Below are 45,364 nucleotides of genomic sequence, written 5' to 3'. Positions count from 1 at the left end.
CGAAGGCGCAACACTTGCGTCAGAAATCGTCGCCCGCTTTGGAAATTAGCAATAAATTAACCTCTTTTCTCACGACCCCGTGTCGTTTCGGGAAAAGGCTGCTAAGTTCGTTAAGAGAGTGGTAAGAAGTGGCGAGTCCGTTACGGCCGTTCAGTTGAAGTTCAGCCGGGCGGCCTTAAGATGAACCGCTTGCACAATGGAAGTCGCATGGAACGAATGATGGAACCAAGCCTGACCGACATCGATGACATGATCGTCCACGAGAAAATGCAGGCTGCGCTGGAACACCAGAGCGAGGCATGGGCGGACGGCATGGCTGACGGTATCGAGCCGGAAATCATCGCCGATGCGGCCATCGCCCTGGCCATGCGGGAAACCGTTCGGCTTCATGGCGAAGACGGTGCCGAGGCGATGCTCAATTCGCTTCGGGAGCGCGTGCTCGCCGGCGAATTCTCGCCCCAACGCACGATTCAGTAATATCAGGACTGCCCGATGCTTCGGAACCTTGCAAACCGGACCGCTCCGGTTCGCCTCGCCACGCTGCTCTTGGCCGGTGTCGCCTTGACCGCCCCGACAGCGCTCTCCCCCGCTTTTGCGCTCAGCGAACTGCAAGACGCGCCGCAACCCGTTCCCGGTGAGCAGGCCCCGAGCGGCGAGCAGAAATCGACACCACCCGTTGCCGAGCCAGTCGCGGAAGAGCCGGACGAAGAAGAGCGCCTGCCGCTCGAGATCCCGATGCCGGATCCGCTGATCAACAAGTCGGCGACGGCGACCAAGGACGAAGTGCCTGCGGCCGACGAACCGGAAACCGCCGGGCCGGTCGAAGTGCTGACCGACATCTCTAAGATACCGGCGCCCGTCGCCCGGATGCGCGAACTGATCGTCGAGGCGGCTGCTTCGGGCGATATCGAGCGCCTGCGTTCATTGCTTGGCAAGGGACCAAATCAAACACAGGTCACCGGCGTTACCGGCGACGAAGACCCGGTCGCGATCCTCAAGGGGCTTTCGGGCGACCAGGAAGGCGTCGAGATCCTGGCGATCCTGCTCGACGTTCTGTCGACCGGCTTCGTTCTGGTCGACAAGGGCACGCCGCAGGAGGCCTATGTCTGGCCCTATTTCGCCGAGAAGAAGCTCTCCACGCTCACGCCGCCGGAAAAGGTCGACCTGTTCCGGCTGGTGACGGCCGGCGACTTTGCCGACATGGAAGAATTCGGCAGCTACAACTTCTACCGCGTCGGCATCATGCCCGACGGCAAGTGGAAATTCTTCATCGCCGGCGACTGAGCGCCGGCGACCTGCTTGCCGTTGGCAGCTGAACATCCTACCTCTTGGCCAAGAGATCACGATGGCGCCAGGTCGAGTCGACCCGTAGCGCGAATGTGATCGGTTCTAGGTTAGAGCGGGACCTGTCTCCCGCCGAGCAGGATACGCACGATGCCCACAGTTCGCCTCGACGACCGCGCGCTTGTCGCCGTCTCCGGCAAGGACGCGGAAGACCTCCTTCAGGGATTGATCACCACCGACCTCGACGCCCTCGCGGCTGACGAGGCAAAACCCGGCGCCCTTTTGACGCCACAGGGAAAGATCCTCTTCGACTTCCTGATTTCCCGCAAGGACGACGGCTTCCGGCTGGAGACGGCGCGCGACCAGGCAGAAGCGCTCTTGAAGCGGCTGACCATGTACAAGCTGCGCGCCGCCGTTGACCTCGCGCTGGAACCGTCCACCGCCATCGCCGTCACCTTCGGTGCGGAGGCGGCACCGGGCAGCTATCGGGATCACCGCTTCGAGAAGGCGGGCGCTCCCCTCTTCCGATCCTATGGCGGCGTGCCATCGGGCGACGCGGCCGGTGCCGACGAACTCGAACAGCTTCGGATCGAAGCGGGCATAGCGATTGCGGGTGCCGACTACGCGCCGCAGGACGTTTTCCCGCATGACGTGCTTCTCGACAAGAACGGCGGCCTGTCGTTCAAGAAGGGATGCTATGTCGGCCAGGAAGTCGTGTCGCGCATGCAGCATCGCAGCACGCCGCGTCGCCGGGTGGTGATCGTCACGGCTGACGCTCCGCTGCCGCCGACGGGCACGACGATCACCGCGAACAACAAGGCAATCGGCACGCTTGGCACCGTCAAGGGCAAGTCGGCGCTCGCGATCGTGCGCATCGACAAGGCCGGCGAGGCCATGGCGACTGAGGTTCCGCTTCTTGCCGGCGACGTCGCCGTGACGATGGTCCTGCCCGAATGGACCGGCCTGACCTTTCCGACGAGCGCGGACGAGGCAAGCGCGTGACCACGACCCGCGCCTGGCAGCGCATGCTCTCTGGACGCCGGCTGGACCTGCTCGACCCTTCGCCGCTCGACGTCGAGATCAGCGACATCGCCCACGGCCTTGCCCGCGTCGCGCGCTGGAACGGACAGACTGCCGGCGACCATGCCTTTTCGGTCGCCCAGCACAGCCTGATGGTCGAGGATATCTTTCGCCGCAGCAACAAATGCAACTCCGACGACTGCCTGCTGGCACTTCTGCACGATGCTCCGGAATATGTCATCGGCGACATGATCTCCCCATTCAAGGCCGTCGTCGGCGGCGGCTACAAGCTGGTGGAGAAGCGGCTGGAGAGCGCGATCCACCTGCGCTTCGGCCTGCCGGCGCACTGCTCCAAGGAACTGAAGGACAAGATCAAGAAGGCCGACCATGTCGCCGCCTATTTCGAGGCGACGGTGCTTGCAGGCTTCTCTGTCGAAGAGGCACGCAAGTTCTTCGGGCAGCCACGTGGCATCACGCGCGAAAGTCTGTCGATCGAGCCTGTGCCGGCAGTCGAAGCGCAGCGGCTTTTCACCGAACGGTTCCTTGCGCTGGAGGCGCAGCGCGTCCCGGCCCGTGCGGAAATCTGACATGCCCGACATCATCGTTTCGCCACTTGCCCGCATTGCCGAAATGGCCGTCCGACACCGCTGCACGGAAATGATCAGCCTTGTCGCCAAGGGCCAGGATTTCCATCGCCCCGGGGTCATCGCCAAGGCGCGGCATCTGACCCTCGGCATGAACGACATAACCTTTGCCGGCACCGGCGATCTCATCGCACCGCAGGAAGACCACGTCCGGCAAATCATCGCCTTCGCTCAGGGATGGGACCGTCAGCGCCCGCTGCTCGTCCACTGCTGGATGGGCGTTTCCCGCTCGCCGGCGGCGGCACTCATTGCAGCGCTTGCCGTCGCGCCCGATCAGGACGACGTCGAGCTGGTGCAGCGTTTGCGGCGGGCGGCGCCTTTCGCGACCCCGAACAGCAGGCTCGTCGAAATCGCAGATGCCGTGCTTCAGCGGGACGGGCGCCTAGCGGCGGCCGTGCGTGCGATCGGCCGTGGCGCCGATACCGACGGCAACGCGCCCTTCGTCCTGCCGCTTCTCGCCACGGGAGCAGCCGTTGCCGATTGAGACGCTGCCGACGACCGTCGAAATCGGCCTCAACGCGGCGATCGTTGCCGTCGTTCACCGCAGCCCGCGCATCCTTGCGGTCAGCGAAACGGACGGTGACGCGCGCGACAGCCTGCCCTTTGGTCCTTTCGATCCGACCCGACACCGCACGTTCGAAACGAGCCTGCGTGACCGCGTCGAAAAACGAACGGCGCTGAAGCTCGGCTATATCGAACAGCTCTACACCTTCGGCGATCGCGGCCGGCAGCGGCTTCCGGGCGAGGAAGGCAAGCACATGGTCTCCGTCGGTTATCTGGCGCTGACCCGCACCGACGCGGAAAACACAGAACGGCTGGCCGAAGCCGGCGCGCATTGGCGCGACTGGTACGGCTACCTGCCGTGGGAAGACTGGCGGCAAGGTCGCCCGGCCGTGCTCGACCAGACGATCCTGCCGGCGCTGGCGCGCTGGGAGGCGGGCGACGAAGGAGCGGCCCCGATTGCACAACGCCGCGCGCGCATCCGCCTTGCCTTCGGGCTCGATGATTTCCCCTGGGACGAAGAACGCGTTCTGGAACGGTACGAGCTGCTCTATCAGGCCGGCCTCGTGCCCGAAGCCGTCATCGACGGTCATGGCAATGGCGGGCAGGTCCTTTCCGCCGGACAAGCCATGCGCCATGACCACCGGCGCATCGTCGCAACCGCGATCGCCCGACTTCGCGGCAAGATCAAATACCGGCCGGTGGTCTTTGAGCTGATGCCGCCGGAGTTCACGCTCACCGACCTGCAGGCGACCGTCGAGGCGATCTCCGGGCGCCACCTGCACAAGCAGAATTTCCGCCGCCTCGTCGAAGGGGCTGAGCTTGTCGAGCCAACCGGCATGACACTATCGTCAACCGGCGGGCGCCCGGCCGCGCTCTTCCGTTTCCGCCGCCAGATCCTCGATGAACGCCCCGCCCCGGGGCTCAAGGTCGGAGGTCGCTGATTGCGCGTGCCGGCCGCGGAAATTCGGCGTAGAGTCTAACAGATCCCGTAAATCGCACTACATCCGACGAAGGATATTCTAGATCGCATACAGAGGGGTGTGACGCGACCGCTGCGCCATCAAACTCCCCTGCCTTTGCACCGCTTGCGACCGAGGTGACGACCATGCTGCTTGCACTGACCCTGCTGACGTCGTTGCTCGGCACGCCTCAATCGGGCGTCGACGAGAAACCAAAGATGCCCGACTACTTCAAGAACCAGCCGGGTGGCGGCATGCAGCCGCAGACCACGATCTGCAATCTCAACAGCCAGGATACCAACGGGCAGTTCAAGACCTGCCGCTACGATTGCGGCACGCAGATCACCGTCGGCGAGCGCTTTTCCTGCCCGTTCATCATGCAGCGTTAGGCCGCCGGATGGAGAAGCGCTCCACGCGCTTCTGTGCCCCTCTTACTGATCGATCAACACGTCGAGGCCAATGTCGAGCGTCGGGGCGGCCATGGTGATCTTCGAGGTCGAAATGTAATCGACACCGCTCTCGGCGATCGCCCGCACCGTTTCGATCTTGACGTTGCCCGAAGCTTCCAGCCGCGTGCGGCGGGGATCGAGTGCGTAGGCATCGGCGGAAAGCTGCCAGTGCGCCCGGTTGACGGCGACGGCTTCGCGCAGCAGTTCTGGCCCCATATTGTCGAGCAGAATGACATCGGGAGCCGCGGTCAGCGCTTCGCGCATCTGGTCGAGGCCATCGACCTCGATCTCGATCTTGACGAGGTGGCCGCAATAGGCGCGTGCCGCGTGCACGGCACTGGCAACGCCGCCGGAAACGGCGATGTGGTTGTCCTTGATCAGCACCGCATCGTCGAGGCCGTAGCGATGGTTGGAGCCGCCGCCGAGGCGCACGGCATATTTCTCAAGCGCCCGCAGCCCGGGAATGGTCTTGCGGGTGCAGCAGACTTTTGCGCGCGTATGGGCGATCTCGTCGGCAAATTTCGCCGTGTAGGTGGCGATCCCGGAAAGGTGCATGAGGAAGTTCAGCCCGACCCGCTCGGCCGAAAGCAGGCCGCGGGCGCGGCCCGAGATGCGGGCAATCGCCGTTCCCGGCGCCACCCGATCCCCGTCGGCGACGAGCGCTTCAAACCGGATCGACGGATCAACCAGACGGAAGGCGGCGCGGGCAAGGTCGAGCCCGGCGACCACGCCCGCATCGCGGACATTCATGCCAGCCGTTGCGGTCAGCTGCGGGCCGATCGTCGATAGCGTCGTGATGTCGCCGGCGCGGCCGAGATCTTCCATAAGTGCTGCGCGCACCTGGTCCTCGATCATCGGTGCGGGCAGTTCGGGTCGGAGGGCTGCTGTCATCTGCTGTTCGTCCTTGAAGTCAATCACATGCGTCGGCAGGCTCCGGATCACGCCGGTTCCGTTTCCGCCAACTCTCTTGCCAACCGGTTGGCATCGGCCAGCGTCAGATAGGTACGGCGGCGCCATTCCGGCCGTTCCGTGGCGCAATCGGCGCGGAAGTGACCGCCGCGGCTTTCCGTGCGGCGCAATGCACCCACGGCAATGAGCTTGGCCGTCGCTATGATGTTGGTGAAGCGCATGCGGGCATTGTCGCGCTCGAGCCGCTCGATCTCACGGATTGCCTTCTCCAGGCTCTCGCGCGTGCGGATCACGCCGACGCAGTCGCTCATCAGCTGGCGCAGGATCGTCAGCTGTGGGCTGTCTTCGACCGTCACCGGATCGTCGTTCTCGCCGGCATTGTCGCCCCATTCGGTAAGCTGTGGCGTCGGCAAGGTGCCCTTGATGTTTTCTGCTATACGGGCGGCAAAGACGACGGCTTCGAGCAGAGAGTTGGAGGCCAGACGGTTGGCGCCGTGCACGCCGGTCGAGGTCACTTCGCCTGCAGCCCAGAGGCCGTCGATAGAGGTTCGGCCTTCCGCGTCGGTCAAAACGCCACCCATGTGATAGTGAACGGCCGGCACCACCGGGATGGCTTGCGTCACCGGGTCGATGCCTGCGGCCATGCACGAGGCATAGACGGTCGGGAACATCTCTGGGAAATGCTTGCCGACGGCCTTGGTGCAATCAAGGAAGGCGCCCCGGCCTGCCTGGACCTCGGCAAAGACACCGCGCGAAACGATGTCGCGCGGCGCAAGCTCGCCGTCCGGGTGAATGTCGAGCATGAAGCGATGGCCGGTTGCGTTGACAAGGTGCGCGCCATCGCCGCGCAGGGCTTCGGTGGCAAGCGGCGCCGGATCCTTGCCGATGTTGATCGCCGTCGGGTGGAATTGGACGAATTCGGGATCGGCGATGATCGCGCCGGCGCGTGCCGCCATACCGACGCCCTGCCCGCACGCTTCCCACGGATTGGTGGTGACCGCATAGAGATGGCCGACGCCGCCGGAGCAAAGCACGACGGCGCGTGCCGGAAACGACACGCGTTTCTTCGACTGACCGGCGTCCGGCCGTGCGATGACGCCCGAGATGAAGCGCCCCTCGCGGACCAGTTCCTCGACCACGTAGCCTTCGATCACCCGGATCGACGGCGTGTTGCGCACAGCAGTGATCAACGCTTCCATGATCGCCTTGCCGGCCATGTCGCCCTTGACCCGAACGATGCGCCGCTCGGAGTGCGCCGCTTCGCGCGAAAGCAGCAATTTGCCCTCGAGGTCGCGGTCGAACGGCACGCCGTAATCGAGCAGATCGTGAATGCGCGCCGGACCTTCGGCCACCATCATCCGCGTCATCTTCTCATCGACGATGCCGGCACCGGCTGCAAGTGTGTCGGCCACGTGTTTTTCGAAGGTGTCGCCGGGGCTCATGGCCGCCGCAATACCGCCCTGTGCCCACGCCGAGGACGCACCGTGGCCGATCGGTGCGGCCGCAAGGATCGTTACCGGCCTCGGGCTGAGCTTCAGCGCGCAGAACAGCCCGGCCAGACCGCCACCGACGATGACGATGTCGTCAATCCCGTTGAACGATTGCGGGCGGAAATGGTCGGTCAGCATGTTTCATTCTCCTCCAATGCGCATGCCTGCATCCGGGCATCGCCCGGTGAAAATCCGTTACTGCTTGAGGTTTACCATGCGCTCGACCGCAAGGCGGGCGCGATCGGCGATCGCGGGATCGACCAGAACCTCCTCCGTCATGGTGAGCAAGCTGTCGAGGATCTTCGGCAGCGTGATGCGCTTCATGTGCGGACAGAGATTGCACGGCTTGACGAACTCGACACCCTCGATCTCGGCCTGGATATTGGACGCCATCGAGCATTCGGTGACCAGCAGCACCTTCGACGGCCGGTTGTCCTTGACGTAGTTGATCATGCCCGCAGTCGAACCGGCAAAGTCGCAGACGGCGATGACGTCCGGGTGGCATTCCGGATGGCCGATGATCTCGATGCCCGGATTGGCCTCCTTGTAGGCGAGCAGCTCGGCGGCGGTGAAACGCTCATGCACCTCGCAGTGGCCCTTCCAGGTCAGGATCTTCTTGTTGGTCTGGCGGGCCACGTTCATCGCCAGATACTCGTCCGGGATGCAAAGCACGGTGTCGGAGGCAAAGCTCTCGACGACCGAAAGCACGTTCGACGAGGTGCAGCAGATGTCGGTCTCTGCCTTCACGTCGGCCGAGGTGTTGACATAGGTGACGACGGGAACGCCGGGATAACGTTGCTTGAGCAGGCGCACATCGGCGCCGGTGATCGATTCCGACAGAGAGCAGCCGGCCTTGGCGTCAGGGATCAGCACCGTCTTTTCCGGGCTCAGAAGCTTCGAGGTCTCGGCCATGAAGTGCACGCCGCACTGGATGATGATCTCGGCGTCGACCTTTGCGGCGTCGCGGGCGAGCTGCAGCGAATCGCCGACGATATCGGCGACGCAATGGAAGATGTCCGGGGTCTGGTAGTTGTGCGCGAGGATGACGGCGTTACGCTCCTTCTTCAGCCGATTGATGGCATGAACGTAAGGTGCATAGACGGGCCACTCGATGGCCGGGATGAAATCCTTCACCTTTTCGTAGAGGTGCTCCGTTTCGCGTGCGACTGCCGGCGTAAAGGCAAGCTCGGGCCGTTCGATGATGCCGAAGCGCTGGGCGGCGCTTACAAAAACCGGGTTCGCCACACCTCGCGAAAGGGAATCAAGCTGCGTCATCGAAGTCTCCTCTCCGCCCCTCTCTCGGGCGGCCCTTCAATTATGCTCAAATTGAGCATAATTGAACCAAAACAAAAGCGGCAAAGCCGCATGGGTTGATTTAGAAAGTTTTGTGACAGAATTCAAGAATGGAGCGCCGCTTTTCGCGACGCCCCGTTTTTTGAGGCGATCAGGCCATTGCCGGCCGCACCACGCCCTTCTCCTCGATCGGCCAGTGGACAATCGCCGCGAAGATGCCGAGCGCCACGCCAAGCCACCATACCGGATCGTAAGAGCCGAAGTGGTCGTAGAGATAGCCGCCCATCCACACGCCAAGGAAAGAACCGACCTGGTGCGACAGGAAGACGATGCCTCCTAGCAGACCGAGATGCCGCGTACCGAACATGATCGCGACAAGCGCATTGGTCGGCGGCACGGTCGAGAGCCAGAGAAGCCCCATGACGATCGCAAAGACGATCACTGAGGTCGGCGTCTGCGGCAAGAGCAGGAAGGCGGTGACGGCGATCGAGCGGGCGATATAGATCAGCGCCAGGAAGTACGGTTTTGAATAGCGCTGCGCGATGAAGCCCGCCGACAGCGAACCGATGATATTGAAGAAGCCGATCAGGGCCAGCGCAATCACCGCGTAGCGCGCATCAATGCCGATATCGCCGATATAGGCCGGGAAGTGCGCGGTGATGAAAGCAACCTGATAACCGCAGACGAAGAAGCCGGAAACGAGCAGCAGGTAGCTCTTGTGGCCAAGCGCTTCCTTCAAGGCTTCACCGATCGACTGCTTGTACTGCGCTTCGGACTGACGACCGGACGAGGCGTTGCCACGCAGCGGAATGGCAACCAACGGCACGAGCAGCATCAGCACGCCGAGGTAGACCAGGCTATCAGACCAGCCATAGGCGGAGATCAGCCCCTGGCTCAATGGCGCGAAGAGGAACATGCCGGCCGAGCCGGCTGCCGTGCAGATGCCGAAAGCAAGCGAACGCTGGTGCGGCGTGACGTTGCGGGCGAAGGCCGATAGCAGGATGCCGAAAGAACCGGAGCCGACGGCCATGCCGACGAGAACGCCGCCACCGATATGCAGCCAGATCGGCGCGTCGGCAAAGGCCATGATGAACAGGCCGGCAGCGTAAAGAAGACCCGACATGGCGAGCACCCGCCAGGTGCCGAACTTGTCTGCGATCGCGCCGAAGAAGGGCTGGCTCAAGCCCCAGCAAAGGTTCTGGAGCGCCATCGCCAGGCCGAATGTGGTGCGATCCCAGCCGGTCTCGGCCAGCATCGGCAGCTGGAAGAAGCCCATCGCCGAACGCGGGCCGAAGGTGAGCATCGCAACGACCGAGCCGGCGGCAATGATAAGCCAGGGCATTTCCTGGCGAGCGTAGGACGGCGCGGATGCTCCGGAAACAGCGGACATGGCATAACTCCGATTGAAGACCGGCATCCTATGCGGCAGCTAAAACAGATAAAAGCCAATTAAATTGACGCCGCGATCACCGGAATTGATGCCGCACTCACGCTGCACCGCGGAAGCGGTTGCGGAATTGCCGGGGCGTCATGCCCTTCACCGCCTTGAACTGGCGATTGAAGTTGGCAAGCGAGCGATAGCCGACTGCATCGGCGATATGCGCAATCGATCGCCCCGAGCCACTGAGCAGCGCGCAGGCTTCGCCAATCCTCAGCCGCATCAGATATTCGGAAACCGGCATGTCGAGATGGCGCAGGAACAACCGGTGCAGGCCGGAAAGACTGAGTGCCGCGAGATCCGCGAGCCCCTCCATGGAAGGGCTTTCGGCATAGTGAAGATGAATGTGATCAAGCACCCGGTCGAGCCGGCCGCGGTCGACACTACGGCCTGACGGCATCACCACGCGGCTCGACAGCGGCAGCACCTCGCGCTCGCGTGCAAGGATCGTCAGCAGCGAAAGCACATCGGGAAGACGCTCTTCCGGCGGCAGCGTCCGCAGGCCTTCAAAGATCGGTCGAACCCGCGCGGCGACCTCACTCGAAAACTGCAAGCCTGGCGCGGAACGCCCAAACATCGCTTTCACGCCGGAGAGTTCGACGAACCCCTCGTCTAGGCGCTCCACCCAATCAGGATGGAACCAGAGCACCAGGGCCACGTGCGGCGCTGCCTCGTTGCGTTTGCCTTGGGAATGCCAGGTGTGCGGCAGGTTGGAGCCGACGAGCACAAGATCGTCGTCATCATAGGTGCCGATGTGGTCGCCGATGAAACGCTGGCCCCTCGAATTGAGCGTCAGCGTCAGCTCGAACTCCGGATGGTGATGCCACTGAAACGGGATGGCGTCGTCGAGGCGGCGGTCGAGCAGGATCGATGAGGCGTTTGTTGCGCGCGGGATCTTCTGCAGAACGGCCTTCATGTTGCACAACTCCGGCTCACAACGCCAGAATAGTATCAGTCTTGGCTTGCCGGATGCAACATGTCGCTGATCCAGGCGCTAGGCTTTCTCCATCGACACAGAACCATTCAAGGCGAGGAGACATCGATGCAGGCGCTGAGAGACAGCCATCCGACGGCAACCAATCTCGACATGCAACTGAAGGACATTCACAAGCGGCTGCCTTTGCGGGTGCTTTCGGAAGCGGACTGGCAGCACTGGATCACCAAAGGCTACGTCATCGTGCGCCAGGCGGTGCCGCCGGCCAATGTCGAGCGTCTCGTCGACCTGCTCTGGCGCTTCGACGAGAAAGATCCGACCGATCCTTCGACCTGGTACGCGCCACAGCGGCGCGAACACAAGATGAAGGAGCTCAACAACACCGGCATGCTGGAGATCTACAACCACCAGTATCTCTGGGACAACCGGCAGGAGACGCGCATCTACGGTGCCTTCGTCGATATCTGGGACCGCGAAGACCTGTGGGTGACGATCGACCGCGCCAATCTCAATCCGCCCAAGAAGATCAGGGGCAACCCCAACGGGTTCATCCATTGGGATGTCGATACCTCGATCCGGCCGCCTCCGATCGGCGTTCAGGGGGTACTGAGCCTGAAGAAGCAGGACGGCGACGTCGGCGGCTTCCAGTGCGTGCCCGAGCTGTTCGAAAACTTCGAGGCCTGGGAGAAGACCCAACCGGCCGATCGCGACCCGATGCACCCGGACATGTCAGGACTTTCCGCCGTCAACATCGAGATGGAGGCAGGTGACCTCTTGATCTTCAACAGCCTGCTTGCCCATGGCGTACGTCCCAACCACTCCGACGGGCGCGTGCGGATGGCGCAATACATTTCGATGCATCCGGCGGAATGGGACAATGTCGCCGAACGGGAAGAGCGGGTGCGGCTGTGGCGCGAGCTCGATCACCCGAAGCGCGACGCCTTCCCCGGCGATCCGCGTGACTGGGAGAAGCACTACGCGACCCCTGCCAGTCTTTCCGATCTCGGCGCAAAGCTGCTCGGCATTTCGCCCTGGGCTTGAGACTTCTCAAGCCGAAGCGCGCACTTTCATCGGCCAGCGCTCGCCGCGCCGGCCGATGACCTTGACCTCGTCGCCGAGCCGCACGGTACCGGCGTTGCGCGGCACCGCGTTCCAACCGAAGAGGACGCCGGGCACACGGCGGTCGGCCGACATGCGCTTTTCGGCAAGCCCCTGGATCGGATTGCCGCCGATGCGCTCGCCGGTGATCTGGTCCTGCGTCGTCATTATGCAGCGGGCGCAGGGTTTGACGAGATCGAAGGTGATGCCGCCGACTTCCACGCTTTCCCAGAAATCCTCCTCCCAGGCGTCGTCGCAATCGACGAGGATGTTGGTGCGGAAGCGATCCATGCCGACCGGCTCCTGGCCCTTGTCGGCGAGCGTGCGGTTGAGGTCGGCGAGCGAACCGGTCGTGGTGATCAGGATCGGGAAGCCATCTGCAAAACCAACGGGCGCTGCTGATCCGGCCCAGTCGGCACCGACCAGCCGTTCGGCCGTTGCATCCATATGCGCGAGTTTGACCGGACGCCCGAACCAGGCGGACAAGGTCTCGTTTGCCGCGTCGTCGGACACGGCGGCATCGACTTCGCTTCCCCAGACGACGACGTTGAGGCGACGATCCGGGTCGAAGCGGACGGAAACCTCGTCCGCGCCCTTCTTCAAATGCACGCCGCCGTCGATGTGTGTAGCCTCGACCTGGGCCAATGGCTGCAATTCGCGCTGGGTGATGAAGCGCCCGTCGGGTTCGACCAGCATGAAGCGCCGATCACCTTCGAAGCCGTCAAGATTGACGACAACCGCCTCGCGGGCAATCGCGCGACCACTTTTCAGCGGATGGATGTTGAGACCGGTCACCTTCATGGGCAATTCCTTCGTCCTAAGAAACTGATTCAGGCGCCTGACGATCTGATTCACCAGGCGACGACAATCCTTTGAAAGGCCTAGATCATTTCTCTGTTTGATGGAAACGGAGAAATGTTCCGGTGCAATCCGCACGCAGCCATGCCGCGCAGAAAAACACGTCCTCTTTTCCTGGCACGGCTCTAGATTTCATCCAGCATCATGGCCAGCACGTCGCGCAGCCGCTGTTCCCGCTCGGTGGCGAGATGACGCCCTGCCCCGGTCTTGAACCCGTCGGCAAGCCGGAACAGCTTGGTCTCGAAATGGTCGATGGCAAATGCCTTGTCGTCGAGTTCCCGCGCCTCGGCCAGCGGATCAAGCGGGTCATAGAGACCGCTGCCCATACGCCCGGCGATGTAGAAGCACCGGGCAGCCCCCACCATGCCGATCGCATCCAACCGATCGGCGTCCTGGAGGATCTTCGCCTCGAGTGTCTCCGGCGGAATGTTGGCCGAGAAACTGTGGGTGAGGATCGCGTGGGCAACCGATGCGATTTGCGCGGCGTCCCAGCCGAGGTCCTTCAGGATTTCCGTGGCCTTTTCTGCCGCCAGCCGTGATGCTTCCTTGCGCAGCGGAGAATTCTTCTCGACCGAAACGCAGTCGTGCAGCAGGACCGCCGCGGCGAGCGTGCGCGGATCACCACCCTCCTCTGCGTGGATGCGTGCTGAGTTCTTCCAGACGCGGATCAGGTGCGCCGCATCATGCGAGCCGTCATCGGCGGCAAAGGCGTGCGGCAAGAGCGCGGCCGCGAGCTCCTCATGCGGCGCAAAGGCGGCCGCCAGTTTCGAGTAATGTGTCACCGAGATGTCCTATGGCTGTTCGGCCGGGGTCGCAGGCGCTGGCGGCGCAGCACCCACCCCGGAGAGAATCTTCTGATAGAAGAGACCGATGCCGATCAATACACCGCCAAGGCCGATGAAGGACAGTGCCCGCAGGAAGCCTTCGAGGTTGGACATGTCGATCAGGAACACCTTCAGCACGGCAACGAAGACCAGCACCGCAGAGGCGATACGGATGCTTTTTGCCTGGAAGCGCGAGCCGAGCACCAGCATAAGCACGCCGAGCAACAGCCAGACGACCGAGTAGGTGTAGGTTTCGCCCTGCAGGAAACCCTTCCAGTCCGCGATATTCTCGCCCTGCCAGGCGCGACGCACCGAAAGGCTTGCCCAGGCGAAGGCGAGCACGGCGCCACTGACGGCAAGCGCCATGACATAGGGGAGCGGCCGCTTGTCTCGGGCATACCAGGCCAAGCCGGCGTAACCGAGCCCCGGCAGCAGGTAGCCAATCAACAGCAGATCGAAGAACGGGATGCGTCCGAGAAGCTCACCGCTGAAATAGGGATTGAGCCCGAAGAGATGTGCCGACAGCACCGAGAGCATCGAGAGTACGCCGAGACCCATGCCACCGTAACGGAAGACCGGGCTCGGCGATTTCAGGTCGAGGCTGAGGAAGATCGCCGAGGCGCCGATGGCCAGCAGCGTGTAGATCGACTGCTCGCCAAGCGTCGGCACCGAACTGTCGAGCACGCCTCCGTTCATGGCATGGCGCACGAGGATCGCGAGCGTCAAAAGAACGAAGAGGCTCGCAAGTGCCTGCAGGAGGTTGCGCACGCGCGTGTCCGGCCAGGAGCGAAGGAAATAGGCGGAACCCGCAAGCAGTGCCGCCGGAATGCCGTAGCCCGGTAGCAATGCATTGAAGACCGGGGTCGTGCCCAGATTGCCGGCGCCGACGATCGTTGGCTCCCAGGCGATACGCCCGAGCACGACGATCGCTGCCGCGCCCGTGATCCAGGGGAGGATCGGCCAGGCACGGATCCGCGTTGCTGCGGCGTAGGCCGCGCCGAGCACCGCGATTGCAAGCGTGGTTGCGAGCCCGTCAGTCCAGGCGTGAAGCATGAGGACGAATTGCGCGAAAGATCCGGCGACCAGCAGACCGGCCGCCATATCGATCGTCCGGGCTTCACCATCGCGCCGGTAGAGCCAATCGGCAAGGGCGAGCAAGGAGGCCCCCGCGACCAACGAGAATAGTCCGTGCGGCAGGTCGAAGGCATAATTGCCCGTCATCAGAAACGACATTGAAATTAGCGCGAAAGGCACGGCCGCAGCGATGCCGCCCCAGAGCGTCGCATATTGAGCATGGCTGTGGAGGCGGCGCGCCAAAGCGAACCCGCCGAGGGCCACGAAAAGCGCCGCAAGCAACATCGCCGTGATCATGGCTGTCCGGCCAGGAATGACGATAGCCGGCAGAGCGTTGGCAAGTGAAGGATCGAGATAGGCAAGCACACCGCTAAGCGCCGTCAGGCTCCAGACACCGGCAACCGCGCCGACCGCGGACAGGAGGGCGGGATAGACGGCGGTCGGCCGCAGTGCTCCCAGGATTGCCAGTCCGGCGATGACGACCGCAAACTCGGTTACGGGATAGCTGATCGCGGTAACGGCCGGGCTGATCAACAGAAGCGCCAACACGGTGACGACGATGGCGGCGGAAATGGAGATCGCCGCATGCGGCGGGATGAACAGGCGTTCCCATGGTCCGGCGACGGCGCGGGGCCGCGCAATCACACCAGCCGCCTCGGGCGTCGCCGATACTTCGGGCGTTTCAGGCGTTTCGACGGGCGATTCCGGTTCGATGGCTCCGGGCCAGACGAGACCGATGCCGGCGATCATGACGAGCAAGGCGAAGGCCACGGGTCGCGCCTCAAAGGGAGCAACCGCGGCAATATAGGCCAGACCCCAGAGCCCGACGCCGACATTGGCAAGCGTCGGAACCACGGTCCAGCGTCGCAGCCGCGAGGCAAAGAGGGTCGCCAGCCACACGACCGAGAGGAAGCCGAACAGCACCCAGGGGCGCGGCTCGCTGCTGGACACCAGCGCCGGCGTGAGCAATGAGGCAAGCAGGCCGAGACCGGCCAGCGCCTGCCCGTGCAGCAGCGACAGCCCGACGGTCGCCAGCGAAATCGCGGCAAGGAGAATGAAGGCGGTGCCGGTGCCGATGTAGCCGTAGATACCGTGCGCAGCATAGGCGACGCCAAACAGTGTCACCGCGCCGGCGGCCGTCAGGATGCCGGGGATCATCGCGTTCTGGAACTCGTTGGCGATAACAGGCACGGCGCGCCTGCGGATAATATCGCCGGCACCCGCCAGCAGAAGCCCGAACAGCGCAGCCAGCGTCAGCCGCACCGCCGGGCTGAGGAGCCCGGCATCGATCGAGTACTTGACCATGAAGACGCCGCCGAGCGCCAGCGCAACGCCGCCGACCCACACTGCCCAGCGTGCGCCGAGACGGCTTTCCAGGCTCTCGGCCTGCCGGGGGGCGGCGGCGACCGGAAGCGGTTGCTCGGTAGGTGCGGCAACGGCCTCGTCGCCCTCGACTTCGTCCGTCGCGGTCTGCGCGTCGCCGAAAATCCGCGCTCCCTCCCGGGCACTCGCCGACAAGGCAATCGCTGGATCAGCATCCGTCACCGGCGCGGCCTGAAGTTCGGCCGCTGCCACAGGCTCCTCTGTTGCTGCTTCGGCTTGAGTGCGTTCACTCAGCGGCACCTTCAGCGCCGCGACTTCCGCCTTCAATGCAGTCAGCTCCGCACTCAGCCGCTCGGCCGTCCTACGGCCGCTGGCGAATGCGGAAAGAGCCAGAATAAAAGCAACAAAGGCAAAGAGTTCGAACATGTTTTCCCCTGACGGTCGCACTGGCGTGCTCGGCGCAACCATACAAACTTTTGCGCACTCGCCAAATCTTTACAGCGCCGCGCGACTTATCACGGGCGCAAAGGTCGCTGCAGCACCCTGAAATGCTACATGTTTCCTGAAACAGATGGATTTCAGGAAACATGCAGTAGACGTTCAAGCGCTGCAATCTCTTCACGGAATTGTCGCAGAACTGTCACCGGGCAGCTGATACAGGCGGATGAGCACCGTGGCGCGCCCGCGGTGGTTTCCACGTTCAACCAGGAGAGCCGACCATGGACACGCACCTCGGACCGACCGAAGAAACCGAATTCAAGACGCTGACGGAGCGCAGGGAAGAGCTGGAAGACGTCGGCCAGAACTGTTCCACCAATCCGACGATGGGCGACATCATCCATCGCCGGTTCTCGCGCCGCTCCTTCATCGGCGGGTCGCTGGCGGTTGCTGCCATCTCCACCACCGTCAGCCCGCTCGCACTACTGACCGCTGAAGAAGCACGCGCCGAGGAAGGCTCGCGCTTCGACTTCACCGAGATCGAAGCCGGCATCGACGAAAAGCACCACGTGGCCGAAGGCTATGACGCCGACGTGCTTTTGCGCTGGGGCGACAAGATCTTCGCCGACAGCCCGGATTTCGACCCGAAGAACCAGACCGCCGCCGCCCAGGAAAAGCTGTTTGGCTACAACAACGACTATGTCGGCTTCATCCCGCTCGACGGCAGCGCCGATCACGGCCTGCTTGTCGTCAACCACGAGTACACCAACGCCGAACTGATGTTCCCGGCCTTCGCCTCCGTGGTGAAGGAAAAGGTGACCAAGGACGGCAAGGAGGTCGAGGAAGAAAAGGTCGTTCTCGGCGAATACACCAAGGAGCTGGTCGACATCGAAATGGCGGCGCACGGCGGCACCATCATCGAAATCCGCAAGGTCGACGGCAAATGGCAGCCGGTGCTTGACGGCAAGTACAACCGCCGCATCACCGCCAACACCGAGATGCAGGTCACGGGTCCGGCCGCCGGCCACGACCGTCTGAAGACGCCGTCGGACCCGACCGGCAGACGCGTGTTCGGCACGATCAACAACTGCGCTGGCGGCGTTACCGCCTGGGGCACTTACATGATGGCCGAGGAGAACTTCAACGGCTATTTCGGCGGCGAACTCGCCGAGGATCATCCGGAATACAAGCAGCTGAAGCGCCTTGGCGCGCCGGGCGGCCAGTACGAATGGGCATCCTTCTACGACCGCTTCGACGTCTCCAAGGAGCCGACCGAGCCCAACCGCTTCGGCTGGATCGTCGAGGTCGACGCGCTCGACCCGACCTCGGTGCCGAAGAAGCGCACCGCACTTGGCCGCTACAAGCACGAGGGCTGCGAATCGATCGTCAACAAGGACGGCCGCGTCGTGCTCTATTCCGGCGACGACGAGCGCTACGACTATGTCTACAAATTCGTGACCAAGGGCACCTTCAACGCCAACGATCGCGTCGCCAACATGGACCTCTTCGACGAAGGCACGCTCTATGTGGCCAAGTTCGACGAGGATGGCACCGTCACCTGGATGCCCCTCACCCACGGCGAAGGGCCGCTGACCGAAGCCAACGGCTTTGCCTCGCAGGCCGACGTCTTGATCAACACACGTCTTGCAGCCGACGCGCTCGGCGCCACCAAGATGGACCGCCCGGAAGACATCCAGCCGAACCCGAAGTCGGGCAAGGTCTATGTCATGCTGACCAACAACACCAAGCGTAAGGCCGACGAAGTCGACGCCGCCAACCCGCGCGCCAAGAATGCCTTCGGCCATATCGTCGAAATCAGCGAGACCGATGGCGACTTCGCCTCGCTGAAGAGCCGCTGGGACGTGCTTTTGAAGTGCGGCGATCCGGGTGTTGCCGAAGTCGGTGCCTCGTTCTCGACGGCGACAACCAAGAACGGCTGGTTCGGCATGCCCGACAATTGCGCGATCGACGCCGACGGCCGTCTCTGGGTCGCGACCGATGGCAACAACGAGAAGGATACAGGTCGCACCGACGGCATCTGGGCGATCGACACGGACGGCACGGCCCGCGGCACCTCCAAGCTCTTCTTCCGCGTGCCTGTTGGCGCCGAGATGTGCGGTCCCTGCTTCAACCCGACGTCGGACACCTTCTTCCTGGCCGTCCAGCATCCGGGCGACGCCGGCCTTGCCACCTACGAGACGCCGGCAACCCGCTGGCCGGACTTCAAGGACGACATGCCGGTACGCCCGGCCGTCGTTGCCGTGACCAAGCAGGGTGGCGGCCGCATCGGCTGACAAGAGCTGCGATTGACGAGAAGACCGCCGCGCGCAACGCGCGGCGTTTTCGTTCCGGCGTTGGTTTTCGTGCCGCAACTCCGGACGGAAAACCGCTTCGCACTTTTCCTGGAATTGTTTTTCATGCCGCTATTCCGGACGGAGAACCGCTTTGCACTTTTCCTGGAATTGCTTAGCGCCGCAGATTGTCGATCGGAAAGATCGCGCAGGTCTCGGTGCCATGCGCCAGCAGCTTGCCGTTGCCGTCGCGCAGCCAGGCCTCGGAGGTTGCGATGGTGCGGCCGCGATGGACGATACGGCCCTCGCAGAAAACTTCGCCCATGTCTGGCAGCAGCGGGCGCACGAGGTTCACCTTGAACTCGACCGTCGTATAGGCTTCGCCGGGCTTCACCGTGGTGAAAACCGCACAGCCGAGCGCGGAGTCCATGATCGTCGCCGTCCATCCGCCATGAACCGTTCCAAGCGGGTTGAGATGTTCCTCGGTCGGCAGACCTCTAAAGACCACCCGGCCCTCCTCCACCTCCGCAAGCCCGAACTTCAGCGTCGCCGACATCGGTGGTGCCGGTAGTTCGCCGCTCATCAGGTCCTGCATCGCCTTGAGACCGCCATCACGGGCAACACGATCAAGCGAGAGCACACCGATGCCTGACACAGGCATGCCGGGATAAAGCTCTTGAACCATCTGAAACTCCTGAAACATTTTTCCTGGGGTCAGGCGGCCGAGGCTTGGGCTTTCAACGCCTTGAGCGCCGCATGCACGAAGCCGTCGCGGGCAGAAGAGACGTCGAGACCACGCGGCTCGTAGACATGACGGTGAAGAAAGAAGGCGGTCAAACGAAAGGCGGACGCAAGGCTGTCATGGTCTGCGGCCTGCCGTGCTTCGGTTGAAAGGAAGCCCGGCAACGCCAGCATGCGCTCGGCATAACGCTCCCCCGCCGAGCGGCATACGGCCCTGCCCGATTTCGGCGAGACATAGACGAGGTCCGTGCGGACACCTGTCGCCACGCATTCGCTGAGGTCGAGGCCGAAGCCGAGATCGTTGAGGACAGCGAGTTCGAAGCGTACGAACAATTCGCCGGCATCGGCGGGATCCGCGAGGTGATCGACGATCACGGTGAGCGCTTCGTAGAGATGCGGATGCGGGTCGCGCTCGGGAAGCAGACGCAGGAGTGCGCCCAGCGCCTGGATGCCATAAACCGATGTCGCGGTTTCCATCAGCCGGGCGGCGCGCAATTCGACGGGCTCGATCCTGAACTCGCCCAAATGCTCATCAAGCCGAGCGCGCCAGGTGACTTCAACCGTATTGCCCGGCTGCAGCACCGGCTGCATGGCGCGCGACCGTCCCGATCGCACCATGCCGAGGTGCCGGCCGTGGGCAGCACTCATGACTTCGACGATGACCGAGCTTTCGCCGTGTCGCCGAACCCCGAGAATGATGGCCTGATCGTTCCATTGCATGCACATGGAATACACCCGCGACGGAAATCGGATCAAGCGATGTTGCGAGCGCAAGCGTGACGCCGTCGAGTGTCGCCATTCGGCCACACTCGCTGGTTGCCTCATTTGCGACATGCTGTCGCCGCCCGGACGCCGTCTTTGACATTAGAACGGAAGAGCGGCAAAAGCCGTGCCTCCCGCCCAAAATGACAATCAGCAGGATAATAAACTTCATTATGTGTGTGTCCCGGAACAGCGCCGGCCGCTTGGCGCAGCTCTTCGCCCTTCTTCTCGCCACCTCGACGCTCGCGAGCTGCGTCACCACCTCGGGGCCGGCCAAGCCGAAGGGACCGGATCCATACTATGTGGCGATGTACGGGGCGCTTCCGAACGAAAAGTACCCGCTCGATGCCATCGACATCAGCAAGGTGGACAAGCGCTATCTGCGCCAGCAGGTTGCCTACCAGACGCACGAGCCGCCGGGCACGATCGTCATCGATACACAGAACCGCTTCCTCTATCTGGTTCAGGACGGTGGCATGGCCATGCGCTACGGCATCGGCGTCGGCAAGGCCGGCCTCGAGTTCGAAGGCGAGGCACGCATTGCCCGCAAGGCCGAGTGGCCGCGCTGGACACCGACGCAAAGCATGGTCGAGCGCGAACCGGAGCGCTACGGCCCGCTTGCCGGCGGCATGGAGCCGGGTGTGCGCAACCCGCTCGGTCCGCGCGCGCTCTATCTCTTCCAGGGCAATCGCGACACGCTGTTCCGCATCCACGGCACCACCGAGGCCTGGTCGATCGGCAAGGCTGTGTCGAGCGGCTGTATCCGCCTCTTCAACCCCGACATCATCGATCTCTACAGCCGCGTGCCGATCGATTCGCGCGTCGTCGTGTTACAGGCCGAAGCGCCGTTGAGCGAGCCGGCCGGGGGTGTTCCGATGGCAAGCGTCGGCAATGGCGGCTTGCCGCCGGCCTATTGATCGTTCAAGCCGGATGCCGGACGTCCATGGGGTCTCCGGCATCCGCACGCATTTCCCCGGCGCTCGCCCCGGACGCGCCGGCAGTCTTTGCGTGTCAGGTCAGCCTTGCGGCTCGAGCGCCGGCTTGCCCGAAAGCTCGCTCACGTAATAGCCCTGGCGCAGGTTGATGCCGTGCTCCAGCCACGCCTTCATGCAGGCCAGCATCTGCGACCAACCCTCGCAGTTGATGTAGGAGCTCTTCTGCCCCTGCTCGTTCTCGTGCCAGCCGCTCTCGGCAATTGTCACCATGGTGGCGCCGTCGTCGAGCGATTGAAAGCGCATCTCCACCCGCGTCTTGTAGGGCGCCTCTCCCTTGGCGACCATGGCGTCCCAGCGAAAGACGACGCGCTCGTTGGCGGCAACCTCCTCCACCATGATCGGCACTTCGCCCCACCAGGTCACGGTGGTGCCAGCAACCAGTGGCCCGCTGATACCGCCGAGCGTCACGAAGTAGCGACTGAGCTGGTCGGGATTGACGACGGCATCGAAAACCTCAGCGACGGGGCGATCAATCCGTCCGTTCACACGGAATTCGAAGGGCATGGCGTGGTCCTCCTATTGAATCCGCACAAGGTATGTTATAAAAACATAACATGTCAACCGATTCGAAAGACGACCTCGTTTTCAAGGCGCTCGCCAACGGTCTTCGCCGTCAGATGCTCGACGCCATGAAGCTTGCCCCGCAGACGACCGGCATGCTGTGCGAACGGTTCGACAGCCTCGACCGCTGCACCGTCATGCAGCACCTCAAGGTGTTGGAGGAGGCGGAACTCGTGCTTGTGCGCCGCGAGGGGCGCGAACGCTGGAACCATTTGAACGCATTGCCTATTCAGACGATCCACGATCGCTGGATCAGCCAGTATGCCGGCCATGCGATGTCGATCCTGTCTGCCCTTAAACAGGACCTCGAGCGGTAACCAGACGAACGGTTTCGACTTTCAATCAATCCGCTTTCTTCGTATGAACGGCCGGTACACCAACGTGAGGACATCGTCGTGCGCTACCTCATCACCGGCACTGCTGGCTTTATTGGCTTTCATCTCGCCAAGCGGCTGACCGACGAAGGGCATTTCGTGGTCGGGTTTGACGGCATGACCCCCTACTACGACGTGACATTGAAGGAGCGGCGGCACGCGATCCTCGCCCGTTCGAACGGCTTCAAGGCCGTCGTCGGCATGCTTGAGGACAGAGACGCGCTTCGCCACGCCGCCGATCTGGCCGAACCTGAGGTCATCATCCACCTCGCCGCCCAGGCCGGCGTGCGCTACAGCCTCGAAAACCCGAAGGCGTACATCGATTCCAACCTGGTCGGCTCCTGGAACGTCCTGGATTTGGCACGGGAACTGAGCCCAAAGCACCTGATGCTCGCCTCGACCTCCTCGATCTATGGAGCGAACGAGAAGGTTCCCTTTGCCGAGACCGATCGCTCCGACGAACCGATGACGCTCTACGCTGCCACCAAGAAGTCTATGGAGCTGATGGCGCACAGCTATGCCCATCTCTACAAGGTGCCAACGACCGCGTTCCGCTTCTTCACGGTCTACGGTCCCTGGGGGCGGCCCGACATGGCGCTGTTCAAATTCGTCGATGCCATTCACAAGGGGCAGCCGATCGACATCTATGGCGAAGGCCGCATGAGCCGCGACTTCACCTATATCGACGACCTCGTGGAGGGCATTCTGCGTCTTTCTCATGTGGCGCCGGCAGAAGAAAACCGCGTGCCAGCTGACAAGGCCGAAGACACGCTCTCGCGCCAGGGGCCGTACCGGGTCGTCAATGTCGGCGGTGGTCAGCCGGTTGCGCTGATGACCTTTGTCGAAACGGTGGAAAAAGCCGTCGGCAAGCCGGCAGTGCGCAACATGCTGCCGATGCAGCAGGGCGACGTGCCGCGCACCTTTGCCTCACCCGACCTGCTGGAAGCCTTGACCGAGTTCAAGCCCTCCATACCCGTCGAAGAGGGCGTCGCGCGCTTTGCCGCCTGGTACAAGGAATACTTCGGCACGAGCCAGTGACCGGATTACCCGTTACCCCGAACTGATTACTCTGCTTTGGCGACTGCTTGTTTTATCCGCAGTCGGGCATAAATGGGTGTGAACCTGAAGCGCATAAGCAATTGCAAAAATACGCATTTGCACGTTCTATGAACTGAACTCGCGATGGAACACAACAAGGGAAAGAGCCTATGAAAATCACGATGATCGGCGCCGGCTATGTTGGCCTTGTTTCCGGCGTATGTTTTGCGGATTTCGGTCATGACGTCGTTTGTCTCGACAAGGATGAGAGCAAGATCGACGCATTGATGAAGGGACGCATTCCGATCTTCGAACCGGGCCTCGACCACCTGGTTGCGAGCAACGTCGCTTCGGGCCGGCTGACCTTCACGACCGATCTCGTTGCCGCTGTCGCCGACAGCGACGTCATCTTCATCGCGGTCGGCACCCCGTCGCGGCGTGGCGATGGTCATGCGGACCTCTCCTATGTCCATGCCGCTGCGCGCGAGATTGCCGAGAACCTCAAGGGCTTCACCGTGATCGTGACGAAATCGACGGTTCCGGTCGGTACCGGCGACGAGGTCGAGCGCATTATCCGCGAGGCCAACCCGGACGCCGACTTCGCCGTCGTCTCCAATCCGGAGTTCCTGCGCGAGGGTGCGGCGATCGAAGACTTCAAGCGACCGGACCGCATCGTCATCGGACTTGCCGACGACGATACACGGGCGCGCAACGTCATGACCGAGGTTTACCGTCCGCTCTATCTCAACCAGTCACCGCTCGTCTTCACCTCTCGTCGTACCTCGGAACTGATCAAGTATGCCGGCAACGCATTCCTGGCGATGAAGATCACCTTCATCAACGAGATGGCCGACCTTTGCGAGCGCGTCGGCGCCAATGTCCAGGATGTCGCCCGCGGCATCGGCCTCGACGGTCGCATCGGCTCGAAGTTCCTGCATGCCGGCCCGGGCTATGGTGGGTCGTGCTTCCCGAAGGACACCCTGGCGCTGGTCAAGACCGCGCAGGATCACGACAGCCCCGTGCGGCTGGTGGAGACAACGGTTGCCGTTAACGACAACCGCAAGCGGGCGATGGGACGCAAGGTGATCGCCGCCACCGGTGGCGACGTGCGCGGCCGAAAGATCGCGATCCTTGGCCTTACCTTCAAGCCGAACACGGACGACATGCGCGACAGCCCGGCAATCGCGATCGTGCAGACGCTCAAGGACGCCGGTGCTCACGTTGTCGGCTACGATCCCGAGGGCATGGAGAACGCCAAGAAGATAATCGATGGCATCGACTATGCCGGCGATCCCTATGAGGCCGCCAACGAGGCCGATGCCCTGGTGATCGTCACGGAATGGAACGAGTTCCGCGCGCTTGATTTCCGCCGGCTGAAGACCGTGATGAAGACGCCCGTTCTCGTCGACCTTCGCAACATCTATCGCCAGGACGAGGTCGTGAAGCACGGCTTTACCTATTCCAGCGTTGGCCGGTCCCAGTAAGGGCCGGCAACCCGTCGCGGTGCGCACTACGCTTTTGGTATCGGCAGCACCGGCAGGGATTCCCAACTCTTGCCGGCGAGGATGACGCAGCTTCGGCCGTTCACATCGGTAACGATCAACGTCCAGCTGCCGTTGTCGGCTGCGTAGATCTCCATGATCGCCTGCGGATTGATCTGAGCGGTCGCAGCAGGTTTCTCCCGATACTGCCGCGCCAGAAACTCGATCACCTCGGATCGGTCGGCGCAATTGAGGGGGGCCTGCGAAACTGCCGGGACGGGGCGCGCCGTCACACCGGCCGCCATAAGTGCGGCCAGCGCGAGGCCGCGGATCGCCTTGCGAACCATGACGCAACTCCTTTCACCGGACGCCCGGCGGAGGAATTTTCCGCTGATCTTTCCGCCGGCGACCGGCTGCTACATCGGCAATGCGCGCACGACACAATGCGCATGCCGCCATGGGAGCAGTATGGTGGAAAGGCCTGATTATTACAATTATCTAATTTATAAAGCATGCCACCGGGGCGCTTGCCGCGCCCGCGGTGGAATTTCGCCTCACTTGCGCTTCATCGCTTCCATCAAGGCCGCACCGAAGGCACCCTGGGAGGGCTGTTGCTGAGGCTTCTGCTGGCGCATCGGCGCACCACGATTGCCGCCCGGAGGCGTGCTCGCCCGCGCTTCGCGGCTTGACTCAGCGCCACCATCCTTACGCATGGTGAGGCCGATCCGCTTGCGGGGAACATCCACCTCGGTGACGCGAACCGTCACCACATCCCCCGCTTTGACGACTTCGTGCGGATCCTTGACGAAACGATCGGCAAGCTGGGACACGTGGACGAGCCCGTCCTGATGCACGCCGATATCGACGAAGGCGCCGAAGGCTGCGACATTGGTGACCGTTCCTTCGAGCTGCATGCCGACCTTCAGATCCTTGATGTCGTCGACACCCTCGGCGAAGGTTGCGGTCTTGAAACTCGGGCGCGGATCGCGACCGGGCTTCTCGAGTTCCGCGAGGATGTCCTTGACCGTCGGCAAGCCGAAGCGTTCGTCGACGAAGGTCTTCGGGTCGAGCTTCTTCAGTGCAACGCTGTCACCCATGAGGGCACGAACGTCGCGGCCACAGGCGGCAACGATCTTCTTGGCCACGCCATAGGCTTCCGGGTGGACAGAGGAGGCATCGAGCGGCTCCTTGCCATCAGGAATGCGCAGGAAGCCCGCGCACTGTTCGAAGGTGCGCGCGCCGAGCCGGGGCACCTTCAACAGTTCCTTGCGGCTTGCGAAGGGTCCGGTCGCATCGCGATGCGCAACGATCGCTTCGGCCGACGATTTCCCGAGACCGGAAACACGGGCCAGCAGCGGTGCCGAAGCGGTGTTGACGTCGACGCCAACGGCGTTCACCGCGTCTTCGACGACCGCATCCAGCGAGCGACTGAGCTTCGACTGGTCGACGTCGTGCTGGTACTGGCCAACGCCAATCGATTTTGGCTCGATCTTCACGAGCTCGGCCAGCGGGTCCTGCAAGCGGCGGGCGATCGAGACCGCGCCGCGCAGCGAAACGTCGAGGCCCGGGAACTCCAGGGCGGCGGTTTCGGACGCCGAATAGACGGACGCGCCCGCCTCCGAGACGATGACCTTGGTCGGCTTCGGCGCCGGCAGTTGCGCGAGCATGTCGGCAACGAGCTTTTCCGTCTCGCGGCTTCCGGTGCCATTGCCGATGGCGATCAGCTCCACCTTGTGCTTGCGCACAAGCGATGCGAGCTCGGCCTGGGTGCCGCGGATGTCGTTCTTCGGCGGGAACGGATAGACGGTGGTCGTCTCGATGAGCTTGCCCGTACCGTCGACCACGGCGACCTTGACGCCGGTGCGGATGCCCGGATCAAGCCCCATTGTTGCGCGCGACCCCGCGGGTGCGGCAAGCAGCAGATCCTTCAGATTGCGAGCAAAGACGTGGATCGCCTCTTCCTCTGCGCGCTCGCGCAGCTCGCGCATCAGATCGAGCGACAACGACATCGACAGCTTCACACGCCAGGTCCAGCCGATCATCTCGGAGAGCCATTTGTCGCCCGGGAGACTGGCTCCGACATTGTAGGCGGCCGCGATCATGCGCTCGACCGGCTTCACCGGCGAGGTATCGTCCTGGTCGACGACGATATCGACCGACAGCACCTCTTCATTCCAACCGCGCAGCATCGCGAGCGCCCGATGGCCGGGCGTGGTTGCCCAGCGCTCGGAATGGTCGAAATAGTCGGAGAACTTGGCGCCCGCCTCCTGCTTGCCATCGACGACCTTGGCACGCAGGAAGGCGGTACCCTTCATATGGTTGCGCAGGCGCCCGAGCAGGTCGGCATTTTCCGTCATGCCTTCGGCGATGATGTCGCGTGCGCCTTCAAGCGCCGCCTTCACGTCAGCCACCTCGGCGGTCAGGAACGCGGTTGCGCGATCAGCCGGCGCGACGGAGCGGTCGGCGAGGATCGCCTCGGCGAGCGGCGCGAGACCGCGCTCACGGGCGATCTCCGCCTTGGTGCGGCGCTTCGGCTTGTAAGGCAGATAGATGTCTTCAAGCTCGGCCTTGGTTTCGACCGCGGCAATCCTGGCTTCGAGGTCGTCGGTCAGCTTGCCCTGCCCGCGGATCGATTCAAGGATCGAGGCCCGGCGCGCCTCAAGCTCGCGAAGATAGGTCAGTCGCTCCGAAAGGTTGCGCAACTGCGTGTCGTCGAGCCCTCCCGTCACTTCCTTGCGGTAACGTGCGATGAACGGCACCGTGGCGCCCTCGTCGAGCAGTTCGACCGCGGCAACAACCTGAGAAGGCGTCGCCTTGATTTCGGCGGCGATGATGGCGGCGATGGGTTTTGCAGGGCTTGCCATGGGGAATTCCGTCTTTCCTGTTTGGGAGGCGACCATAAAGGCGCATGCCTTCGAGGCCAAGTGAAGGCCTTCAGAGGAAATCCGAAACTCCACAGGAGATGGAGGCAAGGCCGTCCCGCTTTCGAGTGGCGGTCGGGACAGCATCGAGATCACATTGCCATGGCGGGCGCGAAGCGCTGCTCACGATGAGCAATGTCCCAATGGCGGCGCTACGCGCCCATGACACCGCGCCCTTTGAGCCGCGACCGATCGTGCGGGCGGTCGAAATCCTGGAGCGGCCCGGCGGGCACGATACGGGTCGGGTTGATATGGGCGATGCCGTAGTAGCCGCGCTTGATGTGGTCGATGCGCACGCTTTCGCGGATGCCCGGCCATTGGTAGATTTCGCGCAGATAGTTGGACAACGCCGGGTAATCCTCAATCCGGCGGATGTTGCACTTGAAGGCACCGTGATAGGCCGCGTCGAAGCGCACGAGGGTCACGAAAAGGCGGATGTCGGCCTCCGTGAGATAGTCGCCGGCCAGGTAACGGCTGGTCGCCAGATGGGCTTCGAGTTCGCCGAGCATGCCGAACAGGCTCGCCACCGCCTCGTCATAGGCTTCCTGGGTCTTGGCAAAACCGGCGCGATAGACGCCGTTGTTGACCCGTTCGTAGATCGGCCCGTTCCAGCGATCGATCTCGCTGACCAACGCTTCGGGATAGAAATCCAGCCGGTTGCCGGTCAGATGGTTGAAGCCCGTGTTCAGGATACGAATGATGTCGGCCGACTCGTTGTTGACGATACGCCCTTCCCGCATGTCCCAGAGCACGGGCACCGAGACCTTGCCGGTATAGGTCGGGTCGCTCGCCACATAGAGCTCATAGTGGAAACGGATCTTGCCGACGCGCTCGCCGGCATCGACCGGCGCGTCATAGACCCAGCCGTCCTCACCGAGCTCGGGATTGGACACCGTCAAGCCGACGACGTCCTCCAAACCTTTCAGATTACGAAAGGCGATCGTGCGCGAAGCCCAGGGGCAAAGATAGGAAACGAACAGGCGATAGCGACCGGCCTCGGCCGGCAAAGCCGGCTGGCCGTCAGGGCCTGGCGTGCCGTCAGGCGTGATCCAGTGGTGAAAGCGCGTCGGCTCGCGGTGAAAAGCGCCGCCCTTCATCTCGCTGGCAGCAACGTCGCCCTTCACCCATTTTCCCTCGACAAGCTGTGGCATCACGTCTCTCCCGGATCACACCTTCGGTGTCCGCTACCTCTCACGGGGCCTTGCCGACGGTCAATCGCGCGCACGGGAGACACATTGTTCGCAATTCCAGCTCCGCACGCGATGCGTGCGTCAACATTATCGCGCCACATTATCGGGCAATCCCGATTCCACGAGGAGAATCAGGATGAAGAAAACCCTTGCCATAGTCGCTTTGTTTGCCGCCCTTGTCTGGTTGATGAACACGTCACAGTTTGCGACCCCGCAGCCGGGTGCGGCAAAGCTGCTGTCCCACCGCGGTATGCACCAGACGTATCCGAAGGCGAATGTCGGCAACGACACTTGCACGGCGACGATCATCGACACGCCCAGCCACGCCCATCTGGAAAACACGATCGCCTCGATGCAGGCAGCCTTCGACGCCGGTGCAGACGTCGTTGAACTCGATGTGCATCTGACGCCGGACAAGCAGTTTGCGGTCTTTCACGACTGGACGCTCGATTGCCGCACCGAGGGCAAGGGTGTGACCGAGGAAACGCCGATGGCAACCCTGAAAACGCTTGATATCGGCTATGGCTACACCGCCGACGGTGGCAGGACCTTCCCGTTCCGCGGCAAGGGGGTCGGCCAGATGCCGACACTCGACGACGTGCTCACCGCCCTGCCCGACCGCAAGTTCCTCGTCAACTTCAAGAGCAAGCGGACGGAGGAAGGAACGGCGCTTGCGGCCCTTCTTGACGCTCAGCCGCAATGGCGAGAAGCCGTCTTTGGTGTTTATGGGGGCGAGAATCCGACGCGCGAGGCGCAGAAAAGGATCGAGGGCATACGCGGCTACGACCGGTCGTCGGTGATGGCCTGCTTTACCCGCTATCTCGGTTACGGATGGACCGGCCTGGTGCCGGATGCCTGCAAGAACACGCTTGTCGTCGTACCCGGAAACTACGCCCCGTTCCTCTGGGGCTGGCCCGATCGCTTCGCCGCGCGGATGAAAGCGGCCGGCAGCGAGATTATCCTGATCGGTCCGTACCATGGTGGTGACTTCTCCACCGGCATCGACACCGCGGAAGATCTCGAATTGGTCCCGCCTGGATTTGCCGGCTATGTCTGGACGAACCGGATCGAGACCATCGGCCCGGCGCTGAAGACGCGGCAGGCGGCGGAAGCCGGGCGCGGCTGACGTCCCACTGCATGTTTCCTTTGGTCGTAGCCAATCAAAGGATAAAAACACGCAGCAATTCAAAGTGCTACTGCGACCTTTGCGCGTCTGATAAGATGCGCGTCGCTTTAGGCGACCCAAGACTTGCCCCCTACCCAGATCAGCCCTATGCCTTCGGGCCAATGGTCGCGGCCCGCCCGAGGTCCGACCCGCTGATTGTGCAGGGGACAAGTTTATGAATGTCACGATCTATCACAACCCGGCTTGCGGCACGTCGCGCAACACGCTGGCGATGATCCGCAACGCCGGCATCGAGCCAACCGTGATCGAGTATCTGAAGGCGCCGCCGTCGCGACAGGAGCTGGAAAAGATGATTGCGGATACGGGCCTGACGGTGCGCGAGGCGATCCGCGAGAAAGGCACCCCCTATGCGGACCTCGGGCTTGGCGACCCAACGCTGAGTGACGAACAGCTGATCGACGCGATGATGGCACATCCGATCCTGATCAACCGCCCCCTCGTCGTGACGCCGATCGGCACGCGGCTTTGCCGCCCGTCGGAGCTGGTGCTCGATATCCTGCCCGACACGCACAAGGGGCCGTTCACCAAGGAAGACGGCGAGCCGGTCATCGATGCAGACGGAAAGCGCGTTTCCGGCGCGTGACACGGGCAACAAAAAAGGCACCCGTTCGCACGGGTGCCTGTATCGTCTCGTGGCGGATCGGCGCGCAGCCTACCGTGGGAATTCGAGGCCCATTTCGCGGAAGCGCTCCGGATCGTCGCCCCAGTTCTCGCGCACCTTGACGAACAGGAAAAGGTGCACCGGCTGCTCCAGGATCTCGGAGATTTCCTTGCGCGAGGCCGTGGAGATCGCCTTGATCGCATCGCCGTTCTTTCCGAGCGCGATCTTCTTCTGGCTTTCGCGCTCGACGTAGATCACCTGTTCGATGCGAACAGAGCCGTCCTTGCGCTCTTCCCACTTCTCGGTTTCGACATGCGAGGCGTAGGGGAGTTCCTGATGCAGCCGCAGGAACAGCTTCTCGCGGGTGATTTCGGCGGCAAGCTGACGCATCGGGAGATCGGAGATCTGGTCTTCCGGATAGTACCAGGGACCTTCCGGCAAAGTCTCGGCCAGATAGTCCATCAGATCCTTGCAGCCCGAACCGTTCAGCGCCGAGATCATGAAGGTGCGCTCGAACTGCACCGTCTCGTTGGCAGCCGCCGCAAGCTTCAGCAGATCCTCGGGCCGCACCTGATCGATCTTGTTCAGAACCAGGATCTTCGGCTGGTGGACTTCCTTCAAGCCTTCGAGGATCGTTTCCGCATCTCCCTTCAGGCCACGCTCGCTGTCGATCAGAAGCATGATCACGTCGGCGTCCTTGGCCCCGCCCCAGGCGGTGGTCACCATGGCGCGATCGAGCCGGCGGCGCGGCTTGAAGATGCCGGGCGTGTCCATGAAGACGATCTGGGCATTGTCGTGGATGGCGATGCCGCGCACGATCGCGCGTGTCGTCTGGACCTTATGGCTGACGATCGACACCTTGGCGCCGACGAGGCGGTTGACCAGGGTCGATTTGCCTGCATTGGTCGCGCCGATCAGCGCCACAAAACCCGAGTGGGTCGGCGCGCTTTCGGCGGCCGTATCTTTTTCCGTGTCCGTCATTTTTTCCGTCAATTTCCGGCGGACGTTTTCCGCCACACGCCTTCGCGTTCCAACAATTTCGTCGCGGCAACCTGCTCGGCGCCGCGTTTGGACCTGTCGATCCCGGTCTCCGGCGCAACGCCCGCCACTTCCACGGTCACCGTGAAACGCGGATCATGGTCGGGGCCGGACCGCTCGTCCGTCCGGTAGGTGGGCGCGGCACCAAACTTGGCATGCGCCCATTCCTGCAATTCGGTCTTCGCGTCGCGGCGGGCGCCGTCAGCGCGCGCAGCCCGATCCTTCCAATGGCGTAGGATGAAGCCACGGGCAGCATCGAGACCGCCGTCCAGGTAAATGGCCGCGATGAGCGACTCTACCACATCGGCGCGCACATTCATCATCGCCTTTCCGGTAATCTTTTTGACGTCGGAACCGGTGCGGATGAACTGGTGCAATTCCAGGTCATCGCCGACCTTGGCGCAGCTTTCGGCGCTGACCAGCTGGTTCAGCCGAACGGAAAGCTCGCCTTCGTTCGCCTCGCGAAACGTCTGGAATAGCAGTTCGGCCACGCAGAGCCCAAGCACCCGGTCCCCGAGAAACTCGAGACGCTGATAGTTGGAGCCCTTGGCGTTGCGGGCGCTGGAATGGGTGAGCGCCCGATCCAGGCGCTCCTTCTCCACAAACTGATAGCCGATCACGGCCTCGAGCTTTGCCCGATCTTCCGCGCTCAGCGACCGCGACTTCATCATTCGACCGCCTTGAACAGGCGGTCGTAGCGCAGGTTCGCCGGCCACTTCCAGATTTCGCGGAACGACGTGTCGTTGCCAAGCGAGAAGAAGATCAAGCTGGCGCGACCAACCAGGTTCTCGGCCGGGACGAAACCGACGTCGAAGCGACTGTCAGCCGAATTGTCACGGTTGTCGCCCATCATGAAGTAGTGGCCGGCAGGAACGATGAACTCGCGGGTGTTGTCGCCACGCGATTCCGGGAACTGGTCGAGCGTGTCGTAGGACACGCCGTTGTCCATCGTTTCGCGATAGACCGGAACGTCGCCGCCGGTGTCGTACTGGTCATCGGCACGGAAGGTCCCATCGGGCGCACGGTCGATCGGCTTGTCGTTGATGTAGAGGATGCTGTTGCGCATCTGGACGCGGTCGCCCGGCAGGCCGACGAGGCGCTTGATGTAGTCGATGTCCGGGTTCGGCGGGAAGCGGAAGACGACGATGTCGCCACGCTTCGGCTCGCTCGCGAAGATACGGCCGGAGAAGAGATCCGGAGACAGCGGCAGCGAATACTTGGAGAAGCCGTAGGCAAACTTGTTGACGAAGATGTAGTCGCCGACCAGCAGCGTCGGCATCATCGAACCTGAGGGAATGGTAAAGGGCTGGAAGAGGACCGTACGGATGACGACGGCCAGGAGCAGCGCCTGGATAACGACTTTCACGTTCTCCCACAGGCCGCTCTGCTTCGCTTCTGTCTTTTCTGCCACGCTACTGTGTTCCTTTGTCATCGCGAGGCCCCTCGCCGGGGCCCGCTCTTCTCTTTCGTCCGCAGTTTCGATCCCGTCCGATATTCCGGTTTCATATGCTGCAGATCGCCTGCCCTTCAATCGCTCCGGGCCGGTTTTCCAGCGGAATGCTCTAAACCGTTCCCTCAACCGGGGCAACGGGCAGCGCCTCGATAATCACGAAGGCCTGCGCAAGCGGAAAATCGTCCGTGATGGTCAGATGAATGGCCGCCCGATGATCAGGCGGCAGCATCTGCTGAAGCCGCGCCGCCGCACCGCCGGTCAGGTTCATGGTCGGTTTGCCGCCCGGCAAATTGATCACGCCCATGTCCTTCCAGAAGACGCCCTGCGCGAGCCCGGTGCCGAGCGCCTTGGAACAGGCTTCTTTTGCGGCAAAGCGCTTGGCATAGGACGCGGCACGGTTCTTCCGCCCTTCGGACTTCTTAATCTCGATGTCGGTGAAACAGCGCTGGACGAACCGCTCGCCAAAACGGGAGAGCGAGTTTTCAATCCGCCTGATATCAATCAGGTCGCTGCCGATGCCAATGATCATGAGGAAGATCCGAGGTCTTTGACGCGTTCCTGGCGCCGCTTCTGGAAGAGACGCGCTGCCTGGTAAGCCGCGACATAGGAGAAAAGCGCGCCGGCCGCCGCCAGAGGCAGGGAGCCGATGAGCATCGGCTTGAAGACAGGCCCCCACAGGGCGGAGAAGTCGAAATGCTCGACCATGCGCATCACATCGGCGCTGCTTGCGGCGTGAGCGCTCTCCACTCCCAGAATGGCAGTCCCAAGCTCGTAGGACGCCGTCAGGATCATCGGGATCGTGACGGGATTGGCGATCGCAGTTGTGATGGCCGCCGCGACAAGATTGCCCGAGAACAGAAAGGCGAGCGCGACGGCGATGATGATGTGCAGGCCGAAAAAAGGTGTGAAGGACGATGCAGCACCCGCGGCCACGCCGACGGCGATCGAATGTGGCGTCGACGAGAGCCGCAATATCCTGAGCGCGATGTAGCGCGGGCCACGCGCCAAGCCCTTGCGCGGCCAAAGCAGCGCGCGAAGTCTTTCGGAAATCGTGACCGGTTTTCTACGTCTGAATAACATTATGCCGTCATGACCGCGTCTTGACACCGTCAGCCGGCACAAGAGGGCGCGTCCGCCTATTTGCTGGCCGCAAGATAGGCGTCATGCCCGCTGCTTGCAACCCGCCGGCACGCCGCGCACCTTGTCGCAGGCGAGCCATTCACCGGATGCATGGCTTCATGCATTCCGGAACGAGACGGGATGCGATCGACTTAGTAGTTGCGGAACAGGCCGCGATCGATCTGGCGCTGACGGTATTCGAGATCGATGCGATCGACCGAGCTGTTGAGATAGGCGATCTCACGCTCTTCCTGAGTGGGGATGCGCAGGGCGCGGGTGATTTTCTTCAACTGATTGAACATGGCAAACCTCTTTGTTTACCTCCCGATGCAGAAGATAGTTTAGAGGTCCCTTTTCCACCAGTTCCAGGAAATGGCGGCAGCCATGCGCTTGCGGCATGGCTCGCCGTTTCGCTGTGCACCCCGTGCCTGTTTTGCAGGCATCTGCGCATGGGGCGTCAGCATCTCTACGCGATCAGCTCACTCGAAGAGACGCTTGACCAGGGATACGCTCGGCAGTTCCTTCAACTGCGCGATCAGGTGATTGAGCTGGCGCAGGTCCCAGACCTCGAGGTCGAACTGCAATTCGCTGAAGTCAGCCGCCACGCGCCCCATCGACAGCGAGCGGATGTTGACGTCGCTGGTGGCGATCGCCTGGGCCAGTTCCGCAAGGGTTCCCGGCTCGTTCAGCGCGCTGATGGCGATGCGCGCCATGAAGCGGCTGCTGTTGGCCTCGTCCAGGTCCCAACGCACGTCGATCCAGCGCTCCGGCTCGTCGTCGAATTTCTGCAGGATCGGCGACTGGATCGGGTAGATGGTGATGCCCTTGTCCTTTTCCATGATGCCGACGATGCGGTCGCCGGGGATGGCGCCGGCGGGACTGAAGTGCACCTCGGCATTGCCGGACAGTCCGCGAATCGGCAGGGCTTCCGGTCCTTCGGCCAGCACGGCGCCGTTCTGGTCCTTGCCGAGGCCCGGCAGCTTGAACACCATGCCGGCGGCACTGCGCATGTTGAACCAGCCGTCGTCGGCGCTGGGCTTCACCGTCACGCGCTCGTCCTGATGGTCCGGGAAGACTGCGCGCAGGACGTCGAGCGACGAGAGTTCGCCGCGACCGACGGACGCGATCGCGTCTTCGACTTCCTTGTGCCCAAGCCTATGCAGGGCCGGCTTCAGCGCTTCGCGCGAAAATGCCTTGCCGGCGCGCTCGAAGGTTCGCTCCAGAATGCGATAGCCGAGACCGGCATACTGCTTGCGGATGGCGGCACGCGTCGCCCTGCGGATGGCCGAACGCGCCTTGCCGGTGACGACGATTTCCTCCCACGCCGGCGGCGGCACCTGGATGCCCGAGCGGATGATCTCCACCTCGTCGCCGTTGTTAAGCCGGGTGACCAGCGGCATGATGCGGCCATTGATCTTGGCGCCGACGCAGGTGTCGCCGATATTGGTATGGACAGCATAGGCGAAGTCGATCGGCGTCGCGCCGCGCGGCAGCGCGATCAATTGCCCCTTGGGCGTGAAGCAGAAGACCTGGTCCTGGAACAGCTCGAGCTTGGTATGCTCCAGGAATTCCTCCGGATTGTCGCCCTCGGCAAGGGATTCGATCGTGCGTCGCAGCCAGGAATAGGCGTTCGACGCCGGCGACAGGGACGTGTCGTTGGCGTTGCCCTCCTTGTCCTTGTAGAGCGAGTGGGCCGCGATACCGTACTCGGCAATATCGTTCATGCGGCGCGTGCGGATCTGCAGCTCGATGCGCTGGCGCGACGGACCGACGATCGTGGTGTGGATCGACTGGTAGTCGTTCTGCTTCGGCGTCGAGATATAGTCCTTGAACCGGCCGGGCACGACCCGCCAGCGCGTGTGGACGATACCGAGCGCGCGATAGCACGACGGAATGTCGTCGACGATGATGCGGAAACCCCAGACGTCGGAAAGCTGCTCGAAGGACAGCGACTTCGACTGCATCTTGCGGAATACCGAATAGGGCTTCTTTTGCCGGCCCTTGACCTGGGCCGCCTTCAAGCCTTCGGCCTGAAGCAGCTCGCGCAACTCGTCCTCGATCTTCTTGATCAGGCCTTCATTGCGCTGGGAAAGCTCCTCGAGCCGTCGAGTGACCGTCTCGAACGCTTCGGGATTGATGTGGCGGAACGAAAGGTTTTCAAGTTCCTCGCGCATGTCCTGCATACCCATGCGACCGGCGAGCGGCGCATAGATATCCATGGTTTCTTCGGAGATGCGGGCCCGCTTTTCCGCCGACATGTGATCGAGCGTGCGCATGTTGTGCAGACGGTCGGCGAGCTTGACGAGCAGCACCCGCACGTCGTCCGAAATCGCCAGCAGCAGCTTGCGCAGGTTTTCGGCCTGCTTCGCCTTCTTGGTCACGAGATCGAGCTTCTTGATCTTCGTCAACCCCTCGACCAGCGCACCGATATCCTCGCCGAAGAGATCGTCGATCTCCTGCCGCGTCGCCGTCGTGTCCTCGATCGTGTCGTGCAGCAGAGCGACTGCGATCGTCGACTCGTCGAGCCGCATTTCCGTCAGGATCGCCGCGACTTCCAGGGGATGGGAGATGTAGGGGTCGCCGCTTGCCCGCTTCTGCTGCCCATGCTTCTGCATCGCATAGACGTAAGCCTTGTTCAGCAAGGCTTCATTGACGTCGGGCTTGTACTTTTGCACGCGCTCAACGAGCTCGTATTGGCGCATCATTCGCTGGCGGTCCCTTGGAAGAAACAAACAAAAAAAGTGCGCCAATCATACGAGTGGCGCACTGCTTTGAAAACACGTGGGAACGGGCGTTCCGCGACGGATCTCAGTAGTCGTCGCTCTTTTCCGGGGGCACGAGACCTTCGATGCCGGCCAGCAGTTCTTCTTCCGACATGCGGTCGAAGGTGATCGCTTCCGGCTGATCTTCGTCTTCGGCAACTTCGGCAAACGTCGTCTCGGCGTCCGTCTGAATGAGCGAAGCCGGATCCGGCTCGGGCTCGTCCACTTCGACATGCTTTTGCAGCGAGTGAATCAGATCTTCCTTGAGATCGCCGGGAGACAGCGTCTCATCCGCGATCTCGCGAAGTGCGACAACCGGGTTCTTGTCGTTGTCACGGTCAATGGTGATGGCAGCACCCTGAGAAATCAGGCGCGCACGGTGGCTGGCAAGCAGAACGAGTTCGAAACGGTTATCGACCTTGTCGATGCAATCTTCGACGGTGACGCGGGCCATTGCCTGTCCTTTTGGGCTCGAAGCGCGGCGGCATTGCCGCTGCACGGATTGACGACTCGAAACCGGAACAGCCGTCTAGCGACGGCCTCGTCGGCTTCGATTTCTGGATTTAGCCGCCCGGATACAATCAAAACAAGGCAAGTTCAAGTTTTTCCTTCAAGTGGACCTCACGTAGCGTCACACTTCGTGATAAAATGCGATCCTATCGGGCTGGAGAACCCTCACCACACACACACAGGTTGCATTCTGCGTGATGCCGTGAAACGCCCGATGGAAAAGGCACGCCTGGGGTGTGGACGATCTATAGCAACTGCTAAAACTAGCTATATTCGCAAGCGCTCAGCTGGAATAATGCAATACATAAGCTACATTATTTGCAATATCAGCAATTATTAATGTAAACGACTTATTTTTGCGCATCCGCCGGCAGGGGCGTTGATGCGCCGCCATTGGAAAAAGGAAAGACGATGTTCGACCCCCGCGAAAAGATCGCACTTTTTATCGACGGCGCAAATCTGTACGCGGCATCGAAGAGCCTCGGCTTCGACATCGACTATCGCAAACTCCTGAAAGCATTCCAGAAACGCGGCTACCTGCTGCGCGCCTACTACTACACGGCCCTCATCGAAGATCAGGAATATTCTTCGATCCGGCCCCTCATCGACTGGCTAGACTATAACGGTTACAAGGTCGTGACGAAGCCGGCCAAGGAATTCACGGACTCGCTTGGCCGCCGCAAGATCAAGGGCAATATGGATATCGAGCTGGCGATCGATGCCATGGAGCAGTCCGAAACCGTCGACCACCTCGTTATTTTCTCTGGCGACGGCGATTTCACCACGCTCGTCGAAGCGCTTCAGCGTCGCGGCCGCAAGGTTTCCGTCGTCTCGACGATGTCGACGCAGCCCCCGATGATCGCAGACGACCTGCGCCGCCAGGCCGACCACTTCATCGATCTCGCGACGCTTAGAGCCGAAATCGGCCGCGAACCTTCCGAACGCACGCAGAGACATAGCGAACCCGTTGCAGATCCCGTTGAAATTTAGGGGGAAACGCAGCGGTAGCAGGAATGTTCCGCTTCAACGCAGACATTCGTCGGCGATCTTATAAATCACTGAATCCAATCAGAATTTCTTAGCAAATCACCGCACCAGCCGGCCCTTCGACCCAGCTTCAGCTGGTTTGAACGTGCTTGGTTTCGCTCAGCCGCGGTCTTTCAAGAGTCGGTTCTTCTGCCGGTTCCAATCGCGTTCCTTGGACGTCTCGCGCTTGTCGTGCAGCTTCTTGCCCTTGCCGAGCGCCAGCTCGAGCTTCGCCCTGCCGCGTTCGTTGAAGTAGATCCGAAGCGGGATCAGCGACATGCCCTCGCGATTCACCGCACCTTGCAGCCGATTGACCTCGCGTTTCGACAGAAGCAGCTTCCGCCGCCGCCGTGTTTCGTGGTTGAAGCGGTTGGCCTGCAGATACTCCGGCAGGTAGGAGTTGATCAGCCAGATCTCTCCCCCCTCGTCCGTCGCATAGGATTCCGCGATATTGGCCTTGCCTTCGCGCAACGACTTGACCTCGGTGCCGGTCAAAACCAGACCGGCCTCGTAGGTGTCGACGATCTCGTAGTTGAAGCGGGCCTTGCGGTTTTCCGCCACAACCTTGTTGACCGTGCGCTGGCTTCCTTTGGGTGCCATCAGTTCGTCAATCCTGCGTGCCTCAGCGCCGCGTCAATCGCCGCTTCGGTTGCCGGCTCCAGGGTCGGCAGAAGCGGTGAACGCACGGCGCGGCTCATCCGACCAAGGCGATTCAAGGCAAACTTCGCGCCACAGAGGCCCGGCTCCATGAAGATCGCCTTGTGCAGCGGCATCAGCTTGTCCTGATAGGCGAGCGCCTTGGCATAATCGCCGGCAAGCGTTGCTTCCTGGAACTCGGCGCAAAGGCGCGGCGCAACGTTTGCCGTGACGGAAATGCAGCCAACGCCGCCATGCGCGTTGAAGCCGAGCGCGGTCGCGTCTTCGCCGGAAAGCTGAACGAACTCAGGACCGCAAGCCATACGCTGCTCGGACACGCGCTCGATCTTGCCGGTCGCATCCTTGACGCCGATGATGTTCGCATGGGCCTTGCTGAGAGCGGCCATCGTCTCGACGCTCATATCCACGACCGAGCGGCCGGGGATGTTGTAGATCACGATCGGCACCTTCACGCTTTCGGCGATCGCGGCATAATGCGCGAACAGACCCTTCTGCGTCGGCTTGTTGTAATAGGGTGTGACGACCAGGATCGCATCTGCGCCCGCCTTCTCGGCGTGCTGTGCAAGCTCGATGGCCTCGGTCGTGTTGTTGGAGCCGGCACCGGCGATCACCGGGACGCGCTTGGCGGCCGCCTCGATGCAGAGTTCAACCACTTTCTTGTGTTCGTCATGCGACAGGGTCGGAGACTCGCCGGTCGTGCCAACGGGCACGAGGCCATGGCTGCCCTCTTTTATCTGCCATTCCACATGCGCGACGAAACCATCCGCATCCACCGCGCCGGCGGCGGTGAACGGCGTTACGAGAGCGGGAATGGAACCCTTGAACATGCACAACTCCTGACGGCGCAAAAGCCGAGTATGCACTCATGCTTTGGCCGTAATCGACGGTTAGAAAACTGCCGCACCATAATCATGTGAGGTGGCTGCGGCAAGCGCCGTGACATGGCATTTCTCGCTGGTTTTCATGCAAAAGCTTGTGTTCCGGCCGGCATAATCGATGTCGCGCGACCGATGTCGCAGGGCGGGCAAGGTGCAATTGCGATGATCGATAACAGCCGCGGGTCTTGTCCACACTTCCCCGTCGGCACATGATTGCGGGACACGGGGAACACGGGGTTCTTGATGCGCGGATCAACCTTTCTGCCTGTCGCCATGATCGTTGGCGCTGCGTTTCTTTCCTCGCCGGTCCTTAGCTCCGAAACGCCTGACCGGATCCCCGTGCCGGCACGAAAGCCCGAGACCTCAAACCCCAAGACCTCAAATAGGGCCGCCCCGGTTGCAGCCGACGAAACCACGAGCGCCGTTCAGGCGGTTCAGATTGTTCCGCCGATCAGCAGCGATCTGAAGACGGGTCTTGACGCCCTTTCCAACAGGCAGCCAAGCCAGGCGATTGCCGCACGTGACGCGATGGCCGAGGGTACGCTCGATCGCCATATCCTGACCTGGGCAATCGCTGTTTCCGGACAGCGCGGCGTTCCGTCCTTCGAGATTGCCGACGCGCAACGGGAACTTCAGGGCTGGCCCGGCCTGAAGTCGCTGCGCGCCAATTCCGAACGCGCGCTCTATCGCGAAAATCCTCCGACGGCTGACGTGCTCTCCGCCTTCGGCAACACGCAGCCCGAGACGACCGAAGGAGCCCTCATCCTTACCCGCGCGCTCGTCGCCCAGGGGCAAACCGACGCCGCGGCGAAACGCCTGCGGGCCATTTGGCAGCGAGAGGGGCTCGACAAGGATATCGAGACAAAGATCCTCGCCGAGTTTTCCGGCTTGCTGACGGTAGGCGACCATCAACGGCGCATGGCGATGCTGCTTTATCGCAACCGCGTCGAGCAGGCTGAACGTTTCGGCGAGCTCGGAAAAGCGCAATCACTTTACCGCGCCTGGGCGGCAGTCAGCCGCGGCAACGCAAACGCTGCCGCCCTCATCACGGCAGTCGATCCGTCCTGGCGCAAGGACCCCGCTTACCTGTTCATACAGATCGAGGCCTTGCGCAAAGAGAAAAAGTACGAGGAAGCGGCCAAGCTGCTTGCGCGCATGCCGAAGGACCGGGGCGCATTGGTCAACCCGGGAGAATGGTGGGTCGAGCAACGGGTCGTCAGCCGAGGGTTGCTCGATGCCGGCGACTTTCGCGGTGCCTACCGAATTGCGGCCGGCCACCTGGCGACGGAAGCGACCGATGTCGTCGATGCGGAGTTTCATGCGGGCTGGTACGCCTTGCGCGGCATGGAAGACCCGGCCACTGCCTCCCGTCATTTCCGCCGCATCCTGGACGCGTCCAATCGTCCGCTATCGGCCTCGCGTGCCTGGTACTGGCTTGGGCGATCCGCCGAAGCGGGCGGACCGGGGAATTCCGAGGAATATTTCGCCAACGCGGCGCGCTATCCCGGAACATTTTATGGACAGCTCGCGGCGGCGCGGCTCGGTCGCAAGACGCTGAATGTCGCCTACCCCGCCCCAACGGCGGCCGACCGGACACGCTTCGAAAGCCGGGAGGCGGTGCGCGCGATCACGCGGCTTGAGGCTGCTGGTCACGCCTGGCGCGCCGACAGCATCTATCGCGCGCTTGCCGACGAGCTCACAAGCCCCGGCGAGCTTGCGCTGCTTTCGGCCCGAGCAGAGAAGACCGGCAACCATCAGCTCTCCCTTCAGGTGGGCAAGATCGCGTTCGGGAGGGGCATCGACGTAGCAGCGCTCGCCTTCCCGGTTGGCGTGATCCCGGCGAACGCCAATATCGGCGGCTCCGGCAAGGCGCTCGCCTATGCGATCGCACGCCAGGAAAGCGCCTTCAATCCGGGGGCCATCTCCACCGCCAACGCCCGCGGGCTGTTGCAATTGATGCCGGGCACCGCAAAAGGCGTCGCCGGCCGCTATGGGCTCGCCTACTCCCAGGACCGGCTGACCAGCGACGCCGGCTACAACGCCACGCTCGGCGCCCACTATCTCGGTGAACAGATCAACAGTTTCGGCGGATCCTACATTTTGACCTTCATCGCCTACAATGCCGGTCCGCGTCGCGTGCCTGAATGGCTGGAGCGCTATGGCGACCCGCGCGGCAAGCCGATCGACGAGGTTGTCGACTGGATCGAGCGCATCCCGTTTCAGGAAACGCGCAACTACGTGCAGCGGGTGATGGAGAACTATCAGGTCTACAAGTCGAGACTTGGCCAGCAGTCAGACATCGTCGAGGATCTCAGGATGGGACGTCAGTAGACCATGCCGGCTTTCGTCGCGATCAAGTAATCGTGATGGCCTTCGGCGGCACAAACGACGTTTTCAGCCATTTCCGTTCCAAAGGTTCGAGATTCCTGGAAGGAAATGGTGAACGATCATGAAGACGCTGACAATTGTTGCGCTTTCGCTGGTGACCGCAATAAGTGGCGTTTCGCCCGCCATTGCATTCCCGAGCACTCCGAAGGTCGCATCTGCAACGACGAACACGCAGCAGGTGCAGTTCTCCTATGAGCGCGGAGAAGAGCGCAAGAACCGTTCCAGTTGCGCTGTCCCCTATTGCGAGCTGCGCGGGCGCGGCTATGACCGCCATAATCGCGACGGCTACTACCGCAACGGCAATTATCGGGACGGCTACTATCGGGATCGCTATCGACGCCACTATCGCGACTACGATGACAACAATGTCGGAGCGATCATCGGTGGACTGGCCGCCGGGGCGATCATTGGCGGATTGATCAACCAGCCGAGATACTACAACCAGCCGAGAGTTGTTGGCACCAGCGACCATACTCGCTGGTGCTATGCACGCTATCGGTCCTATCGCGCCTACGATAACACCTACCAGCCGTACAGCGGCTCACGGCGGCAATGCTATTCGCCATATTGACGAACTGGCTGCCCCCTCTGGGCAGCTTCACCGCATGAGGCTGCGCATTTGCTCTGAAAGAGCTTACGCACTTGCCATCAGTCAGCGCACAACGACTATGTCCCGAATGCTCGCTGTGCCTCACTCCGATCATAGCGAACCAGGCTGATGTAGCAGCTACACCTGCCCTTCGCTCCAATGCCGCCTTGCCCTTTTGTCTTCAACGTTTACGATCCTCGGCGTCTGCGAAACGGGGGCGCGCATGGACCAAATTCGGGAGCACTGGTTCCAGGCAAGCGATGGCCTTCAACTTTATGCACGAACGTACGCCCCTCCCCACTCGTCGTCAGCAGTGCCCGTCGTGTGCTTGCCGGGTCTCACACGCAACAGTCGCGACTTTCACGAACTTGCCATCTTCCTGTCTTCGCCGTCTGGCGGCGGACATCCGGTGACGGCACTGGACTATCGAGGGCGCGGCAACGCCGCACGTGACGCCGACAAGAGCCACTACACGATCGCAATCGAAACGGCTGACGCTGTCACCGCCTGCGCCCATTTGGCTATCGAACGGGCGGCCTTCATAGGCACCTCACGGGGCGGGCTGATTCTGCATCAGCTCGTCGGCGCCTTCCCCGGTTTGATCGCGGGCGTCGTCCTCAACGATATCGGGCCGGTGCTCGAAATCGGCGGTCTGCTCGCGATCAGGGACTATCTCAATGTTGCGACGGGACCGGCAAGCTGGGATGAGGCGCCGGACTATCTGAAGAACCTGCACGGCGGCGATTTTCCGGCCCTTCAAGATTCCGATTGGCTGCAAATGGCAAACGCGATCTACCGCGATGAAGACGGCGCGCCCGTTGCCGATTTCGATCCCGCAATCGCTGAACAGCTACGCGGTTTGACGGCCGAGACGCCTTTGCCCGATCTCTGGCCGCGGTTCGATACCCTGACGCGCGTCCCGCTCATGGCAATTCGCGGCGAAAACTCGCGGCTGCTGTCGCAAGCGACGGTCGCGGAAATGGGCCGCCGGCACCCGGGGATGGTGCAATTCACCGCCCTTGGTCAGGGCCACGCACCGCTTTTGCACCTCGATGGCCCTCGGCAGGCACTGGCCGCATTCGTGAATGGCATTCGTCGCGCCCCTTAGTCAGTCGCACCAACAAAATACATGCTGAGTATTTGACTTGACTGACCGGCGGCGCGCGGTCGCAGGATGTCGGGCAGCGCATCCTGATGCCTCAGCGGTGCGCCATCAAAACGAAAAAGCCCGGCTCGAAAGCCGGGCTTCTCTTCTGACCGAGGTCAGATGATCTTAGAAGTCGCGCTGAAGGCGAACGAAGCCAAATACCTGGTCGTCCGAGTTGTCCTGGTCTTCGTACTGAACCGAGACGCGGGTCGCCAGACCTTCGGTGATCTTGTAGTCGAGCGTGACGCCAGCGCGCCATGCATCGTCGTTACCGAAGTCAACCAGCGAGCCGTTGCTCAGGCTGCCGAAGTACTGGAAGCCGGGGGTGATGGCCAGCTTGTCGGTGGCGTTGAAGCGGTACGAAGCCGCAACGGTCCACTCAGACTTTTCCCAGTAAGCGTTCGGGTTCGAAGCCCAGATACCAGCGAGCTGGAATACGCCCGGGCCGAGGTCAGCCGAAAGCAGAGCGCGGATTGCGCCTTCTTCGAGTTCAGAGTCGTAACCGCCGAGCAGGTCGAAGGAAACGCCGCCGAGCGAAGCCGAAACGATACCGGAAACGCCAACACCGTTCGACTTGGTCGAGGTGCCTTCGAGTTCGTCAACCGAGAGACCGGCCTGGAACGAACCGCCGTCATAGAGGTAGGCGATCGAGTTGAATTCGGTGAAGTTGCCGAGCGAGTCGGTTTCGCCGTTCAGGCCCTTATCCCACCAGTTGTAGAAGAAGCCGGCCTTCAGGCCACCGAGCTGGATGTAGGCTTCGTCAACGTCGATGAAGCTGTCGCCGATGTCGGTGTCGTTGTCAGCGTTGAACTCAGCAGCGAAGAAGCCGGTGAGCGTGCCGTACTCGGTGTCGCTCTTGGCGTCAAACGAGATGTATGCGCGGGAGAAAACGTCCCAGTCCGACGTGGACTGACCGCCCAGGTTGCCCTGATTGTAACGGCTGTCAGCAGCGTCTTCACCGAAAGAACCCTGAACGCGGATGAAGCCGCCGATCTTGAGGCAGGTTTCGGTGCCCGGGATGTAGAAGTAGCCAGTGCCGAAAGCGTCGCAAACGCGAACGTATTCCATGGGCTCCGGCTCGGCTGCGACGATTGCGTCAGCTGCCTGTGCGCCGGAA

General features: G+C 62.3%; 44 protein-coding genes. 19 read left to right on the top strand and 25 right to left on the bottom strand.

The window, feature by feature from the left end; genetic code table 11:
- Positions 1–207 precede the first annotated feature (207 nt).
- The 7 genes from VGO04_RS21165 to VGO04_RS21135 all read left to right on the top strand — a co-directional run bounded on the left by VGO04_RS21165 (position 208) and on the right by VGO04_RS21135 (position 4,800).
- Complete coding sequence (locus tag VGO04_RS21165) at positions 208–477, top strand: hypothetical protein (protein ID WP_089043914.1); 270 nt, start codon at positions 208–210, stop codon at positions 475–477.
- A 15-nt stretch (positions 478–492) separates the two neighbouring features.
- Positions 493–1,284 (top strand): hypothetical protein, encoded by a 792-nt coding sequence (locus tag VGO04_RS21160; protein ID WP_327497920.1) that lies wholly within the window; start codon positions 493–495, stop codon positions 1,282–1,284.
- A 150-nt stretch (positions 1,285–1,434) separates the two neighbouring features.
- Positions 1,435–2,286, top strand: a complete 852-nt coding sequence (locus VGO04_RS21155; protein ID WP_327497919.1) for a folate-binding protein YgfZ — start codon at positions 1,435–1,437, stop codon at positions 2,284–2,286.
- Complete coding sequence (locus tag VGO04_RS21150; protein ID WP_327497918.1) at positions 2,283–2,891, top strand: HD family hydrolase; 609 nt, start codon at positions 2,283–2,285, stop codon at positions 2,889–2,891. The genes VGO04_RS21155 and VGO04_RS21150 overlap by 4 nt, the downstream gene beginning before the upstream one ends.
- 1 nt (position 2,892) lies before the next feature.
- Complete coding sequence (locus VGO04_RS21145; RefSeq protein WP_327497917.1) at positions 2,893–3,432, top strand: tyrosine phosphatase family protein; 540 nt, start codon at positions 2,893–2,895, stop codon at positions 3,430–3,432.
- Positions 3,422–4,393 carry an NUDIX hydrolase gene (locus VGO04_RS21140; RefSeq protein ID WP_327497916.1) on the top strand — a complete coding sequence of 324 codons (972 nt, stop codon included), beginning with the start codon at positions 3,422–3,424 and terminating at the stop codon, positions 4,391–4,393. The genes VGO04_RS21145 and VGO04_RS21140 overlap by 11 nt, the downstream gene beginning before the upstream one ends.
- A gap of 164 nt (positions 4,394–4,557) precedes the next feature.
- A complete protein-coding gene (locus VGO04_RS21135) occupies positions 4,558–4,800 on the top strand; it encodes a hypothetical protein (protein ID WP_327497915.1) in 243 nt (80 codons plus the stop codon).
- A gap of 42 nt (positions 4,801–4,842) precedes the next feature.
- Here VGO04_RS21135 and nadC read toward each other — a convergent pair whose 3' ends face one another.
- The 5 genes from nadC to VGO04_RS21110 form a co-directional block, all read right to left on the bottom strand.
- Complete coding sequence (gene nadC / locus VGO04_RS21130) at positions 4,843–5,751, bottom strand: carboxylating nicotinate-nucleotide diphosphorylase (RefSeq protein ID WP_327497914.1); 909 nt, start codon at positions 5,749–5,751, stop codon at positions 4,843–4,845.
- 47 nt (positions 5,752–5,798) lie between these two features.
- The gene (locus tag VGO04_RS21125; protein WP_327497913.1) at positions 5,799–7,397 is read right to left on the bottom strand and encodes an L-aspartate oxidase; all 1,599 of its coding nucleotides are present in this window, start codon (positions 7,395–7,397) and stop codon (positions 5,799–5,801) included.
- Between the two features lie 57 nt (positions 7,398–7,454).
- Positions 7,455–8,534, bottom strand: a complete 1,080-nt coding sequence (nadA, locus tag VGO04_RS21120) for a quinolinate synthase NadA (protein WP_327497912.1) — start codon at positions 8,532–8,534, stop codon at positions 7,455–7,457.
- Positions 8,535–8,703: 169 nt separating this feature from the next.
- Positions 8,704–9,942, bottom strand: a complete 1,239-nt coding sequence (locus tag VGO04_RS21115; protein WP_327497911.1) for an MFS transporter — start codon at positions 9,940–9,942, stop codon at positions 8,704–8,706.
- Between the two features lie 97 nt (positions 9,943–10,039).
- The gene (locus VGO04_RS21110; protein ID WP_327497910.1) at positions 10,040–10,906 is read right to left on the bottom strand and encodes an AraC family transcriptional regulator; all 867 of its coding nucleotides are present in this window, start codon (positions 10,904–10,906) and stop codon (positions 10,040–10,042) included.
- A gap of 126 nt (positions 10,907–11,032) precedes the next feature.
- On the opposite strand from VGO04_RS21110, the gene VGO04_RS21105 reads away from it, so the two are divergent.
- Entirely contained in the window at positions 11,033–11,965 is a 933-nt protein-coding gene (locus VGO04_RS21105) for a phytanoyl-CoA dioxygenase family protein (RefSeq protein WP_327497909.1), read from the top strand.
- A gap of 6 nt (positions 11,966–11,971) precedes the next feature.
- On the opposite strand, the gene VGO04_RS21100 is transcribed toward VGO04_RS21105, so the two are convergent.
- The 3 genes from VGO04_RS21100 to VGO04_RS21090 form a co-directional block, all read right to left on the bottom strand.
- Entirely contained in the window at positions 11,972–12,823 is an 852-nt protein-coding gene (locus VGO04_RS21100) for an MOSC domain-containing protein (RefSeq protein ID WP_327497908.1), read from the bottom strand.
- A gap of 182 nt (positions 12,824–13,005) precedes the next feature.
- Positions 13,006–13,662, bottom strand: coding sequence for an HD domain-containing protein (locus tag VGO04_RS21095; protein WP_327497907.1), 657 nt, complete (start codon positions 13,660–13,662; stop codon positions 13,006–13,008).
- A 9-nt stretch (positions 13,663–13,671) separates the two neighbouring features.
- Complete coding sequence (locus VGO04_RS21090) at positions 13,672–16,527, bottom strand: DUF2339 domain-containing protein (protein ID WP_327497906.1); 2,856 nt, start codon at positions 16,525–16,527, stop codon at positions 13,672–13,674.
- Between the two features lie 293 nt (positions 16,528–16,820).
- Between VGO04_RS21090 and VGO04_RS21085 the strand changes: the two genes are divergently transcribed.
- Entirely contained in the window at positions 16,821–18,833 is a 2,013-nt protein-coding gene (locus tag VGO04_RS21085) for a PhoX family phosphatase (protein WP_327497905.1), read from the top strand.
- A gap of 172 nt (positions 18,834–19,005) precedes the next feature.
- Here VGO04_RS21085 and VGO04_RS21080 read toward each other — a convergent pair whose 3' ends face one another.
- Complete coding sequence (locus tag VGO04_RS21080; RefSeq protein ID WP_327497904.1) at positions 19,006–19,515, bottom strand: PaaI family thioesterase; 510 nt, start codon at positions 19,513–19,515, stop codon at positions 19,006–19,008.
- A gap of 29 nt (positions 19,516–19,544) precedes the next feature.
- Positions 19,545–20,291, bottom strand: coding sequence for a DNA repair protein RecO (gene recO, locus VGO04_RS21075; RefSeq protein WP_327497903.1), 747 nt, complete (start codon positions 20,289–20,291; stop codon positions 19,545–19,547).
- Between the two features lie 215 nt (positions 20,292–20,506).
- Here recO and VGO04_RS21070 point away from each other — a divergent pair, with 215 nt between their 5' ends.
- Entirely contained in the window at positions 20,507–21,250 is a 744-nt protein-coding gene (locus VGO04_RS21070) for a L,D-transpeptidase (RefSeq protein WP_327497902.1), read from the top strand.
- 99 nt (positions 21,251–21,349) lie between these two features.
- Here VGO04_RS21070 and VGO04_RS21065 read toward each other — a convergent pair whose 3' ends face one another.
- Positions 21,350–21,832 carry an SRPBCC domain-containing protein gene (locus tag VGO04_RS21065; protein WP_327497901.1) on the bottom strand — a complete coding sequence of 161 codons (483 nt, stop codon included), beginning with the start codon at positions 21,830–21,832 and terminating at the stop codon, positions 21,350–21,352.
- 50 nt (positions 21,833–21,882) lie between these two features.
- Here VGO04_RS21065 and VGO04_RS21060 point away from each other — a divergent pair, with 50 nt between their 5' ends.
- The 3 genes from VGO04_RS21060 to rkpK all read left to right on the top strand — a co-directional run bounded on the left by VGO04_RS21060 (position 21,883) and on the right by rkpK (position 24,785).
- Complete coding sequence (locus VGO04_RS21060; RefSeq protein ID WP_327497900.1) at positions 21,883–22,206, top strand: ArsR/SmtB family transcription factor; 324 nt, start codon at positions 21,883–21,885, stop codon at positions 22,204–22,206.
- Positions 22,207–22,284: 78 nt separating this feature from the next.
- Complete coding sequence (locus tag VGO04_RS21055; protein WP_327497899.1) at positions 22,285–23,301, top strand: NAD-dependent epimerase; 1,017 nt, start codon at positions 22,285–22,287, stop codon at positions 23,299–23,301.
- 170 nt (positions 23,302–23,471) lie between these two features.
- A complete protein-coding gene (gene rkpK / locus VGO04_RS21050) occupies positions 23,472–24,785 on the top strand; it encodes a UDP-glucose 6-dehydrogenase (protein ID WP_327497898.1) in 1,314 nt (437 codons plus the stop codon).
- 26 nt (positions 24,786–24,811) lie between these two features.
- Here rkpK and VGO04_RS21045 read toward each other — a convergent pair whose 3' ends face one another.
- The 3 genes from VGO04_RS21045 to VGO04_RS21035 all read right to left on the bottom strand — a co-directional run bounded on the left by VGO04_RS21045 (position 24,812) and on the right by VGO04_RS21035 (position 28,854).
- Entirely contained in the window at positions 24,812–25,129 is a 318-nt protein-coding gene (locus VGO04_RS21045) for a hypothetical protein (RefSeq protein WP_327497897.1), read from the bottom strand.
- Between the two features lie 207 nt (positions 25,130–25,336).
- Positions 25,337–27,646, bottom strand: a complete 2,310-nt coding sequence (locus tag VGO04_RS21040) for a Tex family protein (protein ID WP_327497896.1) — start codon at positions 27,644–27,646, stop codon at positions 25,337–25,339.
- A gap of 209 nt (positions 27,647–27,855) precedes the next feature.
- Positions 27,856–28,854 (bottom strand): glutathione S-transferase family protein, encoded by a 999-nt coding sequence (locus VGO04_RS21035; protein ID WP_327497895.1) that lies wholly within the window; start codon positions 28,852–28,854, stop codon positions 27,856–27,858.
- Between the two features lie 175 nt (positions 28,855–29,029).
- Between VGO04_RS21035 and VGO04_RS21030 the strand changes: the two genes are divergently transcribed.
- Both VGO04_RS21030 and arsC read left to right on the top strand, forming a co-directional pair.
- Positions 29,030–30,019: a glycerophosphodiester phosphodiesterase family protein gene (locus VGO04_RS21030; protein ID WP_327497894.1), complete on the top strand. Its 990-nt coding sequence runs from the start codon at positions 29,030–29,032 to the stop codon at positions 30,017–30,019.
- A gap of 214 nt (positions 30,020–30,233) precedes the next feature.
- The gene (gene arsC, locus VGO04_RS21025; protein WP_327497893.1) at positions 30,234–30,662 is read left to right on the top strand and encodes an arsenate reductase (glutaredoxin); all 429 of its coding nucleotides are present in this window, start codon (positions 30,234–30,236) and stop codon (positions 30,660–30,662) included.
- A gap of 69 nt (positions 30,663–30,731) precedes the next feature.
- Here the strand turns inward: arsC and era are convergent, their stop codons facing one another.
- The 8 genes from era to rpoZ form a co-directional block, all read right to left on the bottom strand.
- Complete coding sequence (gene era, locus VGO04_RS21020) at positions 30,732–31,661, bottom strand: GTPase Era (RefSeq protein WP_327497892.1); 930 nt, start codon at positions 31,659–31,661, stop codon at positions 30,732–30,734.
- An 8-nt stretch (positions 31,662–31,669) separates the two neighbouring features.
- Positions 31,670–32,386 carry a ribonuclease III gene (gene rnc / locus VGO04_RS21015; protein WP_327497891.1) on the bottom strand — a complete coding sequence of 239 codons (717 nt, stop codon included), beginning with the start codon at positions 32,384–32,386 and terminating at the stop codon, positions 31,670–31,672.
- On the bottom strand, positions 32,386–33,129 hold the full coding sequence (gene lepB, locus VGO04_RS21010; RefSeq protein WP_327497890.1) for a signal peptidase I: 744 nt from the start codon (positions 33,127–33,129) through the stop codon (positions 32,386–32,388). The genes rnc and lepB overlap by 1 nt, the downstream gene beginning before the upstream one ends.
- A gap of 151 nt (positions 33,130–33,280) precedes the next feature.
- Complete coding sequence (acpS, locus tag VGO04_RS21005) at positions 33,281–33,700, bottom strand: holo-ACP synthase (protein WP_327497889.1); 420 nt, start codon at positions 33,698–33,700, stop codon at positions 33,281–33,283.
- Complete coding sequence (locus tag VGO04_RS21000; protein ID WP_414650577.1) at positions 33,697–34,251, bottom strand: DUF2062 domain-containing protein; 555 nt, start codon at positions 34,249–34,251, stop codon at positions 33,697–33,699. The genes acpS and VGO04_RS21000 overlap by 4 nt, the downstream gene beginning before the upstream one ends.
- A 191-nt stretch (positions 34,252–34,442) precedes the next feature.
- Complete coding sequence (locus tag VGO04_RS20995; RefSeq protein ID WP_327497888.1) at positions 34,443–34,592, bottom strand: DUF3563 family protein; 150 nt, start codon at positions 34,590–34,592, stop codon at positions 34,443–34,445.
- A gap of 177 nt (positions 34,593–34,769) precedes the next feature.
- On the bottom strand, positions 34,770–36,995 hold the full coding sequence (locus tag VGO04_RS20990; protein WP_327497887.1) for a bifunctional (p)ppGpp synthetase/guanosine-3',5'-bis(diphosphate) 3'-pyrophosphohydrolase: 2,226 nt from the start codon (positions 36,993–36,995) through the stop codon (positions 34,770–34,772).
- Positions 36,996–37,098: 103 nt separating this feature from the next.
- Positions 37,099–37,506, bottom strand: coding sequence for a DNA-directed RNA polymerase subunit omega (gene rpoZ, locus VGO04_RS20985; protein WP_327497886.1), 408 nt, complete (start codon positions 37,504–37,506; stop codon positions 37,099–37,101).
- A gap of 467 nt (positions 37,507–37,973) precedes the next feature.
- On the opposite strand from rpoZ, the gene VGO04_RS20980 reads away from it, so the two are divergent.
- Positions 37,974–38,552, top strand: a complete 579-nt coding sequence (locus VGO04_RS20980; RefSeq protein WP_327497885.1) for an NYN domain-containing protein — start codon at positions 37,974–37,976, stop codon at positions 38,550–38,552.
- A 156-nt stretch (positions 38,553–38,708) separates the two neighbouring features.
- On the opposite strand, the gene smpB is transcribed toward VGO04_RS20980, so the two are convergent.
- Both smpB and dapA read right to left on the bottom strand, forming a co-directional pair.
- Positions 38,709–39,188, bottom strand: a complete 480-nt coding sequence (smpB, locus tag VGO04_RS20975) for an SsrA-binding protein SmpB (protein ID WP_057252818.1) — start codon at positions 39,186–39,188, stop codon at positions 38,709–38,711.
- Positions 39,188–40,072, bottom strand: a complete 885-nt coding sequence (gene dapA, locus VGO04_RS20970) for a 4-hydroxy-tetrahydrodipicolinate synthase (RefSeq protein ID WP_327497884.1) — start codon at positions 40,070–40,072, stop codon at positions 39,188–39,190. The genes smpB and dapA overlap by 1 nt, the downstream gene beginning before the upstream one ends.
- Positions 40,073–40,366: 294 nt before the next feature.
- Here dapA and VGO04_RS20965 point away from each other — a divergent pair, with 294 nt between their 5' ends.
- From VGO04_RS20965 to VGO04_RS20955, 3 genes are all read left to right on the top strand, one after another.
- The gene (locus VGO04_RS20965; protein WP_327497883.1) at positions 40,367–42,454 is read left to right on the top strand and encodes a lytic transglycosylase domain-containing protein; all 2,088 of its coding nucleotides are present in this window, start codon (positions 40,367–40,369) and stop codon (positions 42,452–42,454) included.
- Between the two features lie 118 nt (positions 42,455–42,572).
- Positions 42,573–43,082 carry a BA14K family protein gene (locus tag VGO04_RS20960; RefSeq protein ID WP_327497882.1) on the top strand — a complete coding sequence of 170 codons (510 nt, stop codon included), beginning with the start codon at positions 42,573–42,575 and terminating at the stop codon, positions 43,080–43,082.
- Between the two features lie 241 nt (positions 43,083–43,323).
- The gene (locus VGO04_RS20955) at positions 43,324–44,208 is read left to right on the top strand and encodes an alpha/beta hydrolase (protein WP_327497881.1); all 885 of its coding nucleotides are present in this window, start codon (positions 43,324–43,326) and stop codon (positions 44,206–44,208) included.
- A gap of 165 nt (positions 44,209–44,373) precedes the next feature.
- Here the strand turns inward: VGO04_RS20955 and VGO04_RS20950 are convergent.
- The coding region (locus VGO04_RS20950) for a porin (protein ID WP_327497880.1) at positions 44,374–45,364 on the bottom strand (991 nt) is incomplete at its 5' end.

Source organism: Ensifer sp. (assembly GCF_035999185.1).
Classification (GTDB): Bacteria; Pseudomonadota; Alphaproteobacteria; order Rhizobiales; family Rhizobiaceae; genus Ensifer.
Note: the sequence above shows the minus strand (reverse complement) of the source record. Positions and strands in the feature narration are given on the sequence as shown.

What these genes read in the sequence shown, in the direction of transcription:
- VGO04_RS21165 (WP_089043914.1), top strand. Translation starts at nt 208, where the DNA reads ATGGAACGAATGATGGAACCAAGCCTGACCGACATCGATGACATGATC.
- VGO04_RS21160 (WP_327497920.1), top strand. Translation starts at nt 493, where the DNA reads ATGCTTCGGAACCTTGCAAACCGGACCGCTCCGGTTCGCCTCGCCACG.
- VGO04_RS21155 (WP_327497919.1), top strand. Translation starts at nt 1,435, where the DNA reads ATGCCCACAGTTCGCCTCGACGACCGCGCGCTTGTCGCCGTCTCCGGC.
- VGO04_RS21145 (WP_327497917.1), top strand. Translation starts at nt 2,893, where the DNA reads ATGCCCGACATCATCGTTTCGCCACTTGCCCGCATTGCCGAAATGGCC.
- VGO04_RS21135 (WP_327497915.1), top strand. Translation starts at nt 4,558, where the DNA reads ATGCTGCTTGCACTGACCCTGCTGACGTCGTTGCTCGGCACGCCTCAA.
- nadC (WP_327497914.1), bottom strand. Translation starts at nt 5,751, where the DNA reads ATGACAGCAGCCCTCCGACCCGAACTGCCCGCACCGATGATCGAGGAC.
- VGO04_RS21125 (WP_327497913.1), bottom strand. Translation starts at nt 7,397, where the DNA reads ATGCTGACCGACCATTTCCGCCCGCAATCGTTCAACGGGATTGACGAC.
- nadA (WP_327497912.1), bottom strand. Translation starts at nt 8,534, where the DNA reads ATGACGCAGCTTGATTCCCTTTCGCGAGGTGTGGCGAACCCGGTTTTT.
- VGO04_RS21115 (WP_327497911.1), bottom strand. Translation starts at nt 9,942, where the DNA reads ATGTCCGCTGTTTCCGGAGCATCCGCGCCGTCCTACGCTCGCCAGGAA.
- VGO04_RS21110 (WP_327497910.1), bottom strand. Translation starts at nt 10,906, where the DNA reads ATGAAGGCCGTTCTGCAGAAGATCCCGCGCGCAACAAACGCCTCATCG.
- VGO04_RS21105 (WP_327497909.1), top strand. Translation starts at nt 11,033, where the DNA reads ATGCAGGCGCTGAGAGACAGCCATCCGACGGCAACCAATCTCGACATG.
- VGO04_RS21100 (WP_327497908.1), bottom strand. Translation starts at nt 12,823, where the DNA reads ATGAAGGTGACCGGTCTCAACATCCATCCGCTGAAAAGTGGTCGCGCG.
- VGO04_RS21090 (WP_327497906.1), bottom strand. Translation starts at nt 16,527, where the DNA reads ATGTTCGAACTCTTTGCCTTTGTTGCTTTTATTCTGGCTCTTTCCGCA.
- VGO04_RS21085 (WP_327497905.1), top strand. Translation starts at nt 16,821, where the DNA reads ATGGACACGCACCTCGGACCGACCGAAGAAACCGAATTCAAGACGCTG.
- VGO04_RS21080 (WP_327497904.1), bottom strand. Translation starts at nt 19,515, where the DNA reads ATGGTTCAAGAGCTTTATCCCGGCATGCCTGTGTCAGGCATCGGTGTG.
- recO (WP_327497903.1), bottom strand. Translation starts at nt 20,291, where the DNA reads ATGCAATGGAACGATCAGGCCATCATTCTCGGGGTTCGGCGACACGGC.
- VGO04_RS21070 (WP_327497902.1), top strand. Translation starts at nt 20,507, where the DNA reads ATGTGTGTGTCCCGGAACAGCGCCGGCCGCTTGGCGCAGCTCTTCGCC.
- VGO04_RS21065 (WP_327497901.1), bottom strand. Translation starts at nt 21,832, where the DNA reads ATGCCCTTCGAATTCCGTGTGAACGGACGGATTGATCGCCCCGTCGCT.
- VGO04_RS21060 (WP_327497900.1), top strand. Translation starts at nt 21,883, where the DNA reads ATGTCAACCGATTCGAAAGACGACCTCGTTTTCAAGGCGCTCGCCAAC.
- rkpK (WP_327497898.1), top strand. Translation starts at nt 23,472, where the DNA reads ATGAAAATCACGATGATCGGCGCCGGCTATGTTGGCCTTGTTTCCGGC.
- VGO04_RS21045 (WP_327497897.1), bottom strand. Translation starts at nt 25,129, where the DNA reads ATGGTTCGCAAGGCGATCCGCGGCCTCGCGCTGGCCGCACTTATGGCG.
- VGO04_RS21040 (WP_327497896.1), bottom strand. Translation starts at nt 27,646, where the DNA reads ATGGCAAGCCCTGCAAAACCCATCGCCGCCATCATCGCCGCCGAAATC.
- VGO04_RS21035 (WP_327497895.1), bottom strand. Translation starts at nt 28,854, where the DNA reads ATGCCACAGCTTGTCGAGGGAAAATGGGTGAAGGGCGACGTTGCTGCC.
- VGO04_RS21030 (WP_327497894.1), top strand. Translation starts at nt 29,030, where the DNA reads ATGAAGAAAACCCTTGCCATAGTCGCTTTGTTTGCCGCCCTTGTCTGG.
- arsC (WP_327497893.1), top strand. Translation starts at nt 30,234, where the DNA reads ATGAATGTCACGATCTATCACAACCCGGCTTGCGGCACGTCGCGCAAC.
- era (WP_327497892.1), bottom strand. Translation starts at nt 31,661, where the DNA reads ATGACGGACACGGAAAAAGATACGGCCGCCGAAAGCGCGCCGACCCAC.
- rnc (WP_327497891.1), bottom strand. Translation starts at nt 32,386, where the DNA reads ATGAAGTCGCGGTCGCTGAGCGCGGAAGATCGGGCAAAGCTCGAGGCC.
- acpS (WP_327497889.1), bottom strand. Translation starts at nt 33,700, where the DNA reads ATGATCATTGGCATCGGCAGCGACCTGATTGATATCAGGCGGATTGAA.
- VGO04_RS21000 (WP_414650577.1), bottom strand. Translation starts at nt 34,251, where the DNA reads ATGTTATTCAGACGTAGAAAACCGGTCACGATTTCCGAAAGACTTCGC.
- VGO04_RS20995 (WP_327497888.1), bottom strand. Translation starts at nt 34,592, where the DNA reads ATGTTCAATCAGTTGAAGAAAATCACCCGCGCCCTGCGCATCCCCACT.
- VGO04_RS20990 (WP_327497887.1), bottom strand. Translation starts at nt 36,995, where the DNA reads ATGATGCGCCAATACGAGCTCGTTGAGCGCGTGCAAAAGTACAAGCCC.
- rpoZ (WP_327497886.1), bottom strand. Translation starts at nt 37,506, where the DNA reads ATGGCCCGCGTCACCGTCGAAGATTGCATCGACAAGGTCGATAACCGT.
- VGO04_RS20980 (WP_327497885.1), top strand. Translation starts at nt 37,974, where the DNA reads ATGTTCGACCCCCGCGAAAAGATCGCACTTTTTATCGACGGCGCAAAT.
- smpB (WP_057252818.1), bottom strand. Translation starts at nt 39,188, where the DNA reads ATGGCACCCAAAGGAAGCCAGCGCACGGTCAACAAGGTTGTGGCGGAA.
- dapA (WP_327497884.1), bottom strand. Translation starts at nt 40,072, where the DNA reads ATGTTCAAGGGTTCCATTCCCGCTCTCGTAACGCCGTTCACCGCCGCC.
- VGO04_RS20965 (WP_327497883.1), top strand. Translation starts at nt 40,367, where the DNA reads ATGCGCGGATCAACCTTTCTGCCTGTCGCCATGATCGTTGGCGCTGCG.
- VGO04_RS20960 (WP_327497882.1), top strand. Translation starts at nt 42,573, where the DNA reads ATGAAGACGCTGACAATTGTTGCGCTTTCGCTGGTGACCGCAATAAGT.
- VGO04_RS20955 (WP_327497881.1), top strand. Translation starts at nt 43,324, where the DNA reads ATGGACCAAATTCGGGAGCACTGGTTCCAGGCAAGCGATGGCCTTCAA.